At 60.3% G+C, this 57,671-nt stretch carries 43 protein-coding genes and 1 pseudogene (2 of these 44 cut by a window edge); 11 read left to right on the top strand and 33 right to left on the bottom strand.

The genetic code is table 11. From position 1 onward, the window contains the following. The 3 genes from mapR to EJA71_RS09535 all read right to left on the bottom strand — a co-directional run. A protein-coding gene (gene mapR, locus EJA71_RS09545) for a GntR family transcriptional regulator MpaR (protein WP_158956260.1) crosses the window boundary here: on the bottom strand, positions 1 to 284 show its beginning. Its footprint begins 1,126 nt before the window's first position; the window shows 284 of its 1,410 coding nt (coding positions 1-284); its start codon is at positions 282 to 284; its stop codon lies beyond the left edge, outside the window. Positions 285 to 423: 139 nt separating this feature from the next. After that, positions 424 to 1,854 carry a cytochrome c oxidase accessory protein CcoG gene (ccoG, locus tag EJA71_RS09540; protein WP_158956258.1) on the bottom strand — a complete coding sequence of 477 codons (1,431 nt, stop codon included), beginning with the start codon at positions 1,852 to 1,854 and terminating at the stop codon, positions 424 to 426. 195 nt (positions 1,855 to 2,049) lie between these two features. Further along, a complete protein-coding gene (locus EJA71_RS09535) occupies positions 2,050 to 2,298 on the bottom strand; it encodes a DUF3203 family protein (protein ID WP_158956256.1) in 249 nt (82 codons plus the stop codon). A gap of 124 nt (positions 2,299 to 2,422) precedes the next feature. On the opposite strand from EJA71_RS09535, the gene EJA71_RS09530 reads away from it, so the two are divergent. After that, entirely contained in the window at positions 2,423 to 2,935 is a 513-nt protein-coding gene (locus tag EJA71_RS09530) for an MgtC/SapB family protein (protein ID WP_158956254.1), read from the top strand. A gap of 104 nt (positions 2,936 to 3,039) precedes the next feature. Here EJA71_RS09530 and EJA71_RS27355 read toward each other — a convergent pair whose 3' ends face one another. Continuing rightward, positions 3,040 to 3,198 carry a hypothetical protein gene (locus tag EJA71_RS27355; RefSeq protein ID WP_178113674.1) on the bottom strand — a complete coding sequence of 53 codons (159 nt, stop codon included), beginning with the start codon at positions 3,196 to 3,198 and terminating at the stop codon, positions 3,040 to 3,042. Positions 3,199 to 3,414: 216 nt separating this feature from the next. Here EJA71_RS27355 and EJA71_RS09525 point away from each other — a divergent pair, with 216 nt between their 5' ends. The 3 genes from EJA71_RS09525 (at position 3,415) to glgB (ending at position 11,153) form a co-directional block, all read left to right on the top strand. Then, positions 3,415 to 5,418, top strand: a complete 2,004-nt coding sequence (locus EJA71_RS09525) for an alpha-1,4-glucan--maltose-1-phosphate maltosyltransferase (protein ID WP_158956252.1) — start codon at positions 3,415 to 3,417, stop codon at positions 5,416 to 5,418. A 159-nt stretch (positions 5,419 to 5,577) separates the two neighbouring features. Then, positions 5,578 to 8,919, top strand: a complete 3,342-nt coding sequence (treS, locus tag EJA71_RS09520; RefSeq protein WP_158956250.1) for a maltose alpha-D-glucosyltransferase — start codon at positions 5,578 to 5,580, stop codon at positions 8,917 to 8,919. 2 nt (positions 8,920 to 8,921) lie between these two features. Then, complete coding sequence (gene glgB / locus EJA71_RS09515; RefSeq protein ID WP_158956248.1) at positions 8,922 to 11,153, top strand: 1,4-alpha-glucan branching protein GlgB; 2,232 nt, start codon at positions 8,922 to 8,924, stop codon at positions 11,151 to 11,153. 130 nt (positions 11,154 to 11,283) lie between these two features. Here glgB and EJA71_RS09510 read toward each other — a convergent pair whose 3' ends face one another. The 19 genes from EJA71_RS09510 to EJA71_RS09420 all read right to left on the bottom strand — a co-directional run bounded on the left by EJA71_RS09510 (position 11,284) and on the right by EJA71_RS09420 (position 37,209). After that, the gene (locus tag EJA71_RS09510) at positions 11,284 to 12,354 is read right to left on the bottom strand and encodes an autotransporter outer membrane beta-barrel domain-containing protein (RefSeq protein ID WP_158956247.1); all 1,071 of its coding nucleotides are present in this window, start codon (positions 12,352 to 12,354) and stop codon (positions 11,284 to 11,286) included. 322 nt (positions 12,355 to 12,676) lie between these two features. Then, positions 12,677 to 15,187, bottom strand: a complete 2,511-nt coding sequence (locus EJA71_RS09505) for an autotransporter outer membrane beta-barrel domain-containing protein (RefSeq protein WP_158956245.1) — start codon at positions 15,185 to 15,187, stop codon at positions 12,677 to 12,679. 194 nt (positions 15,188 to 15,381) lie between these two features. Then, positions 15,382 to 16,164 carry an endonuclease/exonuclease/phosphatase family protein gene (locus EJA71_RS09500; RefSeq protein ID WP_158956243.1) on the bottom strand — a complete coding sequence of 261 codons (783 nt, stop codon included), beginning with the start codon at positions 16,162 to 16,164 and terminating at the stop codon, positions 15,382 to 15,384. A gap of 198 nt (positions 16,165 to 16,362) precedes the next feature. Continuing rightward, on the bottom strand, positions 16,363 to 17,121 hold the full coding sequence (locus EJA71_RS09495; protein WP_158956241.1) for a PIG-L deacetylase family protein: 759 nt from the start codon (positions 17,119 to 17,121) through the stop codon (positions 16,363 to 16,365). Positions 17,122 to 17,272: 151 nt separating this feature from the next. Beyond that, positions 17,273 to 17,959: a glycosyltransferase family 2 protein gene (locus EJA71_RS09490; protein WP_158956240.1), complete on the bottom strand. Its 687-nt coding sequence runs from the start codon at positions 17,957 to 17,959 to the stop codon at positions 17,273 to 17,275. Next, positions 17,956 to 18,555 (bottom strand): SAM-dependent methyltransferase, encoded by a 600-nt coding sequence (locus EJA71_RS09485; RefSeq protein WP_158956238.1) that lies wholly within the window; start codon positions 18,553 to 18,555, stop codon positions 17,956 to 17,958. Before EJA71_RS09485 ends, EJA71_RS09490 begins: the two co-directional genes overlap by 4 nt. Next, positions 18,552 to 19,310: a PIG-L deacetylase family protein gene (locus EJA71_RS09480; RefSeq protein ID WP_158956236.1), complete on the bottom strand. Its 759-nt coding sequence runs from the start codon at positions 19,308 to 19,310 to the stop codon at positions 18,552 to 18,554. Before EJA71_RS09480 ends, EJA71_RS09485 begins: the two co-directional genes overlap by 4 nt. Next, positions 19,307 to 20,305: an acyl-CoA dehydrogenase family protein gene (locus EJA71_RS09475; protein WP_158956300.1), complete on the bottom strand. Its 999-nt coding sequence runs from the start codon at positions 20,303 to 20,305 to the stop codon at positions 19,307 to 19,309. Before EJA71_RS09475 ends, EJA71_RS09480 begins: the two co-directional genes overlap by 4 nt. Position 20,306: 1 nt before the next feature. Beyond that, a complete protein-coding gene (gene glgX, locus EJA71_RS09470) occupies positions 20,307 to 22,466 on the bottom strand; it encodes a glycogen debranching protein GlgX (protein WP_158956234.1) in 2,160 nt (719 codons plus the stop codon). A 224-nt stretch (positions 22,467 to 22,690) separates the two neighbouring features. Then, positions 22,691 to 23,005 (bottom strand): DUF2934 domain-containing protein, encoded by a 315-nt coding sequence (locus EJA71_RS09465; RefSeq protein ID WP_158956232.1) that lies wholly within the window; start codon positions 23,003 to 23,005, stop codon positions 22,691 to 22,693. 27 nt (positions 23,006 to 23,032) lie between these two features. Continuing rightward, a complete protein-coding gene (locus EJA71_RS09460; protein WP_158956230.1) occupies positions 23,033 to 25,801 on the bottom strand; it encodes a malto-oligosyltrehalose synthase in 2,769 nt (922 codons plus the stop codon). After that, positions 25,798 to 27,876 carry a 4-alpha-glucanotransferase gene (gene malQ, locus EJA71_RS09455; protein WP_158956228.1) on the bottom strand — a complete coding sequence of 693 codons (2,079 nt, stop codon included), beginning with the start codon at positions 27,874 to 27,876 and terminating at the stop codon, positions 25,798 to 25,800. Before malQ ends, EJA71_RS09460 begins: the two co-directional genes overlap by 4 nt. Beyond that, complete coding sequence (gene treZ / locus EJA71_RS09450; protein WP_158956226.1) at positions 27,873 to 29,675, bottom strand: malto-oligosyltrehalose trehalohydrolase; 1,803 nt, start codon at positions 29,673 to 29,675, stop codon at positions 27,873 to 27,875. Before treZ ends, malQ begins: the two co-directional genes overlap by 4 nt. Before the next feature lie 14 nt (positions 29,676 to 29,689). Further along, the gene (gene glgA / locus EJA71_RS09445; RefSeq protein WP_158956224.1) at positions 29,690 to 31,276 is read right to left on the bottom strand and encodes a glycogen synthase GlgA; all 1,587 of its coding nucleotides are present in this window, start codon (positions 31,274 to 31,276) and stop codon (positions 29,690 to 29,692) included. A gap of 618 nt (positions 31,277 to 31,894) precedes the next feature. Further along, positions 31,895 to 32,848 (bottom strand): D-2-hydroxyacid dehydrogenase family protein, encoded by a 954-nt coding sequence (locus tag EJA71_RS09440; RefSeq protein WP_158956222.1) that lies wholly within the window; start codon positions 32,846 to 32,848, stop codon positions 31,895 to 31,897. A 13-nt stretch (positions 32,849 to 32,861) separates the two neighbouring features. Then, a complete protein-coding gene (locus EJA71_RS09435; protein WP_158956220.1) occupies positions 32,862 to 33,908 on the bottom strand; it encodes an alpha/beta fold hydrolase in 1,047 nt (348 codons plus the stop codon). A 102-nt stretch (positions 33,909 to 34,010) separates the two neighbouring features. Beyond that, entirely contained in the window at positions 34,011 to 34,445 is a 435-nt protein-coding gene (locus EJA71_RS09430) for a YqaA family protein (protein ID WP_158956219.1), read from the bottom strand. Next, the gene (locus tag EJA71_RS09425; RefSeq protein ID WP_158956217.1) at positions 34,445 to 34,891 is read right to left on the bottom strand and encodes a DUF411 domain-containing protein; all 447 of its coding nucleotides are present in this window, start codon (positions 34,889 to 34,891) and stop codon (positions 34,445 to 34,447) included. The genes EJA71_RS09430 and EJA71_RS09425 overlap by 1 nt, the downstream gene beginning before the upstream one ends. A 326-nt stretch (positions 34,892 to 35,217) precedes the next feature. Next, positions 35,218 to 37,209: a methyl-accepting chemotaxis protein gene (locus tag EJA71_RS09420; protein ID WP_158956215.1), complete on the bottom strand. Its 1,992-nt coding sequence runs from the start codon at positions 37,207 to 37,209 to the stop codon at positions 35,218 to 35,220. Positions 37,210 to 37,593: 384 nt separating this feature from the next. Here EJA71_RS09420 and EJA71_RS09415 point away from each other — a divergent pair, with 384 nt between their 5' ends. Continuing rightward, positions 37,594 to 38,121, top strand: coding sequence for a hypothetical protein (locus tag EJA71_RS09415; protein ID WP_158956213.1), 528 nt, complete (start codon positions 37,594 to 37,596; stop codon positions 38,119 to 38,121). Between the two features lie 41 nt (positions 38,122 to 38,162). Here EJA71_RS09415 and EJA71_RS09410 read toward each other — a convergent pair whose 3' ends face one another. From EJA71_RS09410 to EJA71_RS09390, 5 genes and pseudogenes are all read right to left on the bottom strand, one after another. Then, complete coding sequence (locus tag EJA71_RS09410; protein ID WP_158956211.1) at positions 38,163 to 39,074, bottom strand: GNAT family N-acetyltransferase; 912 nt, start codon at positions 39,072 to 39,074, stop codon at positions 38,163 to 38,165. Then, positions 39,062 to 40,363 carry an AMP-binding protein gene (locus EJA71_RS09405; protein WP_158956209.1) on the bottom strand — a complete coding sequence of 434 codons (1,302 nt, stop codon included), beginning with the start codon at positions 40,361 to 40,363 and terminating at the stop codon, positions 39,062 to 39,064. The genes EJA71_RS09410 and EJA71_RS09405 overlap by 13 nt, the downstream gene beginning before the upstream one ends. Positions 40,364 to 40,390: 27 nt before the next feature. Continuing rightward, positions 40,391 to 42,792, bottom strand: a pseudogene (locus EJA71_RS09400) (acyl-CoA reductase). Position 42,793: 1 nt separating this feature from the next. Then, positions 42,794 to 43,924 carry an acyl-protein synthase gene (locus tag EJA71_RS09395; protein WP_158956207.1) on the bottom strand — a complete coding sequence of 377 codons (1,131 nt, stop codon included), beginning with the start codon at positions 43,922 to 43,924 and terminating at the stop codon, positions 42,794 to 42,796. Positions 43,925 to 43,937: 13 nt separating this feature from the next. Further along, on the bottom strand, positions 43,938 to 45,194 hold the full coding sequence (locus EJA71_RS09390) for an MFS transporter (protein ID WP_158956205.1): 1,257 nt from the start codon (positions 45,192 to 45,194) through the stop codon (positions 43,938 to 43,940). A 125-nt stretch (positions 45,195 to 45,319) separates the two neighbouring features. On the opposite strand from EJA71_RS09390, the gene EJA71_RS27350 reads away from it, so the two are divergent. Continuing rightward, positions 45,320 to 45,700 (top strand): hypothetical protein, encoded by a 381-nt coding sequence (locus EJA71_RS27350; RefSeq protein WP_178113673.1) that lies wholly within the window; start codon positions 45,320 to 45,322, stop codon positions 45,698 to 45,700. 58 nt (positions 45,701 to 45,758) lie between these two features. Further along, entirely contained in the window at positions 45,759 to 45,947 is a 189-nt protein-coding gene (locus tag EJA71_RS09385; RefSeq protein WP_158956203.1) for a hypothetical protein, read from the top strand. Positions 45,948 to 45,965: 18 nt separating this feature from the next. On the opposite strand, the gene EJA71_RS09380 is transcribed toward EJA71_RS09385, so the two are convergent. After that, positions 45,966 to 46,343: a fe2+ zn2+ uptake regulation protein gene (locus tag EJA71_RS09380; RefSeq protein ID WP_158956201.1), complete on the bottom strand. Its 378-nt coding sequence runs from the start codon at positions 46,341 to 46,343 to the stop codon at positions 45,966 to 45,968. Between the two features lie 273 nt (positions 46,344 to 46,616). On the opposite strand from EJA71_RS09380, the gene EJA71_RS09375 reads away from it, so the two are divergent. After that, complete coding sequence (locus EJA71_RS09375) at positions 46,617 to 48,962, top strand: acylase (RefSeq protein WP_158956199.1); 2,346 nt, start codon at positions 46,617 to 46,619, stop codon at positions 48,960 to 48,962. 55 nt (positions 48,963 to 49,017) lie between these two features. Here EJA71_RS09375 and EJA71_RS09370 read toward each other — a convergent pair whose 3' ends face one another. Then, the gene (locus EJA71_RS09370) at positions 49,018 to 50,043 is read right to left on the bottom strand and encodes a FecR family protein (protein ID WP_158956197.1); all 1,026 of its coding nucleotides are present in this window, start codon (positions 50,041 to 50,043) and stop codon (positions 49,018 to 49,020) included. 151 nt (positions 50,044 to 50,194) lie between these two features. Between EJA71_RS09370 and EJA71_RS09365 the strand changes: the two genes are divergently transcribed. After that, positions 50,195 to 50,464 carry a PepSY domain-containing protein gene (locus EJA71_RS09365; RefSeq protein WP_122595801.1) on the top strand — a complete coding sequence of 90 codons (270 nt, stop codon included), beginning with the start codon at positions 50,195 to 50,197 and terminating at the stop codon, positions 50,462 to 50,464. Positions 50,465 to 50,519: 55 nt separating this feature from the next. Here EJA71_RS09365 and EJA71_RS09360 read toward each other — a convergent pair whose 3' ends face one another. Next, positions 50,520 to 55,322 carry a dermonecrotic toxin domain-containing protein gene (locus tag EJA71_RS09360; protein ID WP_158956195.1) on the bottom strand — a complete coding sequence of 1,601 codons (4,803 nt, stop codon included), beginning with the start codon at positions 55,320 to 55,322 and terminating at the stop codon, positions 50,520 to 50,522. Between the two features lie 230 nt (positions 55,323 to 55,552). Between EJA71_RS09360 and EJA71_RS09355 the strand changes: the two genes are divergently transcribed. Further along, positions 55,553 to 56,593 carry an Ldh family oxidoreductase gene (locus tag EJA71_RS09355; RefSeq protein WP_158956193.1) on the top strand — a complete coding sequence of 347 codons (1,041 nt, stop codon included), beginning with the start codon at positions 55,553 to 55,555 and terminating at the stop codon, positions 56,591 to 56,593. 61 nt (positions 56,594 to 56,654) lie between these two features. Here EJA71_RS09355 and EJA71_RS09350 read toward each other — a convergent pair whose 3' ends face one another. Continuing rightward, complete coding sequence (locus tag EJA71_RS09350; RefSeq protein ID WP_158956191.1) at positions 56,655 to 56,972, bottom strand: YqjD family protein; 318 nt, start codon at positions 56,970 to 56,972, stop codon at positions 56,655 to 56,657. A 154-nt stretch (positions 56,973 to 57,126) separates the two neighbouring features. Between EJA71_RS09350 and EJA71_RS09345 the strand changes: the two genes are divergently transcribed. Beyond that, the gene (locus EJA71_RS09345) at positions 57,127 to 57,381 is read left to right on the top strand and encodes a hypothetical protein (protein ID WP_007917411.1); all 255 of its coding nucleotides are present in this window, start codon (positions 57,127 to 57,129) and stop codon (positions 57,379 to 57,381) included. Positions 57,382 to 57,385: 4 nt separating this feature from the next. Here the strand turns inward: EJA71_RS09345 and EJA71_RS09340 are convergent, their stop codons facing one another. Next, positions 57,386 to 57,671, bottom strand: the final stretch of a protein-coding gene (locus EJA71_RS09340) for a LysR family transcriptional regulator (protein ID WP_158956189.1). The gene runs 623 nt beyond the window's last position; the window shows 286 of its 909 coding nt (coding positions 624-909); the start codon falls outside the window, past its right edge; its stop codon occupies positions 57,386 to 57,388.

Genomic DNA, 57,671 nt, shown 5'->3' with positions numbered 1-57,671 from the left:
ACCAGTTCGCTGACGTCGACTTCGGTGGAGTCGCTGACGTGGCTGCTGATCACCGGCTCCGAAAACGGGCTCGGCGCGTGGGTGTTGACGAAGTAACCGGAACGCGGCCGCGCGCGAATCAGGCCGCGACGTTCGAGCAGGTAATAGGCCTGAAACACCGTGGACGGGCTGACGCCGTAGGTCTGGCTGGCGTAGCGCACCGAGGGCACGCGTTGGCCGGGGCCAAGCACGCCGGAGCGGATCAGTTCAGCGATGTCGTCGGCGAATTTTTCGTAGCGTTTCATCTTGGGTCCGGGTTGGTTTCATTCTGGGAGACCGGGTTGTCTGTCTTCGCGAGCAAGCTCGCTCCCACATTGCAATGCATTCAACTGTGGGAGCGACGCTTCGACTTGCTCGCGAATGGCCGCGCCGCAGTCTAAGGGATCAACGATTCATCGGCGCCACAAACCTGCTCTTCGCCACGCTATAAACCTCAGGTTCATCGCTGTCGGCAATCTTGAAACTCAAGGTCTGCGAACTGCTGCTCGGACGTTCTGTCGTCATTGCCACCGACACCGGCACATCGACAATTTCGCCGGGCCCCAGGCTCAGCTCGGTTTTGCCTTGCAACTGGAAGCCATCGCCATCGACGAGGCTCAAGCGGTAATCCTGGCGCTGCTGGGTCTTGTTGATGACTTTGAGGGTGTAGATGTTCTCGATCTGGCCCTGACCGTTTTCGCGGAACAGACCGCGATCCTTGGTCACGTCCAGCGAGACCATTGGCCGTTCGACCAGTGCCAGGGCCAGCGCGCCGATCATTGCCAGCAGCACAAATGTGTAGCCAATCAGCCGCGGTCGCAGCAGGTGCGTTTTGCCACCCTGCAATTCGCGCTCGGAACTGTAGCGGATCAAACCGCGGGGGTAGTTCATTTTGTCCATGATCGAATCACAGGCGTCGATGCACGCCGCGCAACCGATGCATTCCATCTGCAAACCGTCGCGGATGTCGATGCCGGTCGGGCAGACCTGCACGCACAACTGGCAGTCGATGCAATCACCCAGACCAGCTTCGAGCGGTTTCACGTCGCGTTTGCGCGGGCCACGGTTTTCGCCACGGGCGACGTCATAGGAAATCGTCAGGGTGTCCTTGTCGAACATCACACTCTGGAACCGCGCATACGGGCACATGTGCATGCACACCGCTTCGCGCAGCCAACCGGCGTTGATGTAAGTCGCGGCGGTGAAAAACAGCACCCAGAACAGGCTGACTCCGCCGATTTGCAAGGTCAGCAGTTCTTCGGCCAATGGCCGGATCGGCGTGAAGTAGCCAACAAAGGTCAGGCCGGTCAGCACACTGATTGCCAGCCACAGCGTGTGCTTCGCGGCGCGGCGGGCCAGTTTGTTCAGGCTCCACGGTGCGGCTTGCAGCTTGATTCGCTGGTTGCGCTCGCCTTCGGTGACCTTCTCGCACCACATGAAAATCCATGTCCACGAACTCTGCGGGCAGGTGTAGCCGCACCAGACCCGTCCGGCGAACACGGTAATGGCGAACAGCCCGAACGCGGCAATGATCAGCAGCGCTGACAACAGAATGAAATCCTGCGGCCAGAACGTCGCGCCGAAGATATGGAATTTGCTTTCGGAGAGATCCCAGAGCACCGCCTGACGGCCGCCCCAGTTCAACCATACCGTGCCGAAGAACAACAGAAAGAGGAATCCCGCACCGCTCAGGCGCAGAGTACGAAACAGGCCGGTGAAACTGCGGGTGTGGATCTGGTTGTCGCTGGATTTTGCCGTCGCCTTCATTGGGCGTGCGGGAATGCTCTTTATCGTTGGAGACGCTTCTACGGTTCGGACGGGGATTTGTTCGCTCATGGTCATTCGCTCATCAGCCTCCATCAGGCCAGAGCACTATGAGCGTCGATCTGTTTGCATAACAGACTCAGGTATTTCAATAAAAAGCGGATCAGACGGGATTTTGCGTAGCGCCTGCGACAACTTGAAGCAGCCCGCAGGCAAAGGCGCAAACGCCTATCGCAGACGTTTGCGCGGGGTGTTGATCAGGGTCAGTCAAATCACCGAATCACTCTCGTCGGCCTTCAAGTGTTTGCGACCATCCTTGGCACCGGCGACGGTCAATGCGTCAGCTTCGGATTCGGTGATGTAGACGCGCCGGCCTTCGATTTCCACGAACGACATGGATTTTTCGCTATCCGTGCGGACTTCCAGGGTGTCGCAGATGCGAATTTCCTCGCCATTCTCGACCGTGAAAAAACACACTTTCTGTTCGGGATTGGATTCATCGACTCGAAGTGACATGGGGTTCAGTCCTTTTTTAGGGGTGCCTGAAAGGTTAGGGCGCACGCTGCGCTGATCGTTCTGCGCAACTGATTAATGGTCGCCGCTGTCCATCGTCTATCGAGCCAAAAACAAGGACTGCACGATGAATGCGTGGTGGCAAGAAGTCTGGGAAACCCTGCAAGCGGAGTTCGCCGACATTGGCGATGCTTCGCAGATGACGCGGATTACCGTGCGTTTACTGATGGCGGCTGTGCTAGGCGGGATTCTGGGTTTTGAGCGCGAGCACAAAGGTAAGGCCGCCGGGGTGCGCACGCACATGCTGGTGGCGCTCGGCGCGGCGCTGTTCGTGCTGGTGCCGCAGACTTCCGGCGCCGAATCCGACGCGATGAGCCGTGTGGTGCAGGGGGTGATTGCCGGGATCGGTTTTCTCGGTGCCGGGACTATTCTGAAAAACCATGAAGGCGATGAAGGGCATGTCAAAGGCCTGACCACGGCTGCCGGGCTGTGGATGACGGCGGCCATTGGTGTCGCGGCGGGATTGGGCAAAGAGGCGACGGCGCTGCTCAGCACTTTTCTGGCGCTGGCGATTTTCAGCGTGATGCCGAAGATCGTGAAGCTGTTTGAAAAGGAAGAGCAGAAGACGGATGACCATTGATTGTTCCCCCGGTCTGCGGGACTGCCTCAATGGATGCTCTGCGTCCGCTTTGGGACGCGGAGCGTCCCGGGCTGCATTCCCACGCGGAGCGTGGGAACGATCAGTTAAACGATGACCGGGGGCATCGTGCTCGGCGGTTCTTCTTTCGGTGGTGGCGTGGTGCCCGGTGGTTCCTGCTCGGGAATCGGCCGCGGCTCGGTCTCGGGCAAGGTGGGTTTGTCGATGTTCGGATCAGGGGTTTCAGCCGGGATCGGGATATTCATCAGTAGACCTCCGTGTGGCACATGGCGTGAGAAGTGCTTAAGTGGATTGACCACCCTGCACGGAATTCGATCCGCTTTTCTGACGCAGCAATTTCATCTGAACTTTTCCCGGCGGCGGTCGCTCGGAACCTAAGTGAGTTCATTCCGGGCAGGCGCCTTTTTGCGAATACTGGTCCGGCACAAGAGCGTCCTTGGGGCGTTAAGGAGAGATGCTCAATGACTGCTGAAAAACCCTCAGAGCTGAGCTACAACCCGCACATTCCACTGTCGCAGGCGCTGTTGCTGCCGCGCATTGCCATTGAAAACACCATGCCGACCCTCGATGACGGGCAATTTGCCGTGAAGTCGATTGCCGGGCGCGAAGTGGTGGTCACCAGCAAAGTATTCGCCGATGGCCACGACAAGCTCGCCGTGCGCATCCGCTGGCGTGAGGAGGGCGAGGAGGCATGGCAGAGCGAAGTCATGTCCGATCAGGGCAACAACGGCTGGCAAGGCCAGTTCCGCCCCGAACATCAGGGCCGCTACCTCTATTGCATCGAAGCGTGGATCGACCACTTCGCCAGTTTCCAGTACGAACTGGAGAAGAAGCACACTGCCGCCGTGCCCGTGTCGCTGGAACTGCAGGAAGGCCGGACGATGGTGCAACAAGCCGCCGAACGCAGCGAAGGTCAGCTCAGTGAGCAACTGGCTGCATTGCACCATGAGCTCTCCGGCCTGCTCGAAACCGAGCAGGTTGCGCTGTTTCTGCACTCGCGCAGTGCGCAGTTGATGGCTGAGGCCGATCACCGCGCGTACCTGAGCGTCAGCCCCGAATACCCGATGGACGTCGAGCGCGAACTGGCCGAGTTTGCCAGTTGGTACGAGCTGTTTCCGCGCTCGATCACCGATGATCCCCGCCGTCACGGCACTTTTAATGACGTGCACTCGCGTCTGCCGATGATTCAGGACATGGGCTTCGACGTGTTGTACTTCACGCCGATTCATCCAATCGGTCGCGCCCATCGCAAGGGCCGCAATAATTCCCTGACTGCCGGTCCGGATGATCCGGGCAGCCCTTATGCCATCGGCAGCGAGGAGGGCGGGCACGAGGCCATTCACTCGCAACTCGGCACCCGCGAAGACTTCCGCCGACTGGTCGCCGCCGCTGCCGATCATGGTCTGGAAATCGCCCTCGATTTCGCCATTCAGTGTTCGCAGGATCACCCGTGGCTCAAGCAGCATCCGGGCTGGTTCAACTGGCGCCCGGACGGCACGATCAAATACGCAGAAAACCCGCCGAAGAAGTACCAGGACATCGTCAACGTCGACTTCTATGCGCCGGACGCGATTCCGAGCTTGTGGGTCGAACTGCGTGACATCGTCATTGGTTGGGTCGAGGAGGGCGTGAAGATCTTCCGCGTCGACAACCCGCACACCAAACCGCTGCCGTTCTGGCAGTGGCTGATTGCCGACGTGCGCGCGCTGCACCCGGAAGTGATCTTCCTCGCCGAAGCGTTCACTACGCCGGCGATGATGGCGCGTCTGGGCAAGGTCGGTTACACGCAGAGCTACACCTATTTCACCTGGCGCAACACCAAGGCTGAACTGGCGACGTACTTCACTGAGCTGAATGAGTCACCGTGGCGCGAATGCTACCGGCCGAATTTCTTCGTCAACACCCCGGACATCAACCCGGCGTTCCTCCACGAATCCGGGCGCCCGGGATTTTTGATCCGCGCGGCGCTGGCGACCATGGGCTCGGGCCTGTGGGGCATGTATTCGGGGTTCGAACTGTGCGAAGCGGCGCCGGTGCCAGGCAAGGAGGAATACCTCGATTCGGAGAAATACGAGATCCGCGTCCGCGACTTCACTGCGCCCGGCAACATCATCGCCGAGATCGCCCAACTCAACCGCATCCGCCGCCAGAACCCGGCGCTGCACACGCATTTGGGCCTGAAGGTCTACAACGCGTGGAACGACAACATTCTCTACTTCGGCAAGCGCAGCGCCGACGGCAGCAATTTCATTCTGGTGGCGGTCAGCCTCGATCCGCACAACGTGCAGGAAGCGAATTTTGAACTGCCACTGTGGGAAATGGGCCTGCCGGACGATGCGACGACCCATGGTGAGGATTTGATGAACGGCCATCGCTGGGACTGGCATGGCAAATACCAGTTCATGCGCATAGACCCGGCGTATCAGCCGTTCGGGATTTGGCGGATTACCACCTCCCAAGGCTGACGAATTTCAACTGTGGGAGCTGGCTTGCCAGCGATAGCGGTGGATCAGCACTGAAGATGCAAGCTGACAGCACGCTATCGCTGGCAAGCCAGCTCCCACAGTGATCTCCGATTTTTTAAGAAGCAGGTTCGGCTTCAACGAATTCAACAGGAGTTTCACATGGCGAAGAAACCCAAGGCAGCCACCTTTATCAAAGACCCGCTCTGGTACAAGGACGCGGTGATCTATCAAGTTCACGTCAAATCATTTTTCGACTCCAATAACGATGGGATCGGCGACTTTCCGGGCCTGATCGCCAAGCTCGATTACATCGCCGACCTCGGCGTCAACACCATTTGGCTATTGCCGTTCTACCCCTCGCCACGCCGCGACGACGGCTACGACATCGCCGAATACCGTGGTGTCCACAGCGACTACGGGACGATGGCCGACGCCAAGCGTTTTATCGCCGAGGCGCACAAGCGCGGTTTGCGAGTGATCACCGAGTTGGTCATCAACCACACCTCCGACCAGCACCCGTGGTTCCAACGTGCGCGCAAGGCCAAACCCGGCTCGGCGGCGCGGGACTTTTACGTGTGGTCGGATGACGATCAGAAATACGACGGCACGCGGATCATTTTTCTCGACACGGAAAAATCCAACTGGACTTGGGACCCGGTCGCCGGCCAGTACTTCTGGCACCGTTTCTATTCGCACCAACCCGATCTGAATTTCGACAACCCGCAAGTGATGAAAGCCGTACTCTCGGTGATGCGTTACTGGCTGGACATGGGCATCGACGGCCTGCGCCTGGACGCTATTCCATACCTGATCGAACGCGACGGCACCAACAACGAAAACCTCCCCGAAACCCACGACGTTCTCAAGCAGATCCGTGCGGAAATCGACGCCAACTATCCCGACCGCATGCTGCTCGCCGAGGCCAACCAATGGCCGGAAGACACCCAGCTGTACTTCGGTGACACCGACGCGGCCGGCCTCAACGGTGACGAATGCCACATGGCGTTTCACTTCCCGCTGATGCCGCGCATGTACATGGCACTGGCTCAGGAGGATCGCTTCCCGATCACCGATATTCTCCGTCAGACTCCGGAAATTCCCGCCAACTGCCAGTGGGCGATTTTCCTGCGCAACCACGATGAACTGACCTTGGAGATGGTCACCGACAAAGAGCGCGATTACCTGTGGAACTACTACGCCGCTGACCGCCGTGCACGGATCAACCTCGGTATTCGTCGACGTCTGGCGCCGTTGATGGAACGCGACCGTCGGCGCATTGAACTGCTCAACAGTCTTTTGCTGTCGATGCCTGGCACGCCGACGTTGTATTACGGCGACGAAATCGGCATGGGCGACAACATTTACCTCGGCGACCGCGATGGCGTGCGTACGCCGATGCAGTGGTCGATCGACCGTAACGGTGGTTTCTCTCGCGCCGACCCGGCCAGTTTGGTACTGCCGCCGATCATGGACCCGCAATACGGATATCTGTCGGTCAACGTCGAAACCCAGTCCGGCGATCCGCATTCGCTGCTGAACTGGACCCGGCGCTTGCTCGCCGTGCGCAAACAGTCGAAAGCCTTTGGCCGTGGCACCTTGAAGATGTTATCGCCGAACAACCGTCGCGTACTGGCCTACACCCGCGAATTCACCGACGCCGATGGCAAACACGAAATCATCCTCTGCGTGGCCAACGTCTCGCGCAGTGCGCAAGCGGTAGAGCTGGACCTGTCGGCCTATGTCGGCATGGTGCCGGTGGAGATGCTCGGCGGTAACGCGTTTCCGCCCATTGGCCAGTTGAATTTCCTCCTGACCCTGGCGCCGTACGGCTTCTACTGGTTCGCCCTGGCAGCGGAAAACCAGATGCCGAGCTGGCACGTCGAACCGGCGCAGAGCCTGCCGGACTTCACCACGCTGGTGCTGAAGAAACGGATGGAAGAATTGCTCGAAGCGCCGTCGCGCACGACGCTGGAGCAAAGCATTCTGCCGAGCTGGCTGCAGAACCGTCGCTGGTTCGCTGGCAAAGACGCCGGCATCGACAAGGTGCACATGGCCTATGGCGTGCGTTTCGGCGACGCGCAGCATCCGGTGTTGCTCAGCGAAATCGAAGTCACCAGCGCCGGGCAGACCAGTCGCTATCAACTGCCGTTTGGCTTCATTGCCGAAGACCAGGTCGGCCCGGCGTTGCCGCAGCAATTGGCGCTGTCCCGTGTACGAAGAGTGCGACAAGTCGGTTTGATCACCGATGCGTTCAGTCTCGAAGCTTTTGTTCGTGCAGTGCTGCAAGGCATGCAGAACAACACGATGCTGGAGTCCAGCGAAGGCGAAATCCGTTTTGCGCCGACCGCGCAACTGGAAAAACTCGGCCTCGGCGCCGAATCGGAAGTGCGTTATCTGTCCGCCGAGCAATCGAACAGTTCGGTGGTGATCGGCAACAGCCTGGTGCTTAAGCTGATACGCAAAGTCGCTTCTGGCGTACACCCGGAACTGGAGATGAGCGCTTACCTGACCGAGGCCGGATTTGCCAATATCTCTCCGCTGCTCGGTTCGGTGATTCGCCGCGATGCCAAGGGTGAAGACAATCTGTTGATGATCGCCCAAGGCTATCTGAGCAATCAGGGCGACGCCTGGGAATGGACGCAGAACAACCTCGAACGGGCGCTGCGTGACGAGCTCGCCGATGCCATGTCCGAGCAGGAACAGCATTACAACGCACTGGGCGAGTTGAAGGATTTTGCCGGCATGCTTGGCCAGCGTCTGGGCGAGATGCACAACGTGCTTGCCGCGCCGACCGACAACGCCGACTTCGCCCCGCAGGTTTCGACCGCCAAGGACATGCAGGCAACGGCCAAGGATGTCGCCGCGCAGGTTGAACATGCGCTGAAGCTGCTCAAGCAGCATCAGGGCGAGCTGAATGCGGCCGACCAGAAACTGGTCAAACGCCTGATCGACGAGAAGAAAACCATCCTCGGTCATGTGCAGGATCTGGCGAAAAAAGCCACGGGTGGTTTGCGTATCCGCGTCCACGGCGACCTGCATTTGGGTCAGGTGCTGGTGATCAAGGGCGATGCCTATCTGATCGACTTCGAGGGCGAACCGGCGCGGCCATTGAGTGAACGCCGTGGCAAGCACAGCCCGTACAAGGACGTCAGCGGCGTGCTGCGCTCGTTCGATTACGCGGCGGCGATGACGATCAATGTGCACAACGTTGACCACAGCGCTGAGTCTGAAACTGCGCGGCGTCTGGTAGCCGAGCGCTATCTGCGTGAGGCCCGTGAGGCATTTGTTCAGGCATATCGCCGGGCGGCAGCTAGTCTTGAGCATGCTTGGCAAGATCCTGAAGGGGCCGACGCTGCGCTGGCATTGTTCGGTCTGGAGAAGGCGGCCTATGAAGTGGCCTATGAAGCCGAAAATCGCCCCACGTGGCTGCCCGTGCCGTTGCACGGTTTGTATGGGTTATTGACGGGGCTTAAACCCTTTTCCGATCTTGGTGGAGAGTAGTCATGAGTTTCTCGAACAAGGAACAGGGTCAGGTCAAAGAAGCGTTGCTGCCCTCGGCGAAAGATATCGATGCCTTGGTCCGCGCTGAACATCACGATCCTTTTTCCATTCTTGGTCCGCACGGCGATGGCGCTGGCGGGCAGTTCATTCGCGCCTATCTGCCCGGTGCGTTGAGTGTCGTGGTGCTGGACAGGGACAGCGGCGAAGAACGCGGCCCGCTGGAGCAAACCGAAACACCGGGGCTGTTTGTCGGCCATTTCGATCAGGCGCGCCCGTATCAGTTACGCACGCGCTGGGCCGGTGGCGAGCAGGTGGCAGAGGACCCGTATAGCTTCGGTCAGCTGCTCGGTGAAATGGATCTGTATCTGTTCGCCGAGGGCAATCACCGCGACCTCAGCGCGTGCCTCGGCGCGCAGCTGAAAACCGTGGATGGCGTCGACGGTGTGCGGTTTGCCGTGTGGGCGCCGAATGCCCGGCGGGTGTCGGTAGTCGGTGATTTCAACGTTTGGGACGGTCGCCGCCATCCGATGCGCTTGCGCCATCCGTCCGGGGTCTGGGAGTTGTTCATCCCGCGCCTGAAAGCGGGCGAGTTGTACAAATACGAAATCCTCGGCGCCCACGGCATCCTGCCGCTCAAGGCCGACCCGATGGCGCTGGCCACCAGTCTGCCGCCGGACACCGCGTCGAAAGTCGCCGAGCCGCTGCAGATCGACTGGCAGGATCACGACTGGATGAACAGTCGCCGCGACCGCCAGAAACATTCGGCGCCGCTGTCGATCTATGAGCTGCACGCCGGATCCTGGCAATGCGAGCTGGATGATCTGGGCGAAGTGGCGCGCCAGTACTCCTGGCCGGAATTGGCTGAACGGCTGATTCCCTACGTCAAGGAACTGGGTTTTACCCACATCGAATTGATGCCGATCATGGAGCACCCGTTCGGTGGTTCCTGGGGTTATCAGTTGCTCTCGCAGTTTGCGCCGAGCGCGCGCTATGGCACGCCGGCGCAGTTCGCTGAATTCGTCGACGCCTGCCACCGCGCCGAGATTGGCGTGATTCTCGACTGGGTGCCGGCGCATTTCCCCACCGATGCTCACGGCATGGCGCAGTTCGACGGCACGGCGCTGTACGAATACGGCAACCCGCTAGAAGGCTTCCACCAGGATTGGGACACGCTGATCTACAACCTCGGGCGCACCGAAGTGCACGGCTACATGCTCGCGTCCGGGCTGCACTGGTTGAAGCATTTCCACGTCGATGGTCTGCGCGTCGATGCGGTGGCGTCGATGTTGTACCGCGACTATTCGCGCAAGGCTGGCGAATGGGTGCCGAACCGTCATGGCGGCCGCGAGAATCTCGAAGCTATCGACTTCCTCCGCCATTTGAACGACGTGGTCGAACTGGAAGCGCCCGGCGCACTGGTGATCGCCGAGGAATCCACGGCGTGGCCGGGCGTCAGCCAGAGCACGCAGCAGGGCGGCCTAGGCTTTGCTTACAAGTGGAACATGGGCTGGATGCACGATTCGCTGCACTACATTCAGCAGGATCCGGTCTATCGCGCGCACCATCACAACGAGTTGAGCTTCGGCTTGGTCTACGCCTGGTCCGAGCGCTTCATCCTGCCGATCTCCCACGATGAAGTGGTACACGGCAAGCATTCATTGATCGACAAGATGCCCGGCGACCGCTGGCAGAAATTCGCCAATCTGCGGGCTTATCTGAGTTTCATGTGGACGCACCCGGGCAAGAAACTGTTGTTCATGGGTTGCGAGTTTGGCCAGTGGCGCGAGTGGAATCACGATCAGCAGCTCGATTGGTATCTGCTGCAGTATTCCGAGCACAAAGGCGTGCAGAAACTGATCGGCGATCTCAATCGGCTGTACCGCGAAGAACCGGCGCTGCACGATCAGGACGACGCGCCGCAGGGTTTCCAGTGGTTGATTGGCGACGATGCGATCAACAGCGTTTACGCGTGGCTGCGCTGGAGCAAGGAGGGTAAACCGGTGCTGGTGGTGGCCAACTTCACTCCGGTGCCGCGTCAGGCGTATCGGGTCGGTGTGCCATTTGCCGGGCGCTGGACCGAGTTGCTCAACAGCGATGCCGACACCTATGCCGGTTCCAATTACGGCAATGGTGGCGGGGCGTTTACCGAGGAAGTGCCGAGCCATGGCCAGTCGTTGTCGCTGGAGCTGAATCTGCCGCCGTTGGCGGTGTTGATCCTCAAGCCGGAGGGTTGATCCAAGGCACTGTAAAACCTGTGGGAGCGAGCTTGCTCGTGAAAGCGGTTGAGCATTCAACATCATTGTTGACTGACACACTGCCTTCGCGAGCAAGCTCGCTCCCACAGGGATCTCGGTGACCTGACGCTCACCAACGCATCCGCACACCCAGGCTGCCAATGATCCCGTTCAGGTCATTGTCGTCCACGTCACTGCTGTAATCGGCACTCACATACAGACTCACCGCCGGCGTCACCCGCGCCACCAGGCCCAGTCCCAATTCCACGGTCGATGACTTGCGGCTGCTGCTGATCTTGTCGACCTGATCCAGCGTCACCGTGTTGCCGGTGTACACCGTGTGCCAGAGGTTGGTGCGCACGTAAGGTTCGACCGGCAGGCCGTTCAAGTCGTAGCTACCTTTCAACCGTGCGCCGACGCGGCCGCTCCACGCGGTCAGGTCCGTCGATGAGGCATTGCCGGAACCCGCGTAAGGCGTGTCGAGGGTGATGCGCTGATTGATCAATTGCGCTTGCGGTTCAACCACCCAGTTTTCGCTTAAGCCAATCGGATAGCCACCTTCCACCGAGAAGGTCATGGCGCTGCCTTCGGTGGCTTGTCGCGCGCCTTGTTCGTTGCGGCTGAAGCCGCTGACCCGACCGCCGCTGGCCGACAGATCAACGTGCCAACCCTGGGCGCCGGTGAGGCTGTAATAGGCGCCGAGGCTTTGGCCTTGCAGATTGAGGGTGTCGCTGTTCGGGTCAGCCAGCGCGCGGCTGGTGAGCGGGCCGTTGCCGTTGGCCTGAATCTGGTTGAGGCCACCGATCAGGCCGATGGTCTGAGTATGGCCGCTGCCGCTTTGCAGGGTCAGCACGGTCGGGCCTTTGAATTCGCCGCTGCCGGGTGTCGCAAAACCCGAGGACAACACGTCGCTTTGCGCTTGCCGCGAGCTGCGGCCGTAGAGCTGGTCCCACGCGTTGGGGGCAAGATCCTCGGTGAGCAGGCCGGCGCCGCGCAGATCTGGCCGTGGGCTGAAACGTTGCGAGTCGGGGGTAATGACGGTTGCAGGCAAGGTCATCACCGGTACGTCCGCGCGATACCACGGCAGGTTTTCATCCGCCGCAGGACCGGCCTGCGCCTCCATGGATGAGCACAGCAAGATAGAACTCGAGACTGTGCAGAATGTAATTTTGATCTCGTGTGGGGTAATTGAAATTCTCATGGAGGTCTACCTTGCAGGCGCATGCATTCTCTCTGTGTGGCGTCTCTCCTACCCCGAACGAGGGGCGACCGAATGGAGCGGGGCGAACCGTGGCCGCTCGATTTCACGAGTGTCCGAAGGCTCGTCCCGGGTAGTGATTCCGGGGGTAGTAAGGTAGAGATAAGAAGAGTGCAGTGCGCCCGTCAAGAAATTGAACGATGAGCGGTAGTAGCAAAAGATGATTTGCAAGCGTTTGTTTTTCTGCACATAACTAAGTGGTTGTTTGTAGGGAGAATCGCTGTGCATGCCCCGTGTTAGAGCCGTTTTATCTCCGACGGAAGGTCTACCAACTGATGCGCACACCGAGATTGCCGACCACGCCACGAAGGTCATTGCTGTCAATATTGCGGCTGTAATCGGTACTGGCGTACACACTGACGGCGCGGTCGAGGGTTACGACTACGCCGAGACCGATGTCAGCGGTCGATGATTTTTGCTCGGTGCTGATCACGTCACTGTCGCCGAATGTCACCGAATCGCGACCGGAAAAGGTGTGCCACAGGTTTGCGCGCAGATACGGTTCCACCGGCAAACCACTGATTTGATAACCACCCTTGAGCCGCGCGCCCAGGCGCCCGGTCCAGGCACCGTCGGAATCGAACGAGACCCGTGAGACCCCATCGTCTTGGCTGTCGAGGGAAATTTTCTGGTGGATGACTTGTGCTTGCGGCTCGACCACCCAGGTGTCGTTGATCGGCAAGGGATAACCGGCCTCGGCGGAAACCGTCAGGGCATGCCCGCGGTTGTCCAGTTTGAGTCCGCGATCAGAGCGGTTATCGCCATCGAAGCGGGTGCCCATGATCACGGTATCGACGTACCAGCCGTTCGGATCGGTCAGCGTCCAGTACAGGCCGTAGCTGTCGCCTTCGAGTTTGATCTTGCCGGCGCTGTTGTCTTGAAATCCTTCGTTGAAACCGTCGACGTCGCCTTGCAAACGGCTATGGCCGACGAAGAAACCGAGGCGTTGCGTCTGCCCGCCAGAGGTCAGCGAACTGTACAGGTCATTGCCGACCTGGAAGCCGTTGAGCGATCCGTCCAGGCGCGGCGTGACCGTGCCGGCCCAGGTCTGATCGAAATTCTTCCCGTAGACCCGACCCCAACCCGCGCCGAACGCACCGGTTTCACTGAGCAGACGCTGATCGCCCTGACGGTCATGGAAGGTGCCCAAGGCGTTCAGGGTCAGTTGCGCGGCAGCGGGCGGCAACACCGACCAGGTCGGCACTTCGGGGCGGTACAAGGGAATCGGCTCGGCCCCGGCGACCGCTGCCGGCAGCACTGGCAATGGCGGGCTGCCCGCAGGGGCGATTGCCGCGACCGGGGCGGCGACCACCGGCACCAGAATCGGCGGCAGGCCCGGATCAGGATTGGGCACGCTGACGACTTGCGGAGCGACTATTGCGGAACGCAGATACCAACTGTTTTCCGTGCCCGCCGTGACGCCGCCCTTGAACAGATAGTAATCGTAAGCTCCGGCGGAGACCGGGCCGTTGAGAGTGAACGCGTTCTCGGTGCTGACCGTGCTGCCCTGGGCCTGCACCAGTTGAATGCCGTTGGCTTGCGTCAGTCCGCCGACGCCGCCGAGATTGCTCACACTGATCACCGTGGCGCCATTGAGGCTGCCGTTGTTGACCACCAGTTTGTCGCTCGGCGAGTCATCGCCACCGACCACGCTTTGCAGCAGCAACTGGCCGTTGTTACCGACGTAATTGCCTTGCACGGTCAACGTATCGTCGGTGCGGCTGTTGTTGCGCGTCAGGTCGATAATCCCCGCGTTGTTGAAGGTCACGGCTTGCCCCGCGACTGCTGGCAACACCGAGCCCTGCGTCGAAAATACGCTACTGCTGGCATCGACATTCAGCACACCGCTGCCTGTGCCTGCATCACCCAAGGCCAGATTGCTCGAACCCATATCCAGTTGTGAGCCGTTGCTCAGGTTCACTGTTTCCCAGTTTATGAAGCGTGCGGGAAGGGCCGTGCGGACATTGTCGAAGTTCAGAGTGTCGCTGCCGACACCGCCATCAATGCTGGGCGTTAACGCGAAAATGTTGTCATCGAGGTTGCGCAGGGTGGCGCTGTCATTGCCGACGTCCAGCAGAATCGCCGAACGGATGATGCCGCCGCCGTCCCAGAGCAAACGGTCGTCGCCGACACTCGCGCGGATCTCGCCAACGATTTCGCCGCCAGTCACGGTGATGCTGTCGTTGCCCCCACTGACGCTGATGTTGCCGCCAATCCGCCCGCCGGAGACGATGATGGTATCGGTGCCAAATCCGGTGACCAGGTTGCCGATGATCTGTCCGCCAGACAGGTCGAAGATATTATTGTCGAGTTTCATGTCGACACGGCCAATGCTGCCGCCGGTCATGCGTGCGACGTCTCCGTCCTCGAATGCGCCGACGATGGTGCCACCGGTCATCAGGAACGTGTCGCGGCTGTCGCCTTGGGCGAGGGAGCCGATCGAGCCGCCGCTCATGACGAAATCATCGATGCCGTTGCCTTGGCTGACCGCACCGGTGATCACTCCCGAACTCATGTCGACCCGATCAGTACCACCGCCAAAGGTCACGTTGCCATTGATCTGGCCGCTGCCGGTAACGGGGAAGGTCAGGCTGTTATTGCCGGACAGGTCGGTCAGCGAGCCACTGGTGCCACTGTCGCAGGTGAACGCGTCGTTGCCCGGACCGGCGACGAGGTTGCAGGCGGCGGAGGCGGGGGAGCTATGGAGTATCAAAAGGGAGGCAGGCAGGAAAATAACGTGCGGCAATAGCCGCCGGCATCTGGCGTAGCGCGTCATGGCAATTCCCTACAACAAAATTCGGGGAATTCATCCTTGTGCAGGCCATGAGACGGACATCAACCGCAGCTGATGCCTTACCTCAGAATCATGGCCTAACGGATTGAATGCGCTACTCCTTGAGCTGATTTAGGTGTAGTTGCTTTTGCCCATGGTTCAAGCAAGGCTGACCAACGGTCTGGTCAAAATCGCGATCAGAGATGCACTTCCACCGCCAACGGCAAGTGATCCGACAGGTGCGTCCACGGCTTGTTGCCGAGAATCTGCGGGTCATGGCTGCTGGCGTTGCGCAGATAGATTCGGTCAAGTCGCAACAACGGGAATCGTGCCGGATAGGTCTTGGCCGGACGGCCATGATGACGTTCGAAGGCTTCGTGCAAGTAGTCGCGCCGGGCGAGGGCGGCGTTGCCCTGCAATTGCCAGTCGTTGAAGTCGCCCGCGATGATCACTGGCGCATCGTCCGGCAACGATTCGAGCAACTGACAGAGCAATTGCAGCTGCAACTGGCGATGGCTTTCGAGAAGGCTCAAGTGCACGCAGATCGCATGCACTTCCGCGTGCCCTGGCACATCCAGCACACAGTGCAACAGGCCCCGGCGTTCGGGGCCGGTGATCGACACATCGAGGTTGCGGAATTCGCGAATCGGGTATTTCGACAGCAGCGCGTTGCCGTGATGGCCGTCGGGGTACACCGCATTGCGTCCGTAGGCGAAATCGCTCCACATGCTGTCGGCGAGGAATTCGTACTGCGAGGTCTGCGGCCATTCGTTGTAGCGGCTGGAGTGGCGCTCGTGTTCGCCGACCACTTCCTGCAAGAACACCAGATCCGCCGAGGTGCTGCGGACTGCCTCACGCAGTTCGGGCAGGATGAAACGCCTGTTCAGCGCGGTGAAGCCTTTGTGGGTGTTGACCGTCAACACGCGCATGCGATGAATGACGGGCGCGTCGACGGGATGACGCTTGGGATCGCTGGACACGTTCACTCCTCTGAATCCTGACTGCTTATTCATGCGACTGATGCGATGCGGCGACAGTTCCTTCCGAAGATTCAGTGAAGAACAACGCACCCCCTGTGGGAGCTGGCTTGCCAGCGATGGGGCCATAACATTCGGCTTCTCAATCGCCTGAGCTATTGCTATCGCTGGCAAGCCAGCTCCCACAGGAGTTGCAGAGATTCACACGAACACAATTTCATACGGCAAGCGCATCCGCTCCAACAGCACCGGCGGCAGCATCGGTGCGATGCCGATCGCAGGCTCTCCTTTGAGCTGGCTGGCGTAGGCGTGGGTGGCGTGGCTTTTGCGCGCGACGGTCCAGCTGTCGAGACGGATTTTGCGTGCGCGATCCCACGGGATCAGTGGCTGCTCGCGTTCGGGCCAGTGCCAGGCCCAGACGGGCACATCATGAAAGGTTGCGCCCATCCGTTCAGCCGCTTGCGCACTGGCGCGACCCACGGCTTCGTGGTCATCGACGCCGTCGCCGCGCCAAGTGCTGAACACTACGTCTCCCGGGCGCAGGTAACGGCTGATGAACTCGGTCACTTGCGCTTCCTGCTCAGCCAGTGCGGTATCGGTAAAGCCACCGCGCACCCATTTCAGGCTGTGCATCGGCAAGCCGAGGCGGCGCAGGGCTTCGACGCTTTCCTGCGGGCGGAACACACTCAGGCGTTTTTCCGACCATTGCCGCGAACCGGGATGGCTGGCGCTGCCGTCGGTAATCGAGAGCAATTGCAGGGGATGGCCGAGGCTGGACAGTAACTGCAACAGGCCACCGCAGGTCACCACTTCATCGCCGGGGTGGGGCGCGATGACCACCGCGCGCGCGCCTTCAGGCACCAGACTGCGGGTGTTGATCACGGGAATGTTGTCGAGTTGTGCCGCGCTGTTCCAGATTTGCCCTGGCAGGCTGCTTTCGCCCAGAGATGACAATTTCATGGCTGTGACGTCCTTGTTGTGTCTTGCCCTCAGTCATGTGCCGAAACGGCTGTCCACGACCCGTGAAGGCGGAGTGATAGCAACTGTGCGGCGCTCCAACCCTTGGATTACCGCGTGGCAGAGTATTGCTCAAGACACTGGATTCGTCGCGTCACAGATCAATCTGATCCGTATTTTTTTGTTCCAGCTGCGCCATGTTTCGCAAAAAATCACCAAATCCGCCCGGCGCCCGACTGTCGAGGCGGGCGCTGGTGTGCACCTGTGGTCGATGGCTCCAGGCAATGTTGGCGCCGCAGGCTTCCAGTTGCCGCACCAGTTGCACGTCTTCGTGGCAGGTCAGCGGTTCAAAACCGCCGGCCCAGCGATAGGCTTCAGCGCTGACGCCCAGGTTGGCACCGTGGATATGCCGATGACCGTCACGCGCCTGGTAGTGGCTGTGATAGCGGATCTGCGCCGCTTCATCGAAGGACTCATGCCAGCGCTCGACGGTCACGGTGCCGCACACCGCATCGGCGCCCAGGCCCAATTGCGCCACCAGCCAGTCGTCGGCCACGCGGCTGTCGGCGTCGGTGCAGGAGATCCAGCGTGCGCCGCGTTCCAGCAGCACGTGCGCCCCGGCAGCGCGAGCCTGACCGACATTGCGCGCGGCGATCTCAAGGCTCATGACGGGATAGCCAGCGACGATTTGCGCCGAGCGATCGGTGCAACTGTCGAGCACCACCAGCACTTCGACGCGCTCGCCGGCGAGCAAGCCGTGCCGGGCGGCCCGCAGCGCCGCGCTCAGGCATTCGTCGAGGTGTTCTTCTTCGTTGTGCGCCGGGATCAGAATGCCGATCATCGCAAGCCCTCCAGCGCGGCCACCGAACGTGGCTCGCGGCTCCACACTTCAAGGATGAAATCCGCTTCCTGATGCAGCACCAGACGCGGCAGCCCCAGGCGTTCATGAATCAGGTCGTGAACCTGTCGCGCATTCAGCGGGCAGTCGTCGATGGGCGGGCGCCAGTGACAGGCGAGCAATTGGCCGTCCGCCGTCAGGCTGTCACTGGCCCGACGGATCATCTCTGTCAGATCATTGCCATCGAGGTAGTAGCCGATCTCGCTAAATACAATCAGGTCGAATTTTTCCTCCGGCCAGTCGCCCGGCAGACGACTTTGGCGCACTTCGGCGTGGTCGAAAAGGCCAAGTCGGGTCCGCGCCAGATTCACCGCCGCCGCTGCGGTGTCGCAACACAACAGCCGATCGCAGCGACTCGCCAGTTCAGCGCTCAACTCGCCATTGGCGCAGCCAGCCTCGAAGATCGCCCGATAGTGCGCACGCGGCAGCGCGGCGAGGGTGATTGCGCGCTTGCGTTGCTCGTACCAGCGCTGGCGGAACGCCCAGGGATCGTCGTTGCCAGCGAACAGGCCTTCGAAATAACGGTCCTCGACGCTCATAAAAACACCACCTCAAAAGGCTGCAGCAAACGATCAATCACATACGGCGCGAGCACTGGCGCGAGTCCGACGTCGGGATCGCCTTCCAACTGGCTGGCGAAGGCATGCACCGCGTGGCGTTTGCGGGCGATCTGCGCGGGCGACAGGAGAATCTTGCGCGCTCGTTGCCACGGCACCACGGCGTCTTCCGGTGTCGCCCAGTGCCAGGTCCACACCGGCAACTCGTGGCAGATCGCGCCGACGCGCCGGGCGGCTTCAGCACTGGCGCGGCCCACGGCTTCGTGATCACTGTGGCCGTCCTCGCGCCACGTGGTGAATACCACGTCGCCGGGGCGCAGATGGCTTTCGATGAAGGCGCAAAGGGCTTGTTCCTGCGCGGCAACTTGGGTGTCGGTGAAGCCGCCACGCAACCATTTCAGGCTGTGCATTGGCAGGCCGAGACGGCGCAGGGCTTCGGCGGACTCTTGCGGGCGCACGATGCTCAGGCGCTCGACCGGCCAACGTTCAGAGCCAGGATGGCTGGCGCTGCCATCGGTGACCGAGATCAGTTGCAACGGTCGGCCGGCTGCCGCGAGCAATTGCAGCAAACCACCACAACCGAGGATTTCATCGTCCGGGTGCGGCGCGACAATGACTGCCCGTGCATTCGCCGGCACAAGACTGAGGACGTCGATACTCTCCAGCTGCGCCAACTGCCGCGAACCTTGCCACTGCTGCAGCGAGGTGCCCTGGCCGACAATCGGATTGTCGTTCATAGCGACCAGACCTCTGCGGCTTGGCTGGCCACTGTCTGGCCGAGGGCGGCGAGGTCGCGTTCAGCATGGCTTTGACGCAGGAACACCGGCAGATCAGCGATCAGCCGGGCGAACTGGCGATCCTTGCAAAAGGGCCCGGCACCGAGGGCGCGACCGACTTCACGCATGACCTGTTCGGCGGATTGCTCCACCACCGCACGGGCGCGGCGGGCGAGTAATTGCGCGTCGGCGTCGGGTTGCGCATCAATGTGCAGGGCACTGCAACGCAACACATCAGCCGCCGCTTGCAGGGCTGCGTCGACCGCGCCGAGATGGGCGAGGGCGTGGGGCTCTTCGCGTTGCTCGCACTGTTTACGCAAGCGTTCGGCGATCTGCTGCGCGGCGCCATACCAGCAGGCGGCAATGCCGATCCCGCCTTGCCAGAAGCCTGGACGTTGCAGGTAATCGCCGGGATTGCCGATGGCTTGGGCTTCGGCGTCGTCGAACAGCACTTCAACGCTGCCGGTGGCGCCCATGCCGACGGCTTGCCAGCCTTGATCGGTGACCGTCACGCCGGGTTGGTCGAGCGCCACGGCGACCAGTTGTTGCTGATCGTCCGCGTCCCATGCGGTGAGCAATGCGTGACTCAACACTGCCGCGCCGGAACACCACGCTTTGCGCCCATTCAGCGCGACCATGTGCCCGACCGGCGTCACTTTCACCCGCGCCTGCGGCGGTTCGGCCGCCCACATTCCCCACGTACTGCCGGGGGTTGGCGAGCCGCCGAGTTGCTCGATGATCGCCAGCGCGTCGGTGTGGCCCTCGTACAGTTTGCACAAGCCCAGATCGTGCCCGCCGACTTCGGCCAGCCGCTGAAAGCGCTCCAGCGTATAGCCGCTGCCAGGTAACGGCAGGCGATCCAGCCCGGCCTCGACCAGCGCTCGCAGGCAACTGCCGAGGGCGGCAGTGTCGGCGTAGTCCGGCGTTCGGCGGGCGAGATAACTGTGCAGGTCCATATCAGTCTTCTTCATCGCGTTGCAGTTCGAACAGCAGCAACGAGCGTCCGGTGACCGAGTATTCGTGGCCGAACTCGAAGCGTTCCTGACCACGGATCGCCGGTTGATTGGTGTCGATCATGCACGTCCAGAAACCGCCGTCCGGCACTTCCGGCAGAGTGAAGTTGACGATGTCATGATGGGCGTTGACCACCAGCAGCAACGTCGCGTCGCCACCCTTGCGGCGAATCCCGGTTTCCTGCGCACGGCCATCCAGCAGCATGCCGAGGCAGCGATTGTGCGCGTCGTGCCAGTGCTCGGTGGTCATCTCGGTGGCGTCGGGCGCCAGCCAGGTCACGTCTTTGACGCCGATGTCCTCGTTGTACTCGCCGACTAGGAAGCGTCCGCGACGCAGGATCGGATAGGCCAGACGCAACTTGATCAGGCGTTTGACGAATTTCAGCAGCGCCTTGCCGTCTTCGCTCAGGTCCCAGTTGACCCAACCGATTTCGCTGTCCTGACAGTAGGCGTTGTTGTTGCCGTCCTGGGTGCGGGCGAATTCATCGCCGGCGACGATCATCGGCGTGCCCTGAGAGAGCAGGAGCGTGGCGAAGAAATTGCGCATCTGCCGATGACGCAGCTCATTGATTTCGGGGTCGTCGGTCGGGCCTTCGACGCCGTGGTTCCACGACAGGTTGTTGTTGCTGCCGTCCTGATTGTTTTCGTCGTTGGCTTCGTTGTGCTTGTCGTTGTACGAGACCAGATCATTAAGGGTGAAACCGTCGTGGGCGGTGATGAAGTTCACCGACGAATACGGCCGGCGTCCACGCTGATTGAACATCTCGCCGGAGGCGGTCATGCGGCTGGCGAAGTCTGCAACCTGACCGTCATCACCTTTCCAGAAGGCGCGCACGGTGTCGCGAAACTTGTCGTTCCATTCGACCCAGCCCGGCGGGAAGTTGCCGACCTGATAGCCGCCGGGGCCACAGTCCCACGGTTCGGCAATCATTTTCACCTGACGCAGCACCGGGTCTTGGCGGCAAGCGACGAGGAAGCTGTGGCGCTCGTCGAAACCGTCGTGATAACGCCCGAGAATGGTCGCCAGATCGAAGCGGAAACCGTCGACGTGCATCTCGCTGGCCCAATAACGCAGGGAGTCGGTGACCATTTGCAGCACGCACGGGTGGCTCAGGTCGAGGGTGTTACCGGTCCCGGAATCGTTGATGTAGAAGCGTTTGTCGTCGGGCATCAAGCGGTAGTACGAGGCGTTGTCGATACCGCGCATCGACAGGGTCGGGCCTTGTTCGTTGCCCTCGGCGGTGTGGTTGTAGACCACGTCGAGGATCACTTCGAGATTGGCTTCGTGCAGGTGCGCAACCATCTCCTTGAACTCGGCGATCTTGCCGCTGGCCAAGTAGCGTGGGTCCGGGGCGAAGAAGGCGATGCTGTTGTAGCCCCAATAGTTGGTCATGCCTTTGTGCAGCAAATGCTGGTCGTTGACGAAGGCGTGAATCGGCAGCAACTCGACCGACGATACGCCGACGCTGCGAATGTGTTTGAGCACATCGTCATTCATCAGACCGGCAAAGGTGCCACGCACGTTTTCCGGCACCGAGGGGTGACGCATGCTGATGCCGCGGACATGGGTTTCGTAAATGATGGTTTTGTCCCACGGCACACTGACGCGCTGGTCGTTGCCCCAGGTATGCGCCGGGTCGATGACTTTGCACTTGGGCACGAACGGCGCGCTGTCGCGTTCATCGAAACTGAGGTCGGCGTCGGGGTGGCCGATGGTGTAGCCGAACAGCGCTTCCGACCATTTCAGTTCACCCACGAGTTGCTTGGCGTACGGGTCGATAAGCAATTTGTTGTGGTTGAAACGGTGCCCATTGGCCGGGTCATACGGGCCGTAGACGCGGTAGCCGTAGATCAGCCCCGGATGCGCATCGGGCAGGTAGCCGTGATAGATCTCGTCGGTGTATTCCGGCAGTTCGATGCGTTCGAGTTCGACTTCGCCGGCATCGTCGAAGATGCACAGTTCGACCTTGGTGGCGTTGGCGGAAAACAGCGCAAAGTTGACCCCCAGACCATCCCAGGTCGCACCGAGCGGGAAGGGCAGACCTTCACGGATTCTCGACGGTTCGGCGTGCGCGGTGGGTTCGGCTTTCTTTGGACGGGTCATGATTGCTCCTGCAAATCGGGTGAATTCTGGGCTGACACAACACCCTGTAGGAGTGAGCCTGCTCGCGATAGCGTTCTATCAGTCGACATCCGTGCTGGATGTCAGATCGCAATCGCGAGCAGGCTCACTCCTACAAGGGACTTGTGGGTTTCTTGAGGACGAAGGCGTCCCCGGTGGCGAGCAAGCCCGCCACACATTCATTCAGTTCGATAATCCGGTTAGCGTCAGATCGCCGAAGGCTTTCGCGGCGCCTTGGGCTTTTTCTCAGCGGCTTTTTCGCCCGGGGGAATCACTTTTGCAGCGCCCGCCGGTTTGGCTTTGGCCGGCGGTTTCGGTTTGGCGGCCGGCGCCTTGGGTTCGGCGGTCTTGCCCGCAGCCTTGCTGCCAGCGGCCTTAGGCGGCTTCTTCGGTGCCAGTGCTTCGGCCTCTGCCAGTTTGCGCGCCATCTCCCAGTGGCGCTCCTCTTGGCCGTCCGGCTGACCTTCCGACTCCCAGATTTGATAGGCGAATTCGCGAATGCGTTTATCGTCGGTACTCATCGCAATGCTCCTGAACTGAACTCGTGCTTACGTTAAGTGTTGGATAAAGAGATTGACCGGGACATCCCCCAGCGCGTCGCTGATATTCAGCTCCCTGTTTTTTGTGACTGCTGCGGTTGAAAAAAGTCCCTTCAGGTTTGTGTCAGAGGCGGCGAACGGTAAAACCACTCGCGTATCGCCCCAGTGCAGCGCATCCACCTGAGGTACAGCACTGTTTTCCAGCAGTGTGGCGCAACGGATCGGCACGATCACGATGGCCTGTTTCCCCTCGTGTTCGCGGGCAAACGCGAGCACGTTGTGCGCCTGATTGCCCAGCACCTCCAAAGGCTGGTAAGTGCCACGCCGAAACAGCTCGGCGTGTTCAAGGCGCAGGTTCAGCACAGCGGCGATCAAGGCTTGCTTGATGCGCCCGTCACGCCAGTCCGGCAGCAGCTGTGCAATCGGCAATGCCTCGTGCAGTGCCTGCTCACGGGCGGCGTAATCCACCGGCCGGCGATTGTCCGGATCGACCAGGCTGAAATCCCAATACTCATTGCCCTGATACAGATCCGGCACCCCCGGCACGGTCATGCGCAGCAAGGTTTGCGCCAAGCCGTTGAGCGCGCCAGCCGCAGCGATGCTGTTGACGGTCTTGCTCAGCGCGGCGCGCAGCAGTTCGCCTTCGTCGCCAGTGAGCAGTTTTTCGGTGAACGCCTGCGCGGCGTTTTCGTAGGCTTCATTGGGAGCGCTCCAACTGCTTTGCAGCTTGGCTTCACGCAGGGCTTTCTGTTGCCACTGCCAGATACGTTTGGCGTAGTCGGCGAACCCGGCCTGATCGTCATCGCTCAAATCCAGCGGCCAACTGCCGAGCAAGGCTTGATAGAGGATCAGCTCATCGCCGCTCGACGGCAGCTGATCATCACTGCGCACAGGGCGGGCGAGGGCGCGCCACAGTTCGATCTGTTCGGCGTACCAGTGGCTGCGTTCGCTGAGCACGGCGAGTCGTGCACGGGTGTCTTCGCCACGTTTGTGATCATGGGTGGCGGTGGCCAGCAGGTTGTCCGGGAACTCGGCGAAGCGCTGCTGATTGACCTCATGGAAGTCGCTGACCGGGGCGCTGAACTGCTCGGTGTTGTAGCCGACGTCATTGCGCGACAGCAGCACCGCCGAACGATACAAGGCAGTGTCTTCGACGGCTTTGGCGGCGGCGGGCGAAGTCAGTTGCTGAAAACGTACGCAGGCATGCTTGAGGATCTTGCGTGAACGCCCGCGCGGTTTGCGCCGCCACGGCGTGCCACCGAGCCAGGCGGCGACGCAATCGAGCACCGGCCAGTCGGCTTCGCCCAGGGTTTGCCGGGCACCGTCCATGGCCTGCTGGAAAAACCCTTCGTCCTGCGCCGAACGGCCCATGGCGCTGATGTAAGTGCGGTAGACCGGGAAGTGCACGATCAGCGCCTGCAGCACCCGGCGGATCGCACCGAGGGTGAGGTCGCGGGTCATCAAGTCATCGCGAGCCACTTGCAACAAGGCTTGGGCGACGCTTTCGCAATCGCTGGCCAGCGAGCCGTTGAGGATTTGCTGACGTGCCAGTTGTGCTTCTTCGATAAACGCCGCGGGGCGTTCGGTGCGCCGCTGCCACAGGTCGCCGAGGACGTATTCGCCGTCGGGATCGTGTTGCAGCAGCGACAACTGATTCATGAATTCATAGCCGGTGGTGCCGTCCACCGACCAATCGCGATGCAAGGTTTCGCCGGCGCCGAGAATTTTCTCGACGTAGATCGGCAAGTGCCGACCCGGTGCCAGCGAATCCACGCGCCGGCGCAGTTTGCGGCAGTAGCCGCGCGGGTCGGCGAGGCCGTCGATGTGGTCGATGCGCAAACCGTCGACCAGGCCTTCTTCAATCAACTGGAAGATTTTGCCGTGGGTGGCCTCGAACACTGCCGGACGCTCGACGCGCAAACCGCCGAGTTCGTTGATGTCGAAAAAACGCCGCCAGTTGATGTCATCCGCCGCCGTGCGCCAACTGGCGAGGCGATAGCTTTGGCGCTCCAGCAACTGATGCAGCGCGTCGAAGCCTGCTTCGGTGGTCGAGTCGAAATGCTTCAAGTTGCTTTCAATCGCCTGGAGCACCTGCGGATCCTTCGCCGAGTCGCGCAGTGCTTCCTTTAGCGGGATCGCCAGCGAGTGCGCGTCGGATTGATAGCTGAGCGTGCTGAAGCGGTCGGCAAGCGGCTTCAGCGTTTCTTCGTGCTTGAGGATCTCGCCGTAGTCGTTCGGGCAGATCGGGAAATGATGGTCGTAGTGCTCGACGTAAAAGCTGCCGGTCTGCGGATTGAAGCGCAGTTGCAGCGTGGCGTCCTGCAACGCGACGCCGTAGTCGCTGCCAAGGAATGGCAGCAGCAATTGGCCTTCCATCAGCGGGTCGGGCGAGTGCCACTGAATGTCGAAGAACTCGCCGTAAGGGCTCAGTCGTCCCCATTCCAGCAGGTCCAGCCACCAGGGGTTGTCGTTGCCGCCGACGGCCATGTGGTTGGAGACGATGTCGAGGATCAGCCCCATGTTGTGTTCGCGCAGGGTGCTGACCAGACGGCGCAGCGCCGCTTCGCCGCCGAGTTCCGGGTTGACTTGGGTCGGGTCGACCACGTCGTAGCCGTGCATCGAACCCGATCGCGCGGCCAGCAGCGGCGAGGCGTAGATGTGGCTGATGCCCAATTGAGCGAAATACGGCACCAGTGGCACCGCTTGTTGGAGGGTGAAACCTTTATGGAATTGCAGGCGCAAGGTCGCGCGCAGTGGCTGGATAAGCGTTTGGTTCATTGGTCACGCTCGGCAGCCTGAAGCCTTGCACAGGCGAGTAATTCCAAACGGCGCGCCGCATCGGCGTCATCCAGCAACGCTTCGCTGGTGCCGGGCAAACGCCGCGACCAGTTCGGGTGAGTGTCGATGGTCCCGGGGAAATTCGCTTGTTCGTTGATGCCCAGCGCGTCTTCCAGTGGCAGCAGCACCAGCGGCGCGCGGGTGTGACCGAGGAAACGCACGGCAGCATCGACCACTTGATCGGCCTCGTGGGATTCCTCGCGGAAATTCTGCGGGTCCTGACTCAAGGCACTGCGCAGGCCTTCGCGTTCACGCTGGCGATGCTGGCGCCATTCGATCTCACCGTTGGCATCGACAAAACCCAGGCGTGCATTCCAGTCGATGTCGCGACCATGCCACCAGCCGTTGAGCGTCGGCAGATCGTGGGTGCTGGTGGTCGCCAGTGCGTTGTCCGGCCAGTCGAGAATCGGTTTGAAATGGGTGTTGTCCTGTTCGAATAGCAGCACGCGCATGCCGAGCATCGAGCGCGCGATGAGTTTTTCGCGCAGGCCGTCGGGCACGGTGCCGAGGTCTTCGCCGAGGACGATGGCTTGGTGACGATGGGATTCGAGGGTCAGCAAACGCAGCAGGTCGTCGACCGGGTAATACAGATAAGCGCCATCGGCAGGCGCTGCGCCATTGGGAATCACCCACAAACGTTGCAGGCCCATCACGTGGTCAATGCGCAAGCCGCCGGCATGGGCGAAGTTGGCGCGCAGCATGTCGATGAAGGCACGGAAGCCGTTGCGGATCAGACCTTCCGGCGAGAACGCGGAAATCCCCCAGCCTTGCCCGGAGCGGTTGAGAATGTCCGGCGGCGCACCGACGGTGAGCGAGGCGAGCAATTCATCCTGAAAACTCCAGGCCTGACTGCCGGCACCATCGGCCCCGACCGCCAGATCAGCGATCAGGCCGATGCCCATGCCAGCGCTGCGAGCGGCGGTTTGCGCACGTTCCAGGCAACGGTGGATCAGCCATTGGCAGAAGGCAAAGTAGCCGATGCGCTCGGCGTATTCTTCGGCGAAAGCGCCCAGAGCCGCACCACGCGGGTCGCGCCACTCCTCCGGCCATTCGCGCCAGTCGAGGCTTTCGTTGCGGGCAGCACGCATCTCCTGGATGGCTTCGAAGCGGCAGTGGTTTTCCAGCGCTGCGCCACCGGCGTGACGGAAACTGGCGAAATCCGGGTGCAGCGGATGGTCACCGACGATGAAACCTTCGTACAGCGCTTGCAGGAGTTTTTGTTTAGCCTCGGCGGCGCTTGGCCAATCGATCAGTTTGAGGTCTTCGAGTTGCGCAAACTGTTCGGCCAGACCTGTCGCGTCGATTGCGTCACGCAATGCACGTTCGCCGAGAATCGCCCCGGGGGCGGCGTACAGGGAATTGAGGAACAAGCGACTGGACGGCGAATACGGGCTGTAGCGCCCGGTGTCGGCGCTGAACATCGCGTGCAACGGGCTGATCGCCAAGGCCTCGGCGCCGCGTTCACCGGCCACGCGCGCCAGCTCTTCCAGCGCTTGGGTGTCGCCGAAGCCACCGTCGCCAGGGCGACGCAATGAATACAGTTGCACGCTCAGGCCCCACGCACGAGGGATCGGATTGTCCACGGCATCGCCGACACTGAAGCAGCGCTCCGGCGCCACGGCCAAGGTGAAATATTGATCGGCGATGTGCACTTGTTGGTAGCCGACCGGAATCAGCCCGGGCAGTACCGCCTCGCTATCGAGTTTGAGGTTGAGTCGCGAACCGTCTTCGAGGTGGATTTCGCACGGGGTTTCCGGGGCGAAATAACGCGCCAGATCAACGCCGACGCCGACATCGCTGGTCAGCAGCGGCGGCAGATGGCGGTCTTGTTGCACCGCTTGCAGTTCCAGCAGGCTGGCGTCGATTTCCTGCGCCGTGCTCGCCGGGTGGCCAAGGCCGATGAGGACATTGCGCAGCACCGCCGGGGCGACTTTCTGCTGACGCCCGTTGGCGTCGATCCAGTCGACGGCGAGGCCGGCTCGGCTGGCAAGAATTTCCAGTTGCGCATCGCTCATAGGCGCTCTCCATCCAGAGGTTGCAAAGGGGTTGCGGCCGTGAGGCTGACAAGCGCGCAATACGCGGGCAGTTCGCCCGATTCCGATAGATCGGCGGTGGGTGGCTGTTGAAACAACCACACAGCCTCGGTCTGTGGAGGGTTGACCACTGGCGTGTCGCTGAGGTTCAGGTCAATTCGCAGCTCACTGCCATTGCCCAGACGCCAGCGCGCGCTGACCGCACCATAACCGAGCATGTGCGCACCCAGTGCGTGCGTGCCGGACAGATGGGGAATGATGTATTGATGGCGAAATTGCAGGAGCTTCTGGTACAGCGCGAGGGTTTCCTGCTGTTTTACGCTGCCATTGCCGATCAGCCTTGGCTGTGAGTCGTGGAAGGTTTTTTCGGCGTTCGGATCGGGTATCTGCTCGCGCTTGTGCGGGTCGGTGAACGCGCTGAACGCGGCGAATTCATTGCGTCGACCTTCGCGCACCAGCTCCGCCAGTTCACCGTGGTGGCTGGTGAAGAACAGGAACGGCTGCTCAGCGGCAAATTCGTCGCCCATGAACATCAGCGGTATCATCGGTGACAGCAGCAACAGCACGGTCGCAGCCTGCACCGCGCGCGGATCGGCCAGATGATGCAGACGCTCGCCGAAGGCGCGGTTGCCGATCTGATCGTGGTTTTGCAGGAACAGCACGAACGCGGTCGACGGCAAATGTTCGCTGGGCTCGCCACGCGGCTCACCGTGACGGGTGATGTGGCCCTGAAACACAAAGCCCTGACTCAGGCAGCGCACCAATTGTTCGGTGGGTTGTGCGGCGTAGTCGGCGTAATAGGCGTCGGTTTCCCCGGTGAGCAGGACGTGCAGGGCGTTGTGGCCGTCATCGTTCCACTGCGCGTCGTAATCGTATTCCAGCAGGCTCGACTGGTTGAGTTCGTTTTCCACGGTCAGCCAGACATGACGGCTCGGGTCGATCTGTGCGCGGATGCGCTGGGCCATCTCCGTGAGGAAATCCGGGTCTTCGATGGCATGCACCGCGTCGAGGCGCAGACCGTCGAAACGGTATTCGAGCAGCCACATGAGTGCGTTTTCGATGAAGAACTCGCGCACTTCGTCGCGGCGAAAATCGATCGCCGCGCCCCACGGCGTGTGTTTGTCTTCGCGGAAAAAGCCTTTGGCGTAACGATGCAGATAATTGCCGTCGGGGCCGAAGTGGTTGTAGACCACGTCGAGAATCACCGCCAAGCCATGGCCGTGGGCGCTGTCGATCAGGTGCTTGAGTTGTTCCGGGGTGCCGTAGGAGGCTTGCGGCGCGTAGGGCAAGACACCGTCATAGCCCCAATTGCGATCACCGGGGAACTGCGCCAGCGGCATCAGTTCGATGGCGGTAATCCCAAGGCCGGCGAGGCGCGCCAGATGCTGTTCGACTTCAGCGAAGCCGCCGAGCGCACCGACGTGCAACTCGTAGATCACCGCTTCGCTCCACGGCCGACCGTGCCAGGCACTGTGTCGCCATTGATAGGCGTGTGGATCAACCACCACGCTGTGGCGGTTGAGGTCGCCATCCTGCGCCCTGGAGGCCGGGTCCGGCACCTCCAGTTCGCCGTCGATGTTGTAACGGTAACGCTTGCCCGCCGGACAGCGGGCCTTGATCACAAACCAGCCGTCTGCCTGAGGCAGCATCGGCAGAGACTCGCCGTTGGCGAGTTCGACGCTGACGTAAAACGCATCCGGCGCCCACAACGCAAATTGCGTGTGCTCGGCATCCAGCATGATCGCGCCGTGTGGCCAGATTTCAGTAGACCGTAACGGCATTGCTGACCTCCCTGTTACTTGTGAATCGCTTTACCCAAGGCCTTGGCCACCAGTTGTTCGTAGAGTTCGGCGTACGGTTCAACGGCTTTGCACCAGTTGAACGGCGCGGCCATTGCCCGGCAACGCATGGCATTGAGCAGTTCAGGATAAGCGAAGACCTTGAACGCACGGCTCAGGGCTTCTTGATAGCTTTCGGCGGTGGATTCGTCGAAGAGGAACCCGGTGATACCGTTTTCAATGGTGTCGGCCAAGCCGCCGGTATTACGCGCGACCGGTAGCGAGCCGAAACGCTGGGCGTACATCTGACTCAAGCCGCAAGGCTCATAACGTGACGGCATCAGCAGGAAGTCGCTGCCGGCGAACATGCGGCGGGCGTCGGTTTCATTGAAGCCGATACGCACTCCGATCTGGCCAGGGAAGCGCAGCGCCAGATCACGCATGGCTTGCTCTTCTTCCGGCTCACCGCGACCGATAATCGCGATCTGGCCGCCGTTCTCCACGATGTACTCGGACACCGCTTGGGTCAGGTCGAGACCTTTCTGGTACACCAGACGCGATACCACCGCGAACAGCGGACCTTCGGAATCATTGAGTTCGAACAGCTCGCGGACATGGGCGGCGTTGACGGCTTTGCCTTCCCAATCGCCAATGGCGAACGGCGCGAACAGGTGCGGGTCAGTGGCAGCGTCCCAACTCTCGTCGATGCCGTTAGGGATACCGCTGAGCAAACCTTGCTGGGTCTTGGCGGCGAGAAAGCCGTCGAGGCCGCAGCCGAAATCCGGGGTGGTGATTTCTTGCGCATAGGTCGCGCTGACCGTGGTGATGTGGCTCGAATAGGCCATGCCGGCCTTGAGGAACGACATCTTGCCGTAAAACTCCATGCCTTCCTGTTGCAGGGCATGGTTGGGAATACCCAGCTCCGGGCAGGAACCGAGGCTGGTCACACCTTGATACGCAAGGTTGTGAATGGTGAACAGTGTCGGCGTGCGCTGCCCGCGCCAGTGCATGTAAGCCGGGGCCAGACCGGCCGGCCAGTCATGGGCGTGCACCAGATCCGGGCACCAGTGGATTTGCGCGAGGTTGGCGGCGATGTCGGCTGCGGCCAGACCGAGGCGGGCGAAGCGAATGTGGTTGTCCGGCCAGTCGCGGCCGTTGTTGGCGCCGTAGGGCGAACCTTCACGCTCGTACAGTTCCGGGCAGATCAACACGTAAATCACCAGACCATCCGGCATGTCCATACGGCCGATCTTGCACGGAGGCAGCGCGGCGTGGCCGCCGAGTTCACCGATGATGTGGATCGGGTTCTCGCTGTGCATCACTTGCGGGTAACCGGGGATCAACACGCGCACATCGTGCAGATGCGCCATGGCGCGGGGCAGGGCAGCCGAAACGTCACCGAGGCCGCCGGTCTTGACCAGGTCGGCGATTTCCGAGGTGACGAACAACACTTTCTTCTTGTTGGGATTCTGGCTCGCTACTGGAGTCAGCGTCTTGCTGCCGGGGACGTTGATCTGTCGGCTGCCGGGAACGCTGACGGTGCTCGATTCGCCAATCGACTGTTGAGCACGCTCTCCCTGAATATCCAATGCCGCACTGATCATATGACTCTCCCGTGTTGTTGATCTGATTCTTGTCTTTAACAAGCGATGTCCATGGCCAAATCCTGTGGCCGGGCGCAAACGCGCCACGCATCGGTGAGCAAACGCTACCCAACACGCGCAAGCAGAATGGGTGATTGGGCTGTTGCAAGGATTGCACCAGTCGCTTCGGCCCTGCCTTTCAGATGACCCGCCGCTCTGCGCAAAAGTTTCGACTTTTTTTCTGCAATGTGACCGGCAGGTCCTACCCCGAAAAATCCAGTCTAGGCCAGATCCTAGAGCGGGTCGGAGCAAATGGGTAAATTGTTCGACAATCGGTTTGCCGTTAACGGAAACCCCGGACTTTCGAGGCAATCGCACCGACGAAGTGCAGGTTTTTTTACAAGGGAGGGCCAAAACGGTGACTGATCGGTCACGATTTTGTGCTAGCGAGGAGGGCGGTCGCACTGTTGTGGTGCGAACAGTTTGTTGATGGGGTGCCTGTTATGGCCACTTCGCGAGCAAGCTCGCTCCCACAAGGGATCTCATTTGACGGAGATCCGGTTCAGACATAGATCCAATGTGGGAGCGAGCTTGCTCGCGAAGGCGACTGCAGTAATACCGCAGCAATAACGCAATACTTCAGTTCATCAGCCGAATCGGACTGCCCGCAGCCCACGCCTGAATATCCTCGATCATCTGCGAAAAGAACTGCTCGTAGTTTTGTCGACTGACATACCCCACGTGCGGCGTCGCCAGCACGTTCTCCAATGTGCGAAACGGGTGCATGGCCGGCAACGGCTCCTGCTCGAATACGTCCAGCGCCGCGCCGGCGATCTGTTGTTTCTGCAAAGCCTTGATCAACGCCGCTTCGTCAACGATCGGCCCGCGCGCGGTATTCACCAGCAGTGCCGTCGGTTTCATCCAGGCCAGCGCCTGAGCATCGACCAGCCCACGACTGCGCTCGCTGAGCACCAGATGCACCGACAACACGTCGGACTGTTCGAACAATTCCTGCTTGCTGACATAGGTCACGCCGGCGTCTTCGGCCCGTTCAGCGGTAAGGTTTTCACTCCAGGCGATCACCCGCATGCCGAACACCTGCCCGAACTGCGCAACTTTCTGGCCGATGCTGCCGAGGCCGAGGATGCCCAGCGTCCGGCCATGCAGATCACCGCCCAGGCCTTGCTGCCACTGACCCGCGCGCAAGGCATTGGCCTCATGCAGCAGATTGCGCGTGGCTGCCATGATCAGCGCCCAGGTCAGTTCCGGTGCCGCGTGCTTGTAGCTGTCCGTGCCGCAGACCTGGATGCCCAGGCTGGCCGCTGCTTGCATGTCCAGCGCCGCGTTGCGCATGCCGCCGGTCACCAGCAGCTTCAGGTTGGGCAGACGCTTGAGCAGGTCTTCATCGAACCGCGTGCGCTCGCGCATTACGCAAATCACTTGATAGCGGCCCAGACGTTCGGCCAGTTCTGCGTTGTCCGCCGGGTAATCGTGGACAAAGGTCACATCCCCGAGGCCATCGAGGGCTGACCAGTCCACCACATCGCGGGCGACATCCTGCCAGTCATCGATTACTGCAATCTGCACCGCCATCAGCCTTACCTCATCAAGGAACGGGATTGGATTTGTTCAGCCAGCCAAGCAGAGCCTGATGGAACTGCGCCGGTTCTTCCATTTGCGGCGCGTGGCCCATGCCGGGGAATTCTACCAGTGTCGACTGCGGGATCAGCTTGGCCACTTGTTTACCGAGCACTTCATAGTGGCCGATTTTCGCCTTCACCTCCGGTGGCGCCAGGTCCTTGCCGATGGCGGTGGTGTCGGAGGTGCCGATCAGCAACAGGGTCGGCATCTTCAAGTCCTTGAACTCGTAGTAAACCGGCTGGGTGAAAATCATGTCGTAGATCAGCGCCGAATTCCAGGCGACTTGGGTCTTGCCCGGGCCCTTGCTGAGACCGGCGAGCATGTCGACCCAGCGATCGAATTCAGGCTTCCAGCGTCCATCGTAATAGGTAGTGCGCTCGTATTCGCGAATACCCTGGGCGCTGACTTTCAGCTCGCGCTGATACCACTGGTCCACCGTGCGATAGGGCACACCGAGGGCCTTCCAGTCTTCCAGGCCGATCGGGTTGACCAGCGCCAGTTGATCGACCTGTTCCGGGAACAACAACGCATAGCGCGTGGCGAGCATGCCGCCGGTGGAGTGGCCGAGCAGGGTGGCTTTCTGGATGCCCAGCGCTTTGAGCAGCTGCTGCGTGTTGGTCGCTAGTTGCTGAAAGCTGTACTGATAGTTGTCGGGTTTGCTCGAGGTGCAGAATCCGATCTGATCCGGCGCAACGACGCGATAACCGGCTTCGCTCAAGGCTTTGATCGAGCTGTCCCAGGTCGCGCCGCAAAAATTCTTGCCGTGCATGAGCACCACGGTGCGGCCATTGGCTTTGCCATGCGCGGCGACATCCATGTAACCCATCTGCAGGGATTTGCCCTGGGACTGGAAGGCGAAATGTTTAAGCGTGTAGGGGTATTCGAAACCTTGCAGCTCCGGGCCGTACGCCGGGCCTTCGGCGGGCGCGGTATCGGTTGCCGCGTGAGCAAGCAGCGGCAGGGCGGCGCTGAGGACCAGGCCAGGCAACCAACGGGAAACAGGGACGGGCATAAGGACAAACTCCATTTCAAAATTGGACTGATGCTGGGGTGGCTGGATTAGGGCGACGTTAAGTTCAGGTCATAAGCACAGGCAATCGCCGGACCTGATCGTTCAACCGAGCCAGCCGAGTGTGAGCAGGGCCACCACGGCATAACGTGCGCCTTTGGCGAGGGTGACGATCACCAGGAAGCGTCCGAGTGGTTCACGCATGACCCCGGCAATCAACGTCAGCGGATCGCCGATCACCGGTAGCCAACTGAGCAGCAGTGACCAATGCCCGTAGCGTTCATAGTGTTTGCGCGCCTTAGCCATGTGCCGCGGACTGACCGGAAACCAGCGTCGATCCTGAAACCGCTCGATCCCGCGGCCCAGCCACCAGTTGACCAGCGAACCGAGGACGTTGCCCAGTGTTGCCACCGCCAGCAGACCCCATAGCCAATAACGGTCGCTGACGATCAAACCGACCAGCAACGCTTCGGACTGCAACGGCAACAAGGTCGCCGCGCCGAACGCGGCAAAGAACAGCCCGAAATAAGCCGCGCCCATCAATGGGCCGGGTAATCCGCCACCACCACGTCACTGCCGTCCTTCTTCAGGCCGATCACTTGATAGGCATCGCTCATGCCGTCCATTTCCATCCCCGGCGAGCCCATCGGCATACCCGGTGCCGCGACGCCGAGCAGATCGTCGCGTTTGCTCAAGGCCAGCACTTGATCGGCGGGTACGTGGCCTTCAACGAATTTGCCGTTGATGATTGCGGTATGACACGACGCCAGACGCGGTGGCACGCCGTGTTGTTGCTTGAAGCTGCTCATGTCGCTTTCGACGTGATCTTCGACTTTGAAACCATTGGCTTGGAGGTGGCTGATCCATTTTTTGCAGCAACCGCAATTGGCATCGCGGTGGACTTCGATCGGGATCAGGTCGGCGGCCTGAGCCAGGGAAGAGATGAACAGGGCGCTCAAGGCGACCAGACGCAGGTGGGTTCGCATAACGGGCTCTCGACTCGGATGGCGATCAAAAAGAACGCATTTTGACCGGTTTTTCCTACCTGGCATCAACGGAGTGTTTCCAGTTGCTACAAGGAGGACTGCCAGGATGATCGTAGATCAAGGCTGACAATTGACTGAGTGCGAGATGACAAAGTTGTCAGGATGTCGTCCGCTGATTCTGTGAACACCGCTGAATCCTGTGGGAGCTGGCTTGCCAGCGATGGGGCCCGGTCAGGTGAAACTGTTTTACCTGATGCACCGCTATCGCTGGCAAGCCAGCTCCCACAGGAGGAGTTGTCTGCTGGGTACGAGGTTGCCTCAAAGAATCAGCGGACTTTGAAACGGCCCATGATCGCGCTTACCCGGCTATTGGCTTCGAGCAATTGCCGTGTGTTGAGCTCGCTGGCCTGGCCGCTTTGCACCAGTTCATCAACCATGTGGCGGATCTGCACCATGCTGCGGTTGATCTCTTCGGTGACGGCGCTTTGTTGCTCGGCGGCGGTAGCGATTTGCGTGCTGAGGCTGTTGATGTGGCTGACCGAACCGGCCATTTCGTCGAGGCCAGTGTTGACCCGGGCGGTGGCATCGGCGGCGGATTGGCAGCTTGCCTGGGTATTTTCCATGGCGCTGACCGAAGAGCTGACGCCTTGGGTCAGACGGCTCAACATTTCGTTGATCTCTGATGTGCTGGCCTGGGTACGTGCGGCGAGCGCGCGGACTTCGTCTGCCACCACGGCAAAACCTCGCCCTTGTTCACCGGCGCGGGCCGCTTCGATGGCCGCGTTGAGGGCGAGCAGGTTGGTCTGGCCGGCAATCGCACCGATAACACCGAGAATCTCGGTGATGCGCTGCGCGTCCTGTTGCATGTTTTCAACTTTATGGGTGGCGCTGGCGACTTCATCGATCAACGCGACCACGCTGTTGGTGGCTTCACCGACCACCACCCGCGAACGGTCGGCGTTTTCGTTGGCGCGCTGGGTGAACGCAGCGGTTTCGGCGGCGTTCTGTGCCACGCTTTCTGCGGTCGAGCTCATTTCGGTGATGGCGGTAACGGTCTGATCGGTTTCCGAGGCATGGCGCAGCAGAATCTGGCTGGTGTGCGCCGAGGTGCGTTGCAGATTATCGAGGCTCGAGGCCATGGCGCCCGTGGCCTGGGTGACTTCGCCGATCATGTTTTGCAGGTAGGCGATGAAGGTGTTGACCGAGTGGCCGATGGCGCCCAATTCGTCTTCGGCACGAATGGTGATGCGCCGGGTCAGGTCGGCATCACCGCTGGACAACGAATCGATGTTGGCTTTCAACGCTTTCATGCGTTGCACCAATTGGCGGATTGCGTAGACCTGCAACAACACCAGCAGAATCACCAGTGGAATCTGCAACAGGCTCAGGCTGCTCAGCACATCGTCGCGCTGGGCAGTGAGCATTTTGGTCGGCAGGGCGGTGGCGAGGAACCACGGCGTGCCCTCGATCGGGCGCATGAAGAAGGTGCTGGCTTCGCCGTTATTGTCGAATTCGACTCGTTGCGCCTGATCGCGGTTTTGCAGACCGGTTTTCACTTGGCTGGCAAACGTCGAGGTGCTGGCCAGGTCAGTGATGTTCTTCAACACGATCGGCCCGCTGATGCGCGAACTGTTGCTGATGATCTTGCCGTCAGCCTCGACGATCAGCATTTCGGCGTTGAGGTCTTTCTCCTTGCGCGCAACCAGGTCATTGAAGAAGCCGAGGGTCACGTCGATGGTCGACACGCCCCACGCCGAGCCGTTTTTCTGGATCGCCATGGCGCAGTTGGTGCGCGGTTCGGCGCTGGCGTCGTCCTTGTAGGCCGCCGCCCAGGCGCACTGACCGCGCGGGGTGGCCATGCCGCCCTTGTACCAGCTCTGGTCGTAGTAATTAGGCGCGGCGTCACTGTTCCAGAACGTGTTCACGGCGAGTTTGCCCGAGGCATCGCGATGCCAGAACGTGCTGAATTTGTTGCGGCCGGCCTCGCGTTGGCCCGGCAGCGGCCAGATCCCGCCGCCGAACACCTTGAGTTCGCCGTACTGATCCACCAATCCCGGCAGCACCGTGTCGATGGCCGCACTGTCCAGCAGCGGGATGGTCTGGGTGATGCTGCGTTGCTGGGACTGAACCTTGTTCAGTTCGCCCTGAATCTGCTCGGCGACTTCGGCAATGCGGTTGAGCACGACCTGCTCTTCGGTTTGCCGCAGCTTGGGCGCGACCAACTGGCTGATACCGACGACGGTCAGTACCGACAGCAGCAGGATGAACAGAACCAGAAACAAGGTGTAGCGAGCCTGAATGGTGCGGAATGCGGGCATGGAAACCGGTCCTTGAGCAGCGTTTCTTATAAGAGGGGGCAGGGCAGAACAGTGCGGGTATCAACAGCTTATCGTCGGGCAAAAGAGAAGCTTTAGGTACTTTCGTTCTAATAAGAATATGGGCCGACGACAGGCATGTATCGGGGTCGGTACATTAAAACTAACCAGCTCGTTCGTTAGGGTGAATGGCCTGACTTCTAGCAGGTGACGATAGCGCTCTAGCCCTTTATTCGTGAGGGGGATGTGGGTTTGTATCGAGAATGTACAGAATTTGTAAAAAAGTGCAGAAAGAGGTTGGTGCCATCAGTTTGCCGACCGATACTCGCGCCCATTGAAAACGCTGAACAAGGATCTTTTCATGGGCATTTCTCAAGGACTTTTCTCATGACTATCGGCTACACCGGTGCGTGGGAAAGCAAGGCCGGCGTCCTGGTGCGCAATACCGGAGCCAAGAAACAGGTCGCGCAAAGCGTCAAAGTGCAGCAGATGCTAACCACGGTCGGTAATGATCCGAATGCACTGAACACGGCGGAAATGGATAAACAGGGTTTGCGCAAGCAGATCAAGGGTTTCAACCCCGCCGATGTGTCGGTCAAACAAATGGGTAAGCTGAGCGTGTTCCTTCGTGAGCGCGGGCTGATCTCCGAGGTCACCTCTTTCACGCTGCTCAATGCCGGCGAAAAGTTCGACCGTTTCGGCGTGCAGAAAGACCCCGACGCGCGCTTCAACGCCCTGGAATATTTCGCGACTCAGCTAGATGCCATTCAGACCAATGGGCTCAATGGCAATGCTTACGGGAAGAATCTGATTCCGGAATTCAAAAAGGCCATTTATGTCCTGCAGAACCTGAAAACCTACGGTGAAGGTAATGCGGCGTTGCCGACGGACAAGGGCGTAAAAGCCAAAGCGTGAATCAGCACAGTGGCCCGTTCCGTGATGGAACGGGCCACTCTTCATTCAATCGCACTGCTCTGGGCCTGATCGTGCAGCCGTTGCATATACGGGCAATGCAGCGTCAATGCGCGCCGCCGATAGCCTCGGTGGAATAACGCCAGCCAACCGTCACCTCCCTCATCCGGAGCAATACCGGTAAATGCGAATCCGATGCTTGCCAGCTTGTTCAGTGCGCTGGCAAAGCCGTTGGCAAGTCTGAGTCTGATGGCAACCGTCCAGTGCCTGGGCAACCGTTGCAATTGCCTAAGCAAGCGGTTATCGAGTTTTTTCAGATACACGTCATGGCGCCCCTCATGCTGTTCGAACGCGAGCGCCGGCCCGGTCCAGCGCGAGTCCTTTTCCTGTGTCCCGAACACATTGCATAAATGCTGCATGAAACTGTGGCAGCTCTCGGGCCATTCCAGTGCCGGCAGCGGTCGTGGGTAGCTGTCGATGGCGGTGTAGCCGATAACGATCGATTCAGGCAGCGGCTCGCCGAAGGGGGAAGGCACATAGTCGAGCATCAGCCCGGTGCTGACGAAGCCCAGCCGGTCGGCCATGCGTTGCGAGTAAAGATGTTGCGTCACTTGTTTGATCGTCACGCCCCGACAACTCAGGGCCTGTGCGTGTATCAGTAATTGCCGTCCCAACTGCGTGGCAATGTTCTGTCCGCGAGTGGCGGGATGGACCACGGTCAGTGCCAGTTCTGCAATGTGCGACCCTTTGTTTCTGAATAATGTGGCATGCCCGTGCAGCGTGCTGCCCGTCACGGCGACCAGCGAATGCCAGCGGCCGTCGCAATGATTCTGGTTGATCATCAACGGCAGATACACATGGGGTTGAACGTAGTGATCTGCGTAAATGCTCCGGAACAAACGGCTGACGGCGGTCGCGTCGCTGGGGCGATAACTGCGTAGCGTCACCTCGTCCATGGGCGTTGCTCCAGATCGGGCGCGTCGTAGCGACGTAGATCTTGCACGCGTTGGCGTTTGCCGGAGCGCGGGTGACGGGCGAGATCTTCTGCGCTGCAACCGTCTACGAGCAGGTCGAGTCGATGCTCTGCAGCAAGTTGCGCGATCTGCGGTTGATGCTCGATCAGCGCCGCGCGCAATGCCGCGCTGACTGAACGAGCGTCGGCAGTGGTGACATCGACCCGCCATTTCACGGTCAGGACATCGCGGTTGTCTGCCTGATCGATGACCAGTTGCCAGTCGTCACTGCCCGTGAGGCGTTGCACGATCGCGGCAATGTCGTCGGTCATCAGGGTCAGGCTGGCAACCCTTACCCGCGAGCTGGTTGCGCAGCGTCCCCGCAAGGCAAATTGGCGCATCGGCGCGGTGGCAGGTTCTTGCCAACAGGCGAGGTCGCCAACCGGATAGCGAATCAACGGCATCAGGCGTCGCGTCAGATTGGTGACCACTAACCGTCCGGTGACGCCACAGGCATCGATCACTTCTCCGGTTTGTTCATCGAGGATCTCCAGCACGCTATGGCGTTCGAGCATACGGTGTTCGCCCAAGGCACAGTCGCGCGCCGTGGCACCGATAAACCCGGCGTCGACGCTGGCATAGCCGATGGAGGCAAACCGGGCGTTGGGAAACACTCGGCGTAACAGCTGCAACTGCGTTTCGAACAGGCTCTCTCCGCCATACAGCAGCGTGTCGATACCGTCGAGGACTCGCGAACGGCTTTGCAGCCAATCGGCAAAACTCAGTAAATGCGCGGGCACGCCAGCGAGAACGTTGATCCGGTGCTGCAAGATCGAGTCGGCGAGGACGCCGAACTCGACATGCCCGGTGAAGGGGTATTCGGTCACGCCGGCCGTCTCATGCGCCAAGGCGTCGTGAATGAAAACGAAACTGGCGTACAGGTCGCCGACAAAAAACAGATTGGCGACGCGATCACCCCGGCCAAGTTGCGACGTCAGTTGGCTGCCGAAGTCTTTCACCAGGGTCTGCCACTCTTCGCGGGTGAACACCGAAAGCTTGCCGGCGCTGGTGGTGCCGCCGGTTTTGAACACCAGCGCAGGGCCGACAGGCGCTGTCAGCACCGGCCATTGGTCAAGGTTCAGGCTGGTTTGCCAGTATTGCTGCGGATCGACCACGGGCAGTTCGCTGAGTGTGCAAACACCGGGTGCAACCTCACGCAAGTGCTTGGCGTAATACTCGGAATGCTGTCGCGCAAAGGTGATCAGGTCATTGAGTGCAGGTGAAGTGTTCAAAGGGTCTCTCCTGAGAGGCGGGCGCGTTCAACGACGCGCATCGATCAATTCCGGGATCTTTCCGCTATGTTGGTTTGTGCTGAACTGCATCGGCTCACAGCGTTCAACTTCCACGCAAAGCAATCCGCTGCGCAGCAAAGTCGTCAGTGTCGTATAGGGCTGAAGTCGGGCGAGGGCGTCGGCCGGGCGCAGGTCGCAGCGCAAACGCATGCGCTCCAGGCCATCGGGCGCGTGATCCAGAATCAACTGAAACGGCGTTTGCAGGTGGCTGGCCAGTTGCTTGAGGCAAATGAAGTCGGTGCCGATGCGCACCAGTCGACCGTGTCGCTGCAACAGCTCAAAGCGCGGCGACGTCAGTCCGCAAGGGCAGGGACCGCTAAGCCAGCGACCCGTGTCGCCGACGGCGTAACGTTGTACGGCATGGCTTTCACGAAATTTTGCCGTGAACAACAGCCGCCCGACTTCATTGCCAGCGACCGCCACGTCTTCATCCAGCGCGACAATCTCCAGGTGCTGGATATCGCTCATCAGGTGAAACACGCCGTCGTCGCTGGCGGTGCACGCATGCCCAAGTGGCCCCGCATCGACGCTGCCGTACACCGCAGAGCGCAGCGTGCGCACACCACAGCGCAGGAGCAAATCGCGACATGGATCGCTGATGTGCTCACCGCCGAGAAAGACCTTGTCGATGCCGCCATAGTCGCGCAGGCGTTGCTCCTCGTTGAGGAACAAACGGTGCACGGTGCTCGCATGCCAATGAGGACGTTGACGCGCTGTTCGACGATCAGTCGGGCGATCTCGCTGTAATCATCGTCGGCGGGCGCGGCCATGGGCAGATGCGCGACGTCGGCCAGTTCCAGCACCTTGGCAAAACTGTAAAAGCCGCCGTAGAGCCCGCCGCAAAAAAACAGGTTCATCACTTTGTCCCGCGTGACGTCCAGGCCGGCGGCGAACAGACCGTCGGCGGTTGCGCGCATCTGTCGCTGAAAATCGCGATAGCTGTAGGCGGCCAGGGAGGGTGTGCCACTGCTGCCGCCGGAGCGGAAAAACAATTGCGCCGCAGGTGAAGGTGCCAGCGTGATAAACCTGTCCTTGTCCATGATCGGCAACCCGATCAAATGCAGCGCAGCGGAGGGCCGGTCGAGCGTTGCATGCGTGGGCAAATCGCTCGCAGTCAAACTGACCGAGACGCGCCGACTCAAGCGTTGCAGTGCGTAAACACCATCATGGGGTTCGCCCGCGTAACCGTCGTGAATCGCCTGTATCGGTGCGATGCGCGTCACGCCCGCCGCGATCAGCGTTCGCGACAGTTCGCCGATCTGCGCCGGCAGACACGCCAGCGCACAACTTTGCAGCACATTGCGCCAGGGCAGCAGCGTTTGGCTGATCAGTGCGCGGGGCAACGGTTTGAGCAGTAACGTGCGGAACAGCGGGGAGGGTGTCAGTTGCCGGTCATGGGTCCAGATCAGTCGCCAGCCCGGCGCGCTCCATACCTCGCCAGTCAGCCCGGAAAAACTCTTGCTCAGCCGCGCCATCGTGGTGTGTGTGGTGATTTGTGCCGCTTCCTGATCCGTCGGCGCCAGCGCTGGCCAATGTCCGCTGCGTCGTTCGAAAGCGTTGGCCAGGGCTGCGCCGATTGCCCTGAGCACCTGCGGATCATCGCTGTCCACCAGCAACCATTGCGGGCTGGAACAGGCTTGCTGATCGAGGCGACAGACTTCATCGACCATGGCATCCAAAACTGCATCGCCAACGGCGTCCGGCGTCAGGTAGACAAAACTGATGCGGTGGCCCCAGTCAATCCAGCGACACCCTGGCGGGATTTGCCTGCGAATGGCTTGCAGCGCCGCTTCTGCGCCCCACGCCGAGACGCCATTGGCCAACCGGCAGAGGCGACCGATGTGCGCGGTCGTGGCTGGCAGCACCGCGAGGTAATGGCGCAATTGACCGCTCGGGTCGCATTGCAGCAACCCGCTGAGCAATTGCGCGGTCAGGCCGTGATCACTGCTGCTCGGGCGCAGCCAGTTGATATTGCCGGCGAGCAGGCTTTCAATCACTGCGCAGAATGCCAGCAGCGGCGCGTTGGCCGGCGTGATGTGCACGACCAGGCCCAATGGTGCCCAGGCCTCGAAACGTGACTGGCGGTAATCCAGGCGCCGCAAGGACTGCGGTTGTAAGCCCAGTTCACGTTCGAGCTTGGTGCGCAGGGCGTCAGGCTGACAGAAGTCGATCAATGCCTGACGCTGTTCATTTTCCAGCGGCAGCCATGTCGCATCAGCCTGCAACCGTTGGGCGAACCCCCTCGCCGCGCTGATGACTGTGTCACTCGCCAACGGGGTGTCGAGGTGCTGCGCCAATGTTTGCTCGAGCAGGTCCAAAGCTGTATCGAAGCTGAATTGCGGGTGCAGTTGTCCATCGATCAAATACATATCAATGCCTCCCCAGCAATTCGGCGGCGGCCATGGCGCAGCTTCTGCCCGCGTCGGTGCCGGCACGTCCATGCAGTTCGAACCAGTCGCTGCTTAATCCGCAACGGCAAGCAGCGCCGGGATGCAGCGTCGCCAGATCACTCATGATCACCGCGTGGGCCGGGCTGGACGAGATGTACGGCGACACGAACCCCAACAGGCCACGCTGGCCATAACCTAGGACGGATAGATCCGCGGTGTCGCGTATGAAGACTTTGGCGTAGACCGGCACGTGAAAATGATGCTGAGCGCATTCGATGTACGGCACTGCGTGTTCCACCGCACCGTAACCGTCGCGGCAACGCTCGGGGTCAATACCTAATTGCCGCTGGATGCGGGCATAGAACTGCGCCTTGGCAATCTCTTGCGCCGCTTGGGTTTTCCAGCCACCGCCAAAAAAGGCCAGCGAACCTGCTGGCAGTTGCACGTCGGCGACCCCGGTGGCCTGCATGTGTTGCAGGGCCTGCCAGAGGAACGCCGGGAAACCGAACATCCGCACCGGCAAACCTTCCTCAGCAAAGGACTGCAGTGCGGCGATCACGCCGAAGACGTCGAATTGGTGGCTGTCGCCCGTGCTGCGTAATGCGTAGATAACACGATTGGCCGGGGCAAAACGGCAGAGGAATTGATCGGTGTAGGACGTACCCAAGGTGATCTCACCCTGCGGCTCATAGCTCAACAGCAAATAGTTGCAGGGCGTATCGGGGGTATTCCAGCCGTAATGGCAGAAAATCCGTGCAACCATGAACTGCGCGCCACTCAAGCTGCGTTCGTCATAGCGCATACGGCTTTTCTGGCCGCTGGTGCCCGATGAGGTCAATTCCAGCGCCTGTTCGCCTGTCGGGCTGAGGATCGATTGTTGTTTAAAAAAGGTGGCAAAGATCGGCGGCAATTGTGACCAGTCTTCAAGACTGTTCAGGTCTTCGGGGCGAAACCCATTGGCCCTGAGCCAGTGTTCGTAACCCGGTGTGTGCTGGCTGTGGAAATGGCAGATTTCACCCATGGCCCGATCAAACAGGCCGGGTGGTACGCGTTCCGCGCAATAGGGGTGCGGTAAAGCGCAAAGCGCATCACCGTGAGGGAATGAAGTCATCGTCAATAGTCCGTTATTGAGTAGAGGGGGTGGAGTCAGGCGCGCGCGAATCATCGCGCAACACCCGGTGCAGAAAGGGCAGGCACAGCAATCCGGCGACCGTTGCCCACAGCGCAAAAACATGCAGGCTGTCGCCACCGCCGACGCTTGCAATGAGAGCACCGCCAGCGCCCATGACGGCAATGGAAAGCATGCCGATCATGGCCGACATCAGACCTTTGCTGTCATCGCTGGCAAACAGTGCCAAGCGGTACAGCGCCGCATTGCTCATACCCAGGCCCACCGCATAAACCGCCAGCGCGCCGACCGTCCAGGCGAGTGGGCCGTCGACAAAGGCGCTGGCGAGCAGCGACAGCAGTCCGCAGCAGTACGGCCACAAAGCCAGGCGAATCAATCTGGGCAGCGCACAGGTGGGCAGCAATCGATGCAGAATCAGGTTGCCGACGATCACCGCTGAAAACACCGGGATCTGCCATAGCCCGTACGCCATCGCAGTCAAGCCGTTTAAACGGATCAACAGCAACGGGGCAAGACCGATCCAGGCGATCAACGGCAGGCTCATCAGCCCCAACGCGAGGCTGGCGCAGACAAACCGCGGATTACGCAACAAGGCGCAGTAACGCTGTCGCAGGTGTTTGAAGGTGAAGTCGACGGGGGCCAGCAACCGACCATCCCGGCGCGGTGTGGCAACGGTTTCCGGCATGCTGATAAACAGGCCGAGCCACGCCAATGTGGCGGCGAAGCTCAGGCCGAGGAACAACTGACGCCAGGTCAGCCATTCCAGCAGCACACTGCCGAGCAGCGGGGCCAACAGTGGCGACAGAAGCGCGACATTGCCGAGCAGCGCCATGAGTCTGACGGCGTCGGCTTCGCAGAAGACTTCCTGCAATGCCGGATAACTGACCGCCACCACGAAACCCAGGCCCATGCCTTGTATCAGGCGCAGCACATTGAAGGCTTCGATGGTTCGAGTGAGCATCGCACCGGCACACGCCAGGGCAAACAGTGCGCTGCCCGACAGCAGCAGACGTCGCCGGCCGAAGCGGTCAGACAGGGGGCCGATCAGCCATTGCAGGCAAACGCCCCCGAGCAGATACAGGTTGAATGCGTTCGGTACGTGCCGTGGATCCGCCGCGAACCCATCGGTGATTTGCAGCATGGCGGGCATGATCATGTCACTGGCCATGTACGTCAGTAGTTCAAAGAGGGCGACAGCCAGGCAAAAGCCGATGGCGTGCCTTCGTTCGATGTTTATTAATGTGCTCTGCATAGACGTCCTTGTGTTTAACATTCCAAAAAGGCTTTTGCAGAGACTAGAGGTACACGCATGCAGAATCTAACGTCGCGCTGCGACATGAGATTTCAAATACTTACAGCGTGTTTATAAACATCCACATGAATATAGGTAACGATCTGGCGGGCAGATGTTCGCGCAAAAAAAATGCCCGCCGGGTGGCGGGCATCGTTTGCGCTTTGAATGATCTTTCGGATCCCGGCGTCAAGGCTCATCAGCCATGGCGCAAGGCGAACAATCCTGTTCTATCGATGGTAATAACCAGGCCCGCCGCCGTCGTAGCGATGGTGGTCACCATGCCAACCGCCGTGGGGGAAAATGATGCAGCCACTCAAGGTGAGTATGGCCAGCAAGGGAATCAGCCAAGTGATTCGACGCAGCATTTCAAAAATCCTCATGGTTACGCCGCCATGAAGCCAAAACTCTTCAGCGGCTGTAACATGAGACCCCGTTTGTGCCGGCGCATCCCCGTGAAAGGGTAAGTGCATGGCATGCGAATCGATACAAACCGGATACATTTCAAAGTTTCAGGAAGCCGCAATGACCCAAAAGCAACGCTTGATATATTCGATTCTGATTGCCCTATGCGTACTGGCGACCATGCTCGGCCTGTCCTGGCTGCAAAACGCCGGGATGATCAGTCAGAAGACGTTTCAGTACGTCGCCATCGGTGTGGCGGTGGTCGTGGTGGTGATCAACGCTGTGATGCGCCGCAAGGTCAAGCCCTGACGGCGATCATCACGCACTTCAGTCGTTGTTGAGGACGGCTGCAGCCTGTGGGTGCAGGCTGTAGCTCTTGTCCGCGTTGAAGGTGATCACACCTTCTGCGCACAGACGCTTGAGCACTTCGCGCACGCTGAGGAAGGACAATGGAATGTCCAGATCCAGCAATTGGCTGTGTACGCCACGTACGCCCAGTCGACGGTCGCTCTGAGCGGCGACCAGCAGCGCATCGATGACCTTCAGGCGAATCAGGCTGGTGCGCAGACCAAAGCTCTTGAGCAGCAAACGGATGCGTTCATTGCCATGACGCTCGACGTGTTGCCCGAAATCGCTCGCGTGGTTGCTCATCGAAGCTCCTTGTGGGGCCTGGCTACCTTCCGTTGGTAGTTGCGAGTTGTACATGCGGTTACTCCTTTCAGAGCCTGATCGGGAAAGGTTTTTTCGTGCTCTCTCATAACAAGACGTATCAGCTCGACAAATCATGAAAGAAAAGATGTAGAAAATTTGTCGCCAATTCGTCCTTTCCCTGTAATCCGCCGCTATTTCGGGCTTTGCCGGGCTAATTTTTTTTCCCCTGATTCGTTTACCGGAGAGGCCCTCTGCGCGTGTTCGCGCGGGCATTTGTGATGGCGGCGCACACTTGCGCGCCTTCGGCTATTTCGATCAGGAGCGAGCGTGATTATTTCAAGGCAGCTAACCGGGCTGGCACTTGCCGGCATGTTTCTCGGGCTGAGCCTGTCGGCGCATGCATTGAGTCCCGCCGCGCAAACCGGTGCAGACATTCGCCGTACCCAGTTTGGCGTCCCGCATATTCGTGCTCAGGATGAACGAGGCTTGGGGTTTGGTATCGGCTACGCCTATGCGCAGGACAACCTGTGTCTGCTGGCCAACGAAATCGTCACGGTCAACGGCGAGCGCTCGCGGTTTTTCGGGCCGGACCAGTTCACCGTCGAGGAGCGTGAAAACCGCGTCAGCGATGTGTTTTTCACCTGGCTCAACACCCCGCAAGCGGTGCAGTCGTTCTGGCAGGCGCAACCGCTGGAAGTGCGCAATCTGGTGGAAGGCTACGCCGCCGGTTACAACCAGTTTCTCGCCGAGCGCCGCCAACAGGGTTTGCCGCAGCAATGCCAGGGCGAGTGGGTGCGCGACATTGCCGCCGAAGATTTGGTCAAATTGACCCGGCGTCTGCTGGTGGAAGGTGGCGTCGGGCAATTCGCCGAAGCGTTGGCCGGGGCCACGCCACCGCAAGCCACCGCGAAATCGGGCAGCGATGCTCGCGCTTACCAATTGGCTGACGCCCGTCAGCAACGTTTTGCGCTGGATCGTGGCAGCAACGCCGTAGCTGTCGGCAGCGAGCGTTCTTTCAATGGTCGCGGCATGCTGTTGGCCAACCCGCATTTTCCGTGGGTCGGCGGCATGCGCTTCTATCAGATGCACCTGACCATCCCCGGCAAACTCGATGTGATGGGGGCCGCATTGCCGGGCCTGCCGATGATCAACATTGGTTTCAACCAGCATCTGGCCTGGACGCACACCGTCGATTCCTCCAAGCATTTCACCCTGTATCGCCTGCAACTCGATCCGAAGGATCCGACGCGTTATATGCTCGACGGCAAGTCGCTGCCGCTGAACAAGCAGACGGTCACTGTGCAGGTCAAACAGCCTGACGGTCAGGTGGTAGCGGTCAAACGAGACATCTATAGCTCGCAGTTCGGCCCGATCGTGCAGTGGCCCGGCAAACTCGACTGGGACAACCAGTTCGCTTACAGCCTGCGCGACGCTAACCTGGACAATGATCGCGTGCTCAAACAGTGGTATGCGATGAACCAGGCCTCGACACTCAAGGACCTGCAGGATTCGGTGCACACAATTCAGGGCATTCCGTGGGTCAACACCCTGGCGGTGGATGACAAGGGCCAGACCCTGTACATGAACCTGTCGGTGGTGCCGAACGTCAACGCCGAGAAGCTGGCCAAATGCAGCGATCCGCGTGCCGGTCTGCGCATGATTGTGCTGGACGGTTCCAACAGCGCTTGCGCCTGGGACATTGATCCGCAAGCAGCGCAAAAGGGCATCTACGCTTCCAGCCAATTGCCGCAGCTGTTGCGCAAAGACTTTGTCCAGCACTCCAACGATTCGGCGTGGCTGGCCAACCCGGCGCAACCGCTGACGGGCTTCTCGCCGCTTATCAGCCAGGACGGCCAGCCACTGGGCTTGCGTTCGCGCTTTGCCCTGGATCGTCTGAGCGCGCTGAGTCAGAAAGGCACGCTGGCGGTAAAAGATCTGCAACAGATGGTCATGGATGATCAGGTTTACCTGGCTAAACAAGTCATGCCGGACCTGTTGAAATTCTGCGCAGCGGACCTGGGCGCCGACGCTTCGGCATTGAAACCGGTGTGTGTCAGCCTCAAGCAGTGGGATGGCCGGGCCAATCTCGACTCCGGCCTGGGTCTGGTGTATTTCCAGAACATCATGCAAACGTTGCAGGAGTCGCCGGACGTATGGCGAGTGGCATTCGATCCCAAAGATCCGCAGAACACCCCGCGCGGCTTGGCGGTTGAACAGGGGCCGGTCGCCAAGGCATTGCGTGAAGCGATGCTGGCGTCCGTGGCAACTGCGGAAAAAATGGGCCTGAAGGCTGACACCCGTTGGGGCGATATTCAGGTGGTCAGCAGCGGCGGCCAACAGACGCCGATTCACGGCGGGCCGGGCACCCTGGGCATCTACAACGCGATCCAGAGCGTTCCGCGCGAAGATGGCAAACTCGAAGTGGTCAGCGGCACCAGCTACCTGCAAGTGGTGACGTTCGATGACAAGGGGCCGCACGCACAGGGCTTGCTGGCGTTCTCGCTGTCCAGTGATCCGGCCTCGAAATACTCTCGCGATCAGACCCAGGCGTTCTCGAAGAAACAATGGAGTGTGCTGCCGTTCACTGAGCAGCAGATCAAGGCAGATCCGCAGTATCAACTGCAAACAGTGCGCGAGGCGCTGAACAAGAAGGGCGAGGTGGCGGCGCAATAAGCACTGACATCAACCGAGACAAACAGAAGGCCGCTCCTCGCAAGAGGCGCGGCCTTCAGCTTTTGGAGGGTTGTTGCGGCATCGAGTTGATCACCGGATTGCCTTCCTTGTTGCGCGTCAGATAGACCGGCAGCACTTTGGGCAATGTTTTGACCAGGTTATTCAGCTCTTTGATGTTGTAGACACCGCCGACGCGAAGTCCACCAGTAGCGTTGTCGGCCAGCATCACCGGTGTCTCGAGATAGCGATTGATCAGCGGCATGGCTTCGTGCAGAGACAGGTTGTCGAGCACCAGTTTGCCGCTGCGCCAGGCAAGCGCGCTGTCGTTGGGGTAGGTCTGGCTGATCTGTGGCATGTAGTCGCCATGCTGGTAACGCGCCTGCATCGACGGGCCCAAACGCAGGCCATCACCGGGCAACGCCGAGTTACTGGTGACCAGCACCGAACCTTCGACCAGATTGACCCGCACCTGATCTTCATACATCCAGACGTTGAATCGGGTGCCGGTCACGCGAATCTTGCCTTCACCGGCATGGACAATGAATGGATGGCTGACGTCATGACTGACCGTGAAGAACGCCTCGCCCTTTTTCAGGGTGACGCGGCGTTCGTCTTTGTAGTTGCTAAAGCTCAGCTCTGTGTTCAGGTTCAGTTCGAGCTGGCTGCCGTCCGGCAGGGTGACCTGTCGAACATTGTCCGAAGCCTCGAAATGCTCGTAGCTGTTGGGCAGCCATCCCAGGTTCCAGCCGGTGTAGGCCGCCAGAGGCAGGGCTAGCGCAAAGACGCCGGCTGCTACGGCGTACTGCCGCCATGAGCGGACAGGCTTGCCGATCGCCACCCCATTGGCGGGGGCATTCGCTCCAACCGGGCCAGCGTCCGGGCGCGGCAAGTGTTCGGCGACGTCCCAGATTTCCAGCATGGCCTCGTACTCGAACGCATGCAGCGGATGTGCGTCGTGCCACTGTTCGAAATCCGCACGTTCCTGAGCAGAGCAATCCACGGCGTGCAGACGCATGCACCAATGCGCGGCGGCATCGGTGATCGCATCGTATTCAGCTTCCGAAAGGGTGTCTTGGGTCATCGACTCGTCCTGATTTCGCGCATTCTAACCTTTGCAAGTCTTTGCCGAGAACAGTCGTCATGGCATTTACCCATCAAAGTGAACTTATTTTCACCCCCGACGCCCAAAAAACAGGACGCGAATGCCTACTATCCACAAATGGAGTGAAAAAATGATCAAAAAAACGTTTGCGGCGCTGATTGCTACCGCCAGTTTGCTGAGTGCCGGTGCCGCGATGGCGGACAAGCCGGGCGCCGGTTGGGTCACCATCGAAAAGGCCATCGAGATCGTCAAGACCAAGGCGGGTTACGTCGAGGTCTACGAGATCGAAGCCGACAACAACGGTTACTGGAAAGGCGAGGGCCGCAAGGCCGACGGCGTCGTCTATGAGTTCCGCATTGATGGCGCATCGGGCAACGTGTTGCGCGATCAGAAAGACTGATCGCCATCAGCCAGAAAGCGCGGCCTGGGGCTGCGCTTTTTTTTCGGCAAAATTCCTATACGTCGAGTTGGCGGCCCATTTCGCAAATCAGCATCGCCACTGAATCGGCGTTGCGCAGGATCGTTCGGATCCGCGCATCCGGCGTGTTCTGGTCAAGAAAGGCGTTGCGGGCTTCGGCCAGCGTAGGGCTCACCGTTGCCTCCAGTATTCCCCTGCAGGCGGCGGCTTCGGCCAGTCCCTCGACCTTGTCCAGACTGATCCATTGCTGATCCTCACTGTCCCAGCGCTTGAACAACTGTTCGCGCGGCGTGGCCAGCGACAACGCCTCACGCTGGAACTCTTGTTGCGCCTGCTTGAGTTCCAGTCCTTTCGCGGTGGTGGTCGAGATCAGGTCGGCGAAAGGGCGGCGAGCTTCGACCATGGCAATGTCCTCGGCCTTTGAGACGAGGTGGGCGAATTCGTGAATCAGGGTTGCCGCCTGGGCATGCCCGTCAACGTTGAAAGGCTCGATCAACCTGGTCTTGTACCAGTCCAGGCGCGTTTCGAAAAAACGCTCGGTGAAATGCACATCCTTATCGGTATCGTCGAGTACGAAGGCTGCCATTCGCGCCTGAGGAAACTTGCTCGAGCCGATGACGAAACGATCTGTGTTGATCAGGTCATTGGTGGGATCGACCAATGCATTGCAGATCGGCACGATCGCCTCGTGGATTTTGCCGAGCAGACTGGTGTCGGCGGATGGCACGTCGAAAAAGGATTTGAAAAAAGTCTCCAGCCGCGAATTGGCGAACCTGTTTTTCATTTGAGCGAGGTTATGCAGGCTGTTGAAGGCGTAAAACTGGGCGAGGTCGACGGCCTGCACCAGCATCCAGGCCTTTTCCGGGTGTCTGCGGCGAATCTCTTTCATGCCGCGTGCTTGAATATTCAGCACCTCGTGAGCAGAACCAAGACTGTTGTCACGGCCTCTCAACTTCGACAGGGCTTTGCCGGTGCGGATCGTGCGCACGTTGGGGTCGAGTATCAGGACGTCGTCCTGTTTGCGCAGGCCCGGACCGAGGTCTTTGCCATCGTACAAGTGCCACGCCGCGCCGTTTTTCTTCACGCGCACGACCTTGCCATCAATCGCGGCATAGGTCTTTTTGCTGGCGAGGTCGAGGTAAATCGCTTTCTGCGCATCGTGGCTCATGTCCGCAAGGGCGACGCCTTTGGCTTCGAACGGTTGCAACTGAGTACGCAGCGGCGCAGTCGGTTTGATGTCCTTCCAGTCCGGTGTGAATTTTTTTGAAGGGGCGGGTAAGGCTTTTTCCTTGTCCGTTGCGGTGACTGGCGACTTTTTCGCCGTTTCATCATCCAGTGCGAGGCGCCCGAAGCTGACCATGCCCACCGCGCCGTCGATAAACGAGCGCAGGCCGCGCTTCCAATGATGATTCTGCAAATCCTCCGCCGAGTCCTTGAAGTCTTTATAGGCTTGCCAGAGAAACGGTACGTAGGCGAGTTTCCCCGGGAGCAGGCCGGCCACGCGCTTGATGCCTTCACCGAGGAGATTTTTTACCGCTTCCCAATCCGCCTGCGCATGGCTCTGCGCCTGACAGCCGAGAAACTGCTTAAGCAGGCGCAGGTTGTCGTTGAACAGGTGGCCCAAGAGGTTGCCGCTCAGCGTGTGGGTGGCGAGGGTCATTTCACTGGTTTCACCGATACTGGATTGCAGCAAATTGCGAAACCCCGTTTGCTGCGAAGCCGGCAGACGACGCAGCAGTAACTCCTGCAACGCTCCCGGCGTGTTCAATGCGGCAATCAGTGCCGTGGCGTTTTCGAACTCTTGGAACACCGTTTCGGCATAGGGCGCATAGAGCACCAGCGGCCCTGAGTGATCGCTGCCCGGACGGATGACATACAGACCCAAGGTCTTCACCGCGTCGGCACCTGCGGTTTTGATCAGCGACAGCGGCAACACCTGCGCATGGGCACCTGTCACGCTAGAGCGGGCGAGGGCATCGGGCATGTCCAGCACCTGACAGATGAAGTCGAACGCGCGGTCGGACAGTTGCTGTTGCAGTTTCAGGGCGTGTGCGTGCTGCAGCAATTGCCACGGCAATTGCCGCAGAAAACGCTGTCTTCGCACAATGCCCTCAGATGAAGCCTCCGATAATGTTTCGGACACCTTGGCGGCATACGTCGAGGCGATGTTCAGCGAAAGCAGCAATTGCCTGACCGCTTGCTGATCCAGACTGGCGGGCAGTGCCTTGGGCGTTTTCGACGCGACTTTGAAGCCGGTAGCCTGGGCCACATTGATGTGGTTGAGGGCAAAGTCGGCAAGGCTGCGCGCCGGTCCCGCCAAGGCGAGATCGGGTGTCACTTCGATCAATCCCGGGTCGAGGTGCTCCCCAGGGAACCGGGCGCCCAGCAATGACTTCAAGCGTTGTTTCACGTAGGCGGTCAAGCCGGGAACACCGTCCAGATAATCCTTGTTGTCACTGACGCTGTTGTGCCATTGCTCCAACAGTTCAAGGTGCAATTGCTGCTCCTTGAGCGGCGCCATTCCAAGCCACGCGGGCAACGTTTGTTGCTGATGAAGGGCCCGGGCCAGTTCGGCTGCCCGTGGCAGATTGGTGAAGTGAGCCGTGCGCTTGAGCTGCTTCAGCGCATGGGCCTGCTGGTTCGAGTCCTTGATGCGCTCGCGCTGTTGCTGCGCGTGAGCGAGGCAGTGCTCGATGGCCGATTTGACACGGTTGTTCAGCAGGTCTTCCTCGATCAGGCGCATCGGCCCGAGTTCATAATGCTGGGCAGCGCGCCATTGCGCGGGCGCCAGGTTTTCCAGGAGCACCTGGCGCTTGGCGCTGTCTTGCAGCCGGCGACTCAAGGCCTGGCGCGCGATGCGTAAATTGTCAAAACACTCCAGACCCATCGACGCTGTCCAGATAATTGCGCGCCCGGAGTGCTGCTCATCGAGCCCACCGCGTTCGGTCAAAAAAAAGCACCCAGCCAGCGGCAGCAGTTGTTGTACACCGGGCACCTGGAGCGTGATTGCATACGCATCGGGGCGAAAACCGTTGAGTGCGTTGCGTGCCCGACGACTGCGGTCAGTGGCATCGAACACGGTCTCGACAATGGCCTTGTCGAGCGTTGTGAGGCTGCCCTGCAAGCGCCTCATTTTCACCTCTGCGCGGATGCCCAAGGACAAGGCGTCCGCCCATTTTTCCGCCAGTTCATTCAGGTAAATCCGCTGTTCATCTGCTGTGGCGTTGGGTTGGGCGCTGAATACCTTGTCGAGTTGAGCAGTGACGCTGGTGTAGGTCTTGGCGGCCAGGGCAGCGCTATCGGCCAGCACGCTGGACGGCTGCTGAACGCCGGAAAACACCGGCCGTGTGCTCCAGCGCCCGTGGCTGTCGAGTGTCAGCAACTGTTCGTGAACCATCGCGCGGATATCGAGGGCCTTGTCGAACAGCGCATGGATATCCACCGCGCCTTCACTGTGGCGGAACACCTGCAACGCATAGAGGATGTTGGCCCGCTGCTTGGTGATGATGGCCTCGAACAAGATCTGGAAGATGTCGCCGGCGATCCGTTCGCCAGACACATTCGGTTGGTCGAAGCCCTGAAAGTGCATGCGCTCATCCAGGCTCAGCAGCGCATACATTTCATCTTCATGGCCGCGCTGCCTGAATTTGCTCAGCACAGTGTCTTTCAAGTCTTGATAGTCGGCGAGCACTTGCAGGCCCGAGGAGGGCGTGTACAGAAATGCCTGGGTATCACCGAGCATCAGTGAACCGGCGGGCTCGACATAATTGGCTTCATGCTCCCAGACGTGCACGGTTTCGATCGTTGGCCTGGGGCTCTCTGTGATCGGCTGGATGATCAGGTGCAGGGTGTTGAACTGCGCTGTGGTAATGATTTCGGCTTCGCGCTTGAGCAGCAACTCGGTACGCGCCTGACTGGCCAGGGCCTTGGCGAAAAAGCCGCGTCGCGAAGTGCCCTCGGTGGACGGCGCGTCCCAATAGTTCTCCAGTTGTTCAAATAACAACGCCGGCAACTTGCTCGCCACGTCGATGACGGCCTGCTCCCACTTCGCCTGATCCTCCTTGGCCGGGGTTTTTCCCGGGTTGGAAAACTCATGCTGCTGGTTCGCGGGCCACTGCGCCTGGCGATAGAACATCAGTACTGCCTCGCTCAGGCTCATGGAATCGAGCCAGTAGCGCGAGGTTTGATCGGGTTCGCTGACCGGGTCTGGCAGCGTGTAAAGGCTGGCTCTCGTATGGCGCTGGGCGAGTTTGCCAAATGATGGTTCAAGCCATTTATCCAGTGCCTGCTCCAGCATCAGGGTCAGCGAAGGAACGCGCTGCAATTCGTCGACCATGGCGTGGGCGTTGAGCTGGCGCATGTGCAGCAGCGCGTCCTTCTGTGCATCGAAAACCTCACCTTCGATGGTTTTCCAGGTCAGCGTGATTGCTTCGGCGTCGACCACTCGGCGACGCAGGGAGAACGCCATGAACGCCAGCAGACGATTTTCCTCATCGATGCCCTTGAGCCGCTTCTCCAGCGCCTCTTTCAGGCTTGCACGGCTGTCATATTTTTTGATGCCGTCGTACGGGGTGTAGAGCAAATGGGCGTGTTCGTCGGGTGTGGCGCTGAGAATGAACGCGCCGGCCAGCGGCACTGGCGGTTCTTTGTCGACGTTGAGCAGAACCGACTCGGCGAACAACGGAGGCGTCTGCGCGCTGCGCAGTGCGTGGGTGGGCAGGGCAATGTGCGCGAGCCAGCGGAAGTCTTTTTCCGAAAGGTCATGGGTTTTTCCGAGCGCTTTCCACAGACCGGGGGAGTGGAGTATTTCGGCAAATAACAGCGGCGCGGTGGTAGTCATCGTGATGTCTCGAGCGAGGCGCCTGCGCAGGCGCCGGTGGGTAAAGGCTCAAGACTGAAGGCTGGTGGATGCCTGCAGGTGGTACAGGGTTATCGCATGGACGACGGCCGAGTGTGCCAACGTACCCATCGCCGACTCGAGGGTTGACACGCTACCGGCTCGGCGTGGTTAATCGGGGCGCGGTTGTCCGTACGCTGTTGTTCCCTCCAATAATCATTCTGGAGCTTCAGATGTCTGCGCCACACGATGCTGTCCCTGCTGCTGTTTCACCTGCTTTGTCATTCGATGCGCTGACGCAACTGCTCGAAACGATTTTCCTCAATCACGGCACCTCCGCCGAGGTCGCCCGTTCGCTCGCGGCTAACTGTGCCGGTGCCGAGCGCGATGGCGCGCACAGTCACGGTGTGTTTCGCATCCCCGGTTACGTCTCGACACTGAAAAGTGGCTGGGTCAACGGTCAGGCCATCCCGCAGGTCGAGGATGTCGCGCCGGGTTTTGTTCGCGTGGATGCGTGCAACGGTTTTGCGCAACCCGCGCTGGCGGCGGCGCGAGCGCTACTGGTGGAGAAGGCCAGGCATGCCGGAATCGCGGTGTTGGCGATCCGTAACTCGCATCACTTCGCCGCACTTTGGCCCGATGTTGAGCCGTTCGCCGAAGAAGGCCTGGTGGCGTTGAGCGTGGTCAACAGCATGACGTGCGTGGTGCCCCACGGCGCCGATCGGCCGCTGTTCGGCACCAACCCGATTGCCTTCGCCGCGCCGCGTGCCGGTGGCGCGCCGATTGTGTTCGATCTGGCCACCAGCGCCATCGCCCATGGCGACGTGCAGATTGCCGCGCGCAAAGGCGAGCGCCTGCCAGCGGGGATGGGCGTCGACAGCCTGGGTCAGCCGACTCAGGACCCCAAGGCGATTCTCGAAGGCGGGGCGCTGCTGCCGTTTGGCGGCCATAAAGGCTCGGCGTTGTCGATGATGGTCGAGTTGCTGGCCGCTGCGCTCACGGGCGGCAATTTTTCCTTTGAGTTTGACTGGTCGAATCATCCTGGGGCGAAAACCCCATGGACCGGGCAATTGCTCATCGTCATTGACCCGAGCAAATCCGCCGGACAGAGTTTTGCCGAGCGCAGTCAGGAACTGGTGCGGCAGATGCACGGCGTCGGGCTCAAGCGCCTGCCGGGTGACCGTCGACATCTGCAGCGCGCCAAATCGCTGGCCGACGGTATCGACCTCGACGAACAAACCCTGGGCCAACTGCGCGAACTGGCCGGGCAATAGGTTTTCGCCAGGCAAGAAAAAGGCGAGCCCAATGGCTCGCCTTTTTCATGTGCATCTGCGCTTAACGGCGACCGAGCAGCAGCCCGACAACCAGGCCGAAACCGGCGGAAATCGCCACGGTCTGCCAAGGATGGCCACCGATGTAGCTTTCAGTGGCATCGACCGCCGGTTTGGTGCGGTCACGTACGCTCGACACCGAATCCAGCGCCTGTTGCAGCTTCTGCGCGATCTGACCCCGCAGGGTCTCCGCTTCTTCGCCGACCAGTGAGGCGCTGCTTTTGAGCAGTTTGTCCGATTCTTCGATAAGAGCCTGCAGCTCGCTGAAAGCTTGATCCTTGATTTGATCCTGAGCGGCTTGCACGGCAGATTTACGGGCCATTGGGTAACTCCTTGCTGATGAATGGACAGTGATCAATGGAGTGCGACGTTGCGCGAAAAGTTGCACTGAATTTAGGTGAGAAAGAAAAACCTGCGCGGGAGATTTCAGCCGAGCGTGTAAGATGTCGCCATTTTACGCAGCAGGATAATTCCCCATGAGTTTCAATCTGGCCGACAAATCCCTCGCAGAGCGCGCTGCGCTGGAAGACGAGAAATCCCGTCTGTTCGAACTCTGGCAGAACAATCTGGGCAAAGCCAAAGGCGAGGCCGCGCGGTTGTTCGGCGAGCGCGGCAAGCGCAAGGGCAAATGGGCTGAATGGGTCCGCGCGGAACTCGACGGCATGTCGCCGCCGGAGTTCGCCAATATGGTGCGCAGTGAAGTCAATCGACTGATGGCAGCGAACAAGTAAGCCTTCAGCGGAAACTTGCGGCAATCGCCTCGCGCACTTTTACCACCACCGGATCGATCTGCGTGCTGGTCCGCCAACCCAACTCGATCGGGTAGCGCGGCAGGGCCAGCGGGCAGGGCAGCAGACTCAAACCGCTGAGCGCGGCGATACCCTCGGCGGCGTGCGCCGGGATCGTTGCCACCGCGTGGCTGCCCTTGAGCAGCCAGGGCAATGCGGCGAAATGCGTGGTCGAGGCGCACACCCGCCGACTCAGCCCGAGCGCGGCCAGCCCTTCATCGGTGATCCCGATA

Source organism: Pseudomonas sp. PB106, from assembly GCF_009764645.1.
Classification (GTDB): Bacteria; Pseudomonadota; Gammaproteobacteria; order Pseudomonadales; family Pseudomonadaceae; genus Aquipseudomonas.
This window is presented reverse-complemented; position numbering and strand designations above follow the sequence as displayed.

Coding starts and splice junctions, on each gene's coding strand:
- ccoG (WP_158956258.1), bottom strand. CDS start 1,854: ATGAGCGAACAAATCCCCGTCCGAACCGTAGAAGCGTCTCCAACGATA.
- EJA71_RS09535 (WP_158956256.1), bottom strand. CDS start 2,298: ATGTCACTTCGAGTCGATGAATCCAATCCCGAACAGAAAGTGTGTTTT.
- EJA71_RS09530 (WP_158956254.1), top strand. CDS start 2,423: ATGAATGCGTGGTGGCAAGAAGTCTGGGAAACCCTGCAAGCGGAGTTC.
- EJA71_RS27355 (WP_178113674.1), bottom strand. CDS start 3,198: ATGAATATCCCGATCCCGGCTGAAACCCCTGATCCGAACATCGACAAA.
- EJA71_RS09525 (WP_158956252.1), top strand. CDS start 3,415: ATGACTGCTGAAAAACCCTCAGAGCTGAGCTACAACCCGCACATTCCA.
- treS (WP_158956250.1), top strand. CDS start 5,578: ATGGCGAAGAAACCCAAGGCAGCCACCTTTATCAAAGACCCGCTCTGG.
- glgB (WP_158956248.1), top strand. CDS start 8,922: ATGAGTTTCTCGAACAAGGAACAGGGTCAGGTCAAAGAAGCGTTGCTG.
- EJA71_RS09510 (WP_158956247.1), bottom strand. CDS start 12,354: ATGAGAATTTCAATTACCCCACACGAGATCAAAATTACATTCTGCACA.
- EJA71_RS09505 (WP_158956245.1), bottom strand. CDS start 15,187: ATGACGCGCTACGCCAGATGCCGGCGGCTATTGCCGCACGTTATTTTC.
- EJA71_RS09495 (WP_158956241.1), bottom strand. CDS start 17,121: ATGAAATTGTCATCTCTGGGCGAAAGCAGCCTGCCAGGGCAAATCTGG.
- EJA71_RS09490 (WP_158956240.1), bottom strand. CDS start 17,959: ATGATCGGCATTCTGATCCCGGCGCACAACGAAGAAGAACACCTCGAC.
- EJA71_RS09485 (WP_158956238.1), bottom strand. CDS start 18,555: ATGAGCGTCGAGGACCGTTATTTCGAAGGCCTGTTCGCTGGCAACGAC.
- EJA71_RS09480 (WP_158956236.1), bottom strand. CDS start 19,310: ATGAACGACAATCCGATTGTCGGCCAGGGCACCTCGCTGCAGCAGTGG.
- EJA71_RS09475 (WP_158956300.1), bottom strand. CDS start 20,305: ATGGACCTGCACAGTTATCTCGCCCGCCGAACGCCGGACTACGCCGAC.
- glgX (WP_158956234.1), bottom strand. CDS start 22,466: ATGACCCGTCCAAAGAAAGCCGAACCCACCGCGCACGCCGAACCGTCG.
- EJA71_RS09465 (WP_158956232.1), bottom strand. CDS start 23,005: ATGAGTACCGACGATAAACGCATTCGCGAATTCGCCTATCAAATCTGG.
- EJA71_RS09460 (WP_158956230.1), bottom strand. CDS start 25,801: ATGAACCAAACGCTTATCCAGCCACTGCGCGCGACCTTGCGCCTGCAA.
- malQ (WP_158956228.1), bottom strand. CDS start 27,876: ATGAGCGATGCGCAACTGGAAATTCTTGCCAGCCGAGCCGGCCTCGCC.
- treZ (WP_158956226.1), bottom strand. CDS start 29,675: ATGCCGTTACGGTCTACTGAAATCTGGCCACACGGCGCGATCATGCTG.
- glgA (WP_158956224.1), bottom strand. CDS start 31,276: ATGATCAGTGCGGCATTGGATATTCAGGGAGAGCGTGCTCAACAGTCG.
- EJA71_RS09440 (WP_158956222.1), bottom strand. CDS start 32,848: ATGGCGGTGCAGATTGCAGTAATCGATGACTGGCAGGATGTCGCCCGC.
- EJA71_RS09435 (WP_158956220.1), bottom strand. CDS start 33,908: ATGCCCGTCCCTGTTTCCCGTTGGTTGCCTGGCCTGGTCCTCAGCGCC.
- EJA71_RS09430 (WP_158956219.1), bottom strand. CDS start 34,445: ATGGGCGCGGCTTATTTCGGGCTGTTCTTTGCCGCGTTCGGCGCGGCG.
- EJA71_RS09425 (WP_158956217.1), bottom strand. CDS start 34,891: ATGCGAACCCACCTGCGTCTGGTCGCCTTGAGCGCCCTGTTCATCTCT.
- EJA71_RS09420 (WP_158956215.1), bottom strand. CDS start 37,209: ATGCCCGCATTCCGCACCATTCAGGCTCGCTACACCTTGTTTCTGGTT.
- EJA71_RS09415 (WP_158956213.1), top strand. CDS start 37,594: ATGACTATCGGCTACACCGGTGCGTGGGAAAGCAAGGCCGGCGTCCTG.
- EJA71_RS09410 (WP_158956211.1), bottom strand. CDS start 39,074: ATGGACGAGGTGACGCTACGCAGTTATCGCCCCAGCGACGCGACCGCC.
- EJA71_RS09395 (WP_158956207.1), bottom strand. CDS start 43,924: ATGACTTCATTCCCTCACGGTGATGCGCTTTGCGCTTTACCGCACCCC.
- EJA71_RS09390 (WP_158956205.1), bottom strand. CDS start 45,194: ATGCAGAGCACATTAATAAACATCGAACGAAGGCACGCCATCGGCTTT.
- EJA71_RS27350 (WP_178113673.1), top strand. CDS start 45,320: ATGAATATAGGTAACGATCTGGCGGGCAGATGTTCGCGCAAAAAAAAT.
- EJA71_RS09385 (WP_158956203.1), top strand. CDS start 45,759: ATGACCCAAAAGCAACGCTTGATATATTCGATTCTGATTGCCCTATGC.
- EJA71_RS09380 (WP_158956201.1), bottom strand. CDS start 46,343: ATGTACAACTCGCAACTACCAACGGAAGGTAGCCAGGCCCCACAAGGA.
- EJA71_RS09370 (WP_158956197.1), bottom strand. CDS start 50,043: ATGACCCAAGACACCCTTTCGGAAGCTGAATACGATGCGATCACCGAT.
- EJA71_RS09365 (WP_122595801.1), top strand. CDS start 50,195: ATGATCAAAAAAACGTTTGCGGCGCTGATTGCTACCGCCAGTTTGCTG.
- EJA71_RS09360 (WP_158956195.1), bottom strand. CDS start 55,322: ATGACTACCACCGCGCCGCTGTTATTTGCCGAAATACTCCACTCCCCC.
- EJA71_RS09355 (WP_158956193.1), top strand. CDS start 55,553: ATGTCTGCGCCACACGATGCTGTCCCTGCTGCTGTTTCACCTGCTTTG.
- EJA71_RS09350 (WP_158956191.1), bottom strand. CDS start 56,972: ATGGCCCGTAAATCTGCCGTGCAAGCCGCTCAGGATCAAATCAAGGAT.
- EJA71_RS09345 (WP_007917411.1), top strand. CDS start 57,127: ATGAGTTTCAATCTGGCCGACAAATCCCTCGCAGAGCGCGCTGCGCTG.